The 56538-nt window shown below is 72.5% G+C and carries 57 protein-coding genes (2 of these 57 running past the window's edge); 34 read left to right on the forward strand and 23 right to left on the reverse strand.

Going from position 1 to position 56538, the window contains the following annotated elements:
- From O7546_RS01110 to O7546_RS01120, 3 genes are all read right to left on the reverse strand, one after another.
- Positions 1-83: the 5' end (the start) of a sigma-70 family RNA polymerase sigma factor gene (locus tag O7546_RS01110; protein WP_281600367.1), read on the reverse strand. The gene continues 1168 nt to the left of window position 1, outside the view; 83 of the gene's 1251 nt are visible here — the first part of the coding sequence; it begins with the start codon at positions 81-83; the stop codon falls past the left edge of the window.
- Positions 80-442: a YciI family protein gene (locus O7546_RS01115; RefSeq protein ID WP_228531393.1), complete on the reverse strand. Its 363-nt coding sequence runs from the start codon at positions 440-442 to the stop codon at positions 80-82. The genes O7546_RS01110 and O7546_RS01115 overlap by 4 nt, the downstream gene beginning before the upstream one ends.
- A gap of 100 nt (positions 443-542) precedes the next feature.
- A complete protein-coding gene (locus O7546_RS01120; RefSeq protein ID WP_194798838.1) occupies positions 543-1733 on the reverse strand; it encodes a DUF2786 domain-containing protein in 1191 nt (396 codons plus the stop codon).
- A 203-nt stretch (positions 1734-1936) separates the two neighbouring features.
- On the opposite strand from O7546_RS01120, the gene O7546_RS01125 reads away from it, so the two are divergent.
- On the forward strand, positions 1937-2719 hold the full coding sequence (locus tag O7546_RS01125; protein ID WP_194798837.1) for a DUF3152 domain-containing protein: 783 nt from the start codon (positions 1937-1939) through the stop codon (positions 2717-2719).
- 28 nt (positions 2720-2747) lie between these two features.
- Here O7546_RS01125 and O7546_RS01130 read toward each other — a convergent pair whose 3' ends face one another.
- The gene (locus tag O7546_RS01130) at positions 2748-3173 is read right to left on the reverse strand and encodes an ATP-binding protein (RefSeq protein ID WP_194798836.1); all 426 of its coding nucleotides are present in this window, start codon (positions 3171-3173) and stop codon (positions 2748-2750) included.
- 38 nt (positions 3174-3211) lie between these two features.
- Complete coding sequence (locus O7546_RS01135; RefSeq protein ID WP_194798835.1) at positions 3212-3967, reverse strand: methyltransferase domain-containing protein; 756 nt, start codon at positions 3965-3967, stop codon at positions 3212-3214.
- A gap of 85 nt (positions 3968-4052) precedes the next feature.
- Here O7546_RS01135 and O7546_RS01140 point away from each other — a divergent pair, with 85 nt between their 5' ends.
- Positions 4053-4271, forward strand: a complete 219-nt coding sequence (locus O7546_RS01140; RefSeq protein ID WP_194798834.1) for a hypothetical protein — start codon at positions 4053-4055, stop codon at positions 4269-4271.
- Between the two features lie 8 nt (positions 4272-4279).
- Here the strand turns inward: O7546_RS01140 and O7546_RS01145 are convergent, their stop codons facing one another.
- Together O7546_RS01145 and O7546_RS01150 are read right to left on the reverse strand one after the other, a co-directional pair.
- A complete protein-coding gene (locus O7546_RS01145) occupies positions 4280-4990 on the reverse strand; it encodes a GAF and ANTAR domain-containing protein (protein WP_194798833.1) in 711 nt (236 codons plus the stop codon).
- A 180-nt stretch (positions 4991-5170) separates the two neighbouring features.
- Positions 5171-5563, reverse strand: a complete 393-nt coding sequence (locus tag O7546_RS01150; RefSeq protein WP_269696033.1) for an STAS domain-containing protein — start codon at positions 5561-5563, stop codon at positions 5171-5173.
- Positions 5564-5759: 196 nt separating this feature from the next.
- On the opposite strand from O7546_RS01150, the gene O7546_RS01155 reads away from it, so the two are divergent.
- The 3 genes from O7546_RS01155 to O7546_RS01165 all read left to right on the forward strand — a co-directional run bounded on the left by O7546_RS01155 (position 5760) and on the right by O7546_RS01165 (position 8289).
- Complete coding sequence (locus O7546_RS01155; protein ID WP_194798832.1) at positions 5760-6464, forward strand: GAF and ANTAR domain-containing protein; 705 nt, start codon at positions 5760-5762, stop codon at positions 6462-6464.
- A gap of 74 nt (positions 6465-6538) precedes the next feature.
- Entirely contained in the window at positions 6539-7498 is a 960-nt protein-coding gene (locus tag O7546_RS01160) for an ATP-binding cassette domain-containing protein (RefSeq protein ID WP_269696035.1), read from the forward strand.
- A complete protein-coding gene (locus tag O7546_RS01165; RefSeq protein ID WP_194798830.1) occupies positions 7495-8289 on the forward strand; it encodes an ABC transporter permease in 795 nt (264 codons plus the stop codon). Before O7546_RS01160 ends, O7546_RS01165 begins: the two co-directional genes overlap by 4 nt.
- Here the strand turns inward: O7546_RS01165 and O7546_RS01170 are convergent.
- The gene (locus O7546_RS01170) at positions 8231-11464 is read right to left on the reverse strand and encodes a BTAD domain-containing putative transcriptional regulator (protein WP_281600368.1); all 3234 of its coding nucleotides are present in this window, start codon (positions 11462-11464) and stop codon (positions 8231-8233) included. The two genes, O7546_RS01165 and O7546_RS01170, sit on opposite strands and share 59 nt — an antisense overlap.
- Positions 11465-11635: 171 nt before the next feature.
- Between O7546_RS01170 and O7546_RS01175 the strand changes: the two genes are divergently transcribed.
- The 10 genes from O7546_RS01175 (at position 11636) to O7546_RS01220 (ending at position 22975) form a co-directional block, all read left to right on the forward strand.
- The gene (locus tag O7546_RS01175; RefSeq protein ID WP_228531253.1) at positions 11636-12055 is read left to right on the forward strand and encodes a hypothetical protein; all 420 of its coding nucleotides are present in this window, start codon (positions 11636-11638) and stop codon (positions 12053-12055) included.
- 184 nt (positions 12056-12239) lie between these two features.
- Positions 12240-12329, forward strand: coding sequence for a K(+)-transporting ATPase subunit F (gene kdpF / locus O7546_RS01180; RefSeq protein WP_088643699.1), 90 nt, complete (start codon positions 12240-12242; stop codon positions 12327-12329).
- Positions 12329-13984 (forward strand): potassium-transporting ATPase subunit KdpA, encoded by a 1656-nt coding sequence (kdpA, locus tag O7546_RS01185; RefSeq protein ID WP_269696038.1) that lies wholly within the window; start codon positions 12329-12331, stop codon positions 13982-13984. Before kdpF ends, kdpA begins: the two co-directional genes overlap by 1 nt.
- 20 nt (positions 13985-14004) lie before the next feature.
- Positions 14005-16194: a potassium-transporting ATPase subunit KdpB gene (gene kdpB / locus O7546_RS01190; RefSeq protein ID WP_194798827.1), complete on the forward strand. Its 2190-nt coding sequence runs from the start codon at positions 14005-14007 to the stop codon at positions 16192-16194.
- Positions 16194-17075: a potassium-transporting ATPase subunit C gene (locus O7546_RS01195; protein WP_281600369.1), complete on the forward strand. Its 882-nt coding sequence runs from the start codon at positions 16194-16196 to the stop codon at positions 17073-17075. The genes kdpB and O7546_RS01195 overlap by 1 nt, the downstream gene beginning before the upstream one ends.
- A 71-nt stretch (positions 17076-17146) precedes the next feature.
- Complete coding sequence (locus tag O7546_RS01200) at positions 17147-19693, forward strand: DUF4118 domain-containing protein (protein WP_281600370.1); 2547 nt, start codon at positions 17147-17149, stop codon at positions 19691-19693.
- On the forward strand, positions 19690-20370 hold the full coding sequence (locus O7546_RS01205; protein WP_194798824.1) for a response regulator: 681 nt from the start codon (positions 19690-19692) through the stop codon (positions 20368-20370). Before O7546_RS01200 ends, O7546_RS01205 begins: the two co-directional genes overlap by 4 nt.
- Before the next feature lie 58 nt (positions 20371-20428).
- The gene (locus tag O7546_RS01210) at positions 20429-21535 is read left to right on the forward strand and encodes a magnesium and cobalt transport protein CorA (RefSeq protein ID WP_194798823.1); all 1107 of its coding nucleotides are present in this window, start codon (positions 20429-20431) and stop codon (positions 21533-21535) included.
- 234 nt (positions 21536-21769) lie between these two features.
- A complete protein-coding gene (locus tag O7546_RS01215) occupies positions 21770-22594 on the forward strand; it encodes an ion transporter (protein ID WP_230651202.1) in 825 nt (274 codons plus the stop codon).
- Between the two features lie 111 nt (positions 22595-22705).
- Entirely contained in the window at positions 22706-22975 is a 270-nt protein-coding gene (locus O7546_RS01220; protein ID WP_174533488.1) for a GlsB/YeaQ/YmgE family stress response membrane protein, read from the forward strand.
- Between the two features lie 49 nt (positions 22976-23024).
- Here O7546_RS01220 and O7546_RS01225 read toward each other — a convergent pair whose 3' ends face one another.
- The 4 genes from O7546_RS01225 to O7546_RS01240 all read right to left on the reverse strand — a co-directional run bounded on the left by O7546_RS01225 (position 23025) and on the right by O7546_RS01240 (position 27497).
- The gene (locus O7546_RS01225; RefSeq protein WP_269696042.1) at positions 23025-24611 is read right to left on the reverse strand and encodes a mucoidy inhibitor MuiA family protein; all 1587 of its coding nucleotides are present in this window, start codon (positions 24609-24611) and stop codon (positions 23025-23027) included.
- A 36-nt stretch (positions 24612-24647) separates the two neighbouring features.
- Positions 24648-25484, reverse strand: a complete 837-nt coding sequence (locus tag O7546_RS01230) for a hypothetical protein (RefSeq protein ID WP_194798821.1) — start codon at positions 25482-25484, stop codon at positions 24648-24650.
- Entirely contained in the window at positions 25481-25990 is a 510-nt protein-coding gene (locus O7546_RS01235) for a SigE family RNA polymerase sigma factor (protein ID WP_194798820.1), read from the reverse strand. Before O7546_RS01235 ends, O7546_RS01230 begins: the two co-directional genes overlap by 4 nt.
- An 88-nt stretch (positions 25991-26078) precedes the next feature.
- Positions 26079-27497: a PLP-dependent aminotransferase family protein gene (locus O7546_RS01240; protein WP_281600371.1), complete on the reverse strand. Its 1419-nt coding sequence runs from the start codon at positions 27495-27497 to the stop codon at positions 26079-26081.
- Between the two features lie 108 nt (positions 27498-27605).
- Here O7546_RS01240 and O7546_RS01245 point away from each other — a divergent pair, with 108 nt between their 5' ends.
- Together O7546_RS01245 and O7546_RS01250 are read left to right on the forward strand one after the other, a co-directional pair.
- On the forward strand, positions 27606-28886 hold the full coding sequence (locus tag O7546_RS01245) for an MFS transporter (RefSeq protein ID WP_269696045.1): 1281 nt from the start codon (positions 27606-27608) through the stop codon (positions 28884-28886).
- A gap of 92 nt (positions 28887-28978) precedes the next feature.
- Entirely contained in the window at positions 28979-29332 is a 354-nt protein-coding gene (locus tag O7546_RS01250; RefSeq protein WP_281600372.1) for an STAS domain-containing protein, read from the forward strand.
- Here O7546_RS01250 and O7546_RS01255 read toward each other — a convergent pair.
- Positions 29312-30580, reverse strand: coding sequence for a PP2C family protein-serine/threonine phosphatase (locus O7546_RS01255; protein ID WP_194798816.1), 1269 nt, complete (start codon positions 30578-30580; stop codon positions 29312-29314). The two genes, O7546_RS01250 and O7546_RS01255, sit on opposite strands and share 21 nt — an antisense overlap.
- Before the next feature lie 205 nt (positions 30581-30785).
- Between O7546_RS01255 and O7546_RS01260 the strand changes: the two genes are divergently transcribed.
- From O7546_RS01260 to O7546_RS01280, 5 genes are read left to right on the forward strand one after another with little or no spacing between them, the layout of a single operon-like run.
- Positions 30786-32381 (forward strand): ABC transporter substrate-binding protein, encoded by a 1596-nt coding sequence (locus O7546_RS01260; RefSeq protein ID WP_194798815.1) that lies wholly within the window; start codon positions 30786-30788, stop codon positions 32379-32381.
- Entirely contained in the window at positions 32348-33382 is a 1035-nt protein-coding gene (locus O7546_RS01265; RefSeq protein ID WP_281600373.1) for an ABC transporter permease, read from the forward strand. Before O7546_RS01260 ends, O7546_RS01265 begins: the two co-directional genes overlap by 34 nt.
- Positions 33375-34241 (forward strand): ABC transporter permease, encoded by an 867-nt coding sequence (locus O7546_RS01270; RefSeq protein ID WP_281600374.1) that lies wholly within the window; start codon positions 33375-33377, stop codon positions 34239-34241. The genes O7546_RS01265 and O7546_RS01270 overlap by 8 nt, the downstream gene beginning before the upstream one ends.
- Positions 34238-35206, forward strand: a complete 969-nt coding sequence (locus tag O7546_RS01275; RefSeq protein WP_194798812.1) for an ABC transporter ATP-binding protein — start codon at positions 34238-34240, stop codon at positions 35204-35206. Before O7546_RS01270 ends, O7546_RS01275 begins: the two co-directional genes overlap by 4 nt.
- Entirely contained in the window at positions 35203-35913 is a 711-nt protein-coding gene (locus O7546_RS01280) for an ATP-binding cassette domain-containing protein (protein WP_281600375.1), read from the forward strand. The genes O7546_RS01275 and O7546_RS01280 overlap by 4 nt, the downstream gene beginning before the upstream one ends.
- Positions 35914-35920: 7 nt before the next feature.
- Here O7546_RS01280 and O7546_RS01285 read toward each other — a convergent pair whose 3' ends face one another.
- Both O7546_RS01285 and O7546_RS01290 read right to left on the reverse strand, forming a co-directional pair.
- Positions 35921-36361, reverse strand: a complete 441-nt coding sequence (locus tag O7546_RS01285) for a hypothetical protein (protein WP_281600376.1) — start codon at positions 36359-36361, stop codon at positions 35921-35923.
- An 84-nt stretch (positions 36362-36445) separates the two neighbouring features.
- Positions 36446-37603: a peptidoglycan DD-metalloendopeptidase family protein gene (locus tag O7546_RS01290; protein ID WP_281600377.1), complete on the reverse strand. Its 1158-nt coding sequence runs from the start codon at positions 37601-37603 to the stop codon at positions 36446-36448.
- A 168-nt stretch (positions 37604-37771) separates the two neighbouring features.
- On the opposite strand from O7546_RS01290, the gene O7546_RS01295 reads away from it, so the two are divergent.
- Positions 37772-38248, forward strand: coding sequence for a TspO/MBR family protein (locus O7546_RS01295; protein ID WP_281600378.1), 477 nt, complete (start codon positions 37772-37774; stop codon positions 38246-38248).
- 15 nt (positions 38249-38263) lie between these two features.
- On the opposite strand, the gene O7546_RS01300 is transcribed toward O7546_RS01295, so the two are convergent.
- Complete coding sequence (locus O7546_RS01300; protein ID WP_281600379.1) at positions 38264-39130, reverse strand: helix-turn-helix transcriptional regulator; 867 nt, start codon at positions 39128-39130, stop codon at positions 38264-38266.
- Positions 39131-39262: 132 nt separating this feature from the next.
- Between O7546_RS01300 and O7546_RS01305 the strand changes: the two genes are divergently transcribed.
- A complete protein-coding gene (locus tag O7546_RS01305; protein WP_194798806.1) occupies positions 39263-40168 on the forward strand; it encodes an oxidoreductase in 906 nt (301 codons plus the stop codon).
- 87 nt (positions 40169-40255) lie between these two features.
- Positions 40256-41323 carry a DUF2855 family protein gene (locus O7546_RS01310; protein ID WP_194798805.1) on the forward strand — a complete coding sequence of 356 codons (1068 nt, stop codon included), beginning with the start codon at positions 40256-40258 and terminating at the stop codon, positions 41321-41323.
- A gap of 412 nt (positions 41324-41735) precedes the next feature.
- On the opposite strand, the gene O7546_RS01315 is transcribed toward O7546_RS01310, so the two are convergent.
- Positions 41736-43019, reverse strand: a complete 1284-nt coding sequence (locus O7546_RS01315; protein WP_194798804.1) for a GAF domain-containing protein — start codon at positions 43017-43019, stop codon at positions 41736-41738.
- 156 nt (positions 43020-43175) lie between these two features.
- Between O7546_RS01315 and O7546_RS01320 the strand changes: the two genes are divergently transcribed.
- A complete protein-coding gene (locus O7546_RS01320) occupies positions 43176-44549 on the forward strand; it encodes a glycoside hydrolase family 6 protein (protein ID WP_194798803.1) in 1374 nt (457 codons plus the stop codon).
- 58 nt (positions 44550-44607) lie between these two features.
- On the opposite strand, the gene O7546_RS01325 is transcribed toward O7546_RS01320, so the two are convergent.
- Positions 44608-45534: an MBL fold metallo-hydrolase gene (locus O7546_RS01325; RefSeq protein WP_281600380.1), complete on the reverse strand. Its 927-nt coding sequence runs from the start codon at positions 45532-45534 to the stop codon at positions 44608-44610.
- A 115-nt stretch (positions 45535-45649) separates the two neighbouring features.
- Between O7546_RS01325 and O7546_RS01330 the strand changes: the two genes are divergently transcribed.
- On the forward strand, positions 45650-46495 hold the full coding sequence (locus O7546_RS01330) for a LysR family transcriptional regulator (protein WP_228531382.1): 846 nt from the start codon (positions 45650-45652) through the stop codon (positions 46493-46495).
- A 28-nt stretch (positions 46496-46523) separates the two neighbouring features.
- Here the strand turns inward: O7546_RS01330 and O7546_RS01335 are convergent, their stop codons facing one another.
- Genes O7546_RS01335 through O7546_RS01345 form a run of 3 tightly spaced genes read right to left on the reverse strand, consistent with a single transcriptional unit; the run spans position 46524 to position 48329 of the window.
- Positions 46524-47177 (reverse strand): NAD(P)-binding domain-containing protein, encoded by a 654-nt coding sequence (locus tag O7546_RS01335; protein WP_194798801.1) that lies wholly within the window; start codon positions 47175-47177, stop codon positions 46524-46526.
- Between the two features lie 12 nt (positions 47178-47189).
- A complete protein-coding gene (locus O7546_RS01340; protein WP_194798800.1) occupies positions 47190-47588 on the reverse strand; it encodes an ester cyclase in 399 nt (132 codons plus the stop codon).
- A 54-nt stretch (positions 47589-47642) separates the two neighbouring features.
- The gene (locus tag O7546_RS01345; RefSeq protein ID WP_281600381.1) at positions 47643-48329 is read right to left on the reverse strand and encodes an SDR family NAD(P)-dependent oxidoreductase; all 687 of its coding nucleotides are present in this window, start codon (positions 48327-48329) and stop codon (positions 47643-47645) included.
- 118 nt (positions 48330-48447) lie between these two features.
- Between O7546_RS01345 and O7546_RS01350 the strand changes: the two genes are divergently transcribed.
- Positions 48448-49083, forward strand: coding sequence for a TetR/AcrR family transcriptional regulator (locus O7546_RS01350; RefSeq protein ID WP_281600382.1), 636 nt, complete (start codon positions 48448-48450; stop codon positions 49081-49083).
- Positions 49084-49111: 28 nt separating this feature from the next.
- Here O7546_RS01350 and O7546_RS01355 read toward each other — a convergent pair whose 3' ends face one another.
- Together O7546_RS01355 and O7546_RS01360 are read right to left on the reverse strand one after the other, a co-directional pair.
- Entirely contained in the window at positions 49112-49420 is a 309-nt protein-coding gene (locus O7546_RS01355; protein ID WP_194798797.1) for a hypothetical protein, read from the reverse strand.
- The gene (locus O7546_RS01360; protein ID WP_194798796.1) at positions 49417-50211 is read right to left on the reverse strand and encodes a CHAT domain-containing protein; all 795 of its coding nucleotides are present in this window, start codon (positions 50209-50211) and stop codon (positions 49417-49419) included. Before O7546_RS01360 ends, O7546_RS01355 begins: the two co-directional genes overlap by 4 nt.
- Before the next feature lie 178 nt (positions 50212-50389).
- Here O7546_RS01360 and O7546_RS01365 point away from each other — a divergent pair, with 178 nt between their 5' ends.
- The 6 genes from O7546_RS01365 to O7546_RS01390 all read left to right on the forward strand — a co-directional run.
- On the forward strand, positions 50390-50920 hold the full coding sequence (locus tag O7546_RS01365; RefSeq protein WP_281600383.1) for a hypothetical protein: 531 nt from the start codon (positions 50390-50392) through the stop codon (positions 50918-50920).
- A gap of 90 nt (positions 50921-51010) precedes the next feature.
- Positions 51011-51727 (forward strand): VWA domain-containing protein, encoded by a 717-nt coding sequence (locus tag O7546_RS01370; protein ID WP_269696056.1) that lies wholly within the window; start codon positions 51011-51013, stop codon positions 51725-51727.
- A gap of 40 nt (positions 51728-51767) precedes the next feature.
- Entirely contained in the window at positions 51768-52604 is an 837-nt protein-coding gene (locus O7546_RS01375; RefSeq protein ID WP_194798793.1) for a protein phosphatase 2C domain-containing protein, read from the forward strand.
- Positions 52601-54115: a hypothetical protein gene (locus tag O7546_RS01380; protein ID WP_194798792.1), complete on the forward strand. Its 1515-nt coding sequence runs from the start codon at positions 52601-52603 to the stop codon at positions 54113-54115. The genes O7546_RS01375 and O7546_RS01380 overlap by 4 nt, the downstream gene beginning before the upstream one ends.
- A gap of 22 nt (positions 54116-54137) precedes the next feature.
- Positions 54138-55616, forward strand: a complete 1479-nt coding sequence (locus O7546_RS01385) for a DUF4407 domain-containing protein (protein WP_194798791.1) — start codon at positions 54138-54140, stop codon at positions 55614-55616.
- On the forward strand, positions 55613-56538 hold the 5' portion of the coding sequence (locus O7546_RS01390) for a hypothetical protein (protein WP_269696057.1). Its footprint extends 661 nt past the window's final position; only the first 926 of its 1587 coding nucleotides appear in the window; it begins with the start codon at positions 55613-55615; its stop codon lies off the right edge, out of view. The genes O7546_RS01385 and O7546_RS01390 overlap by 4 nt, the downstream gene beginning before the upstream one ends.

Genomic DNA, 56538 nt, shown 5'->3' on the forward strand with positions numbered 1-56538 from the left:
AACTGGCCGTGCCGGCGGACGAGCACGCCGAGGACCTGCGGCGCGAGCGTACGCAGCAGGTCCTCGACCACAGGTGATGTCACATCTCCGTCCCGGCCTGCTCCATCACCGCGCGCACCTCCAGCACACCGAAACCGTGCCGTACGTCCGGCCAGCGCGCGGCGATCTCGGCGGCCCGCTCCGGGGTCTCGCAGTCGACGGTCAGGTAGCCGGCGAACTGCTCCTTGCTCTCCATGAACGGCCCGTCGGTGACCTCGGCGCCGCCACCGGCCGCCGGGCGGGCCGTGCGGGTCTGCGAGGGGTGGGCCAGCGCCTCGCCGCCGACCAGTTCGCCGGACTCGGTCAGCTCCTTCATGATCTCGTCGACCTCACCGAAGATCGCGGTGCGTTCCGCCTCGGACAGCTCCTCCACGAAGCCGGGCCGGTTCCAGATCAGCAGCATGTACTTCACGGTGTACTCCTCGGGTGCGGGCCACCGGCGGTGGCGCCTCGCAGACGGGTCGGAGCCGGTCCGCCCGATCCGACATCATCACCCGGGAAGGTCAGCGGCCCCCGCGAACCGGACGGCGTGCCGGACGGCCGGGGTCGAGCGAGGCGCGGTCGGCCGCGCTGGTGCCGGAGACCCAGCCCTGCTCGTCGCGCACCTGGAGGCGGTGCCGGGTGGTACCGGGAAAGAGCTGGTCGACGCGTTCCCGGACGGCGTCGGAGCGGGCCGCGAGCACCGGCAGCAGCCGGTCGTCGGCGAGTTCCTCCGCTGCCGCCGCGCTCGCCTCCCGCAGCCGGTCGCCGACGCGTAGCGCGAACGCGTTGAGGAACGACTCGTCGTAGCCCTTGGTACGCCGCCCGCCGGCCCTGCCGCGCTCGCCCCGGCCGCGCAGCATCGCGGCGGTGGCCTGCACGAGCAGCGAGGTGTGTAGCAGTTCGACAGCCGCCAGATCGGCCGGGAAGCCGAGCACCGTGGCGAAGCCCAGGTCGTCGGACCAGACCGACTCGCACCGGTTCGCCGCCGCGACCTCCTGGATCAGCAGCGCCTTCGCGGCCGCGTACGGGGCGTCGACGCCGATCCGCACGCCACCCGGGCCGCCGGTCCGGTCGGCCCCGGCGTCGAGCAGCGCCGCGTCGATGCTGTGCCGGGCCATCAGCTCCTGCGCCTTCGCGGTGAACGCCTCCGCCTCGGCCGGGTAGCCGGTCGACTCGGCCTTCGCCAGCAGCGCGCGTACCCGGTCGAGCATCCGGGAACCGCTCGGTGTCGTGGCGGCCAGGGCGGTACCGGCCGAGCCGGGCGGCGGCCGGAGCACCGCGATCGGCGGCAGCCCCACCACCAGGACGACCGCGTCGACCGCGTCCCGCAGCGCGGTGATCCGGTCGCCGTAGGCCCGCCGGTCCAGCCAGCCCGCGTCGTCGTCCCAGCGGGCGCCGGTCTCGGTGAGCTGCTCGTCGAACCAGGCCGGGACGGGCGCGGGCAGCGTGCGCCGCTGCGCGGCCATCGCGTCGCGCAGCAGCCGGGCACCGCGGGGAGTGAGCCGCCGCGTGGCGAGCCGGTCCAGGTCGGCGGGCTGCCAGCCGCGCGGCCAGAGCCGTCCCACGTCCCGCGTGAGCCGGGCGAGCAGCGCCGCGTCGACCGCCGCGCCGTCGGCCACCACGAGGCCGTCGAGGGCTCGCTCGGCAGCGCGTACGTCGGTGCCGCGCGCGGTCGCGACGGCGGCGTCGAGCAGTCGCTCGGCTGGTGACACGGGTGGCTCTCCCTGGACTCCGACAGGCGGCAGGTCGCCCACCCCGGCACCGACGGTACCCGGCCCGCCGTTCAACCGTCCGGGCCCGCCGTCCGTACTCCTGCCCGGAGCGGGGCGGCGCGACGGACGGAGATCACGTGGGCGGGCACGACCGGGGGCTGCACCGGCGACGACGGAGGCCGCGATCACCACGGGTCCTGGCGGTGGTCCTGGTCGGTGCCGCGCTCGCAGCCGGGGGGTACGCCGCCCGGCACCCGGACCTGCTGGACCGCATCGACGTGCGGCGGACCGTACAGGCGGCGGCACCGAGCGCGCCCGCGCCGGACGCGCGTCCCACGCCGACGGTCGCGCCGACACCGGTTCCGGCGGCCGGCCGGGTGGCCCCCGGCATCGGCTACCCGGCCCGGGGCGACGGCACCTTCCGGACCGCCGACACGGTCGGCGCGGTCGCCGGGCGCTCCGGTGAGCTGCTGCGCTACCGGGTCGCGGTCGAGGACGGCATCCGCAACGTGGACGTGGAGCGGTTCGCCCGGGACGTCGCCGCCACCCTCGCCGACCGGCGGGGCTGGACCGGCGACGGCCGGTGGCGGCTGCAACGGGTGGGCCGCGACGACCGCGCCGACTTCACAGTGCTGCTCACCACGCCTGTCACCAGGGGGCGGCTGTGCGGCGACCCGAGCGACAGCTACACGTCCTGCCGCAACGGCGACCAGGTGGTGATCAACGTGGCCCGCTGGGTGTACGGGGTGCCGCACGTCAGCGATCTCTCCCGATACCGGCAGTACCTGCTCAACCACGAGGTCGGCCACCGGCTGGGCCGCGGCCACGAGCGCTGCCCCCGGGCCGGCGGTCCGGCGCCGGTCATGGTGCAGCAGACGCTCGGCCTGCACGGCTGCACACCGAACCCGTGGCCGATCGTGGGCGGCGAGCCGCTGTCCGGACCGCCCGGCCAGTACGACGACCCGATCCCGGCCGGGGACCGCTGAGCCCTCGCCCGGCGGCCGCCCCGGCCCTTCACCGGGAGAACGAGGCCCAGATGTTCTTGGTCTTCTCGGTGGCGTACCAGCCCACGTCGAGCGAGACCGACTGCGCCAGGAACAGACCCCGCCCGCCCGAGTCCGTCGGACTGATGTCGGTCAGCTCCGGCACCGAACTGACGTCGTGGTCGGCCACGTCGAGCAGGAACCGGTCGTCGGTGGTGAGCAGCGTGACGATGGTGGGCGGCCGGCCGTGCCGCAGCGCGTTGCTCGCCAGCTCGGTGGCGACGAGCACTACCAGGTGTGGCACCTCGTCCAGATTCTCGCCCTGCACCAGCCCGTGCCGGTTCAGCGCGTCACGGAGCGAGGCGCGCAGCCCACGAAGATCCTCGGGACTGTCGAGCACCCACTGCTCCAGCTCGGTGGCCTGTGGCGGCGGCGGCGAGGTGCGCAACTGTCCCATGATCTGCCTTTACCCTGCGTAGCCGCTCGTTAAGCAGCTCAGCGGCGCAGTAGCGCGAAGACGCCCCACCCCATGTACTCGCGCTGGAAGCGGACGTACCGCACCGGGTCCTCGGTCAGCTCCCGCCGCAGCTCCGGGGCCAGTTCGTCGTCCGGGTTGGCGTCCAGCCAGCGGCGCAGGTTCAGCCAGTGCGCGGCGGCGTACCGGTCCCAGCTGTCCTGGTCGGCGAGGACCATCTCGACCAGATCCCAGCCGCACTCGCCGAACGACGCGACCAGGCCGGGCAGGTCGGTGAACTCGTCGCGGGACCGGGCGTGCGAGCCGGTGACCGCCTCGTCGTCCGGCGGGTCACGCCGCCAGTAGGGCTCGCCGACGAGCGCCATGCCGCCCGGCCGCAACGCCCGGCCGAGCAGCTCCAGCGTCCCGGGCACCCCGCCGCCGATCCAGGTCGCACCGACGCAGGCGGCCATGTCGACCGGACGCTCCGGGATGTACGCCGCGGCGTCGCCGTGCACGAAAAGTACCCGGTCGGCTACACCGAGTTCGGTGGCGCGCTCCCGGGCGGCGGCGGTGAAGGCGGTGCTCAGGTCGACCCCGGTGCCGGTGATCCCGTGGTCCCGGGCCCAGGTGCAGAGCAGTTCCCCCTTGCCGCTGCACAGGTCGAGCACTTCGTCGCCGGGGCGCAATCGGATCGCCCGGCCCAGTGTGGCCAGCTTGACGTCGTCGATCGGGTTGAGGATGCGCAGTTCGCCTTCGCGGATGGTGAACTGGCGCGGCAGGTCCGGTGAGGTCATCAGTGGAGGGTGCCGCCCCCCGGTGACGCGGAGCAACGGAATTCCGGTCTGGGCCCGTCCGGGTCTCCTGGGGTACGGTCACCGCATGGTGGTCGAGGAACACTGGTGGAACGGCGTCAGCAACCCTCGCGGACGGCGCGACGTATACATCCGTACCGACGGAAGCCAGTGGCAGGTCCAGGCGCAGATCGGCGGAGCGAGCGGCCGGTCGAAGATTCAGCAGTGCCCGAGTCGTGGCTCAGCGACGATCCTCGCCGGGGCGTGGCGCGCGAGCGGCTCCGGCTGGCGGGCGATGCCGCGCTGACCTCACGCTCAGTCACGAGGTCCGTGCACCGCGCGATCGACGAGTGACTCGGCGACCTCGCGCAGCTTGCGGTTGGAGTCCTGCGACACCCGGGCCAGGATGGCGAACGCCTCGTCGGCCGAGCAGCGCCGCTGCCCCATGATGATGCCCTTCGCCTGCTCGATCACGGCCCGGCTCTGCATCGCCTCCTGCATCTGCTGCGCCAGCGTCGCCGTGCTCTCGTAGAGGTGGACGTTGGCCAGCGCGATGGCGGCGTACCCGGCCAGCGTCTGCGCCAGCTCGACCTGGCGGTCCAGGACGCCCGGGGACGCGCCGTAGATGTTCAGCGCGCCGACCATCGCCTCCTGAATGGGCAGGCCGATCGACAGCGAGCTGGCCGCGCCCGCTGCGTGCGCCCGGGCCGCCCACTCCGGCCAGCGGCTCTCCGCCGCCATGTCCGGTACCAGCATGGCGGTGCCGGTGGTGGCGGCGTCCAGGCACGGGCCGCGGCCCTGCGCGTACTGCCACTCGTCGAGCGTCAGTGCCAGTTCGCCGGTGTACGCGGCGGTGTGCGCCTCGGTGCCCTGGACCAGGGTGACCGAGACCTCTGCGGTCCCGGGCAGGGTGTCCTTGGCGACCTGGGCGATGGTCGACAACACCACGTCGAGGTCGACTTCGTCGTACTTGATCCGACCGAGTCTGATCAAGGCAGCGGCGAGGTCGGGGTGGTCCTGCGGCATGAGCGGTGACGTCCTTGTGCGAAGCGACGCCGCCGGCCCGCGAGGGGCGCGACGGCTGGTGGTGGGGATCGGCCCGTGGTGACGGACCGGCGTCCCGATTCCTGACGGAGATCGGGACCGCGCCGCTTCTTGACGCTCGTTCGTGACGCCCCGGACGGGACGTCGACTACCGGGACAACTCTACGACCCGGAACGGGTCGGTAGGACGGGACGTGCCGACGCGTGGCCGGCGGCCGGTAGCGCCGGGCGATCGACGACCTCGAACGCGCCGAGCGTGCCGGTGACGGCGAGGACGCGCCGGACCACCGGGGAGGGGCGGTGCAGGATCAGCCGCCGGCCGTGCCGGGTGAGCATCCGATGCGCCAGCACCAGCGCGTTCGTGCCGTACGCGCCGAAGAAGCTGACCTCCGCGAGGTCGATCACCACGAGCGGGGCGGGCGCCGCGACGGCCGTCTCCACGAGTTCGGTGAGCAGATGCGCGTTGCTGAGATCCACCTCGCCGGCCACCGAGACCTGAGTCACGTCCGTGCCCGCGTGGCAGCTCAGCCACATGATCGGCTGTTCGTCGGACACGGCACCCCCACCTCAACGTCCGAGGAGGCTCCCGGCGGCACTCGCCGGGAGCAGGAGGGCGCATGTCTTGACCCGTATCCGAAGATACGCCGACGGGGTGGACATCGCAGCGTGGGACGAGTTCGGACCCGCCGGTCCCGGGTACCGTCATCGCAACGAGCGCTGCCGATGATCCCCGTCAGGACAGGACGAGAGCATGGAAGCCCCCCGCATCGACCCCGGCGAAGCCCTCGCGGAGCTGAGTCGGATCCGGCTCGACGAGGTGGCGCTCGACGACGTGCTGGCGCGCGTCGCCGACCTGGCGAACCGGGCGGTGCCGGGCAGCGCCGAGGTGTCCGTCTCCCTGGTGCAGGCCGGCGCGAGCCGGGCCATCGCCTACACCAGCGACCTGGCCCGCAGCCTGGACGAGTGGCAGTACGAGCACGACGACGGGCCCTGCCTGGACGCCTCGGTCAGCGCGGTGAGCATCTCCCTGCCCGACCTGACCGATGAGCCGCGCTGGCCCGGCTGGGCGGCGCGGGCCCGCTCGGCGGGCGTGCAGAGTTCGCTGTCGATCGGACTGCCGATCCAGGAGGCGGTCACCGGGGCGCTGAACGTATACGGAAGATCCACCGACGCGTTCGACAAGGCGTCGATCGAGCTGGCGGAGGAGTTCGCCGCGTACGCGGCGGTGGCGCTCGCCAACACGCACCTCTACGAGAGCACCGCGACGCTGGCCCGGCAGATGCAGGAGGCGATGCGCAGCCGGGCGGTGATCGAGCAGGCGAAGGGGATCATCATGGGACAGCGGCGCTGCTCGGCCGAGGAGGCGTTCACGCTGCTCGCCAAGCTCTCCCAGGACTCCAACCGCAAGCTGCGCGAGGTGGCCGAGGCACTCGTCTCCCGCGCCGCCGCCCGCTGATCCGTACACGTCGTCGCGGGGCGTGAAACCGTCGTGAAACCGCGCTGATCCTGCCTGCCGTCACGGTTGCGGGCATGACGACGACGAACTCTCCCGGCGCGATGGTCGAGGTGTCCGGGCTGCGCAAGGCGTACCGGAGACAGGTGGTGCTCGACGGTGTCGACCTGCGCGTACCCGAGGCCACCGTGTTCGCCCTGCTCGGCCCGAACGGCGCCGGCAAGACCACCACCGTGCAGATCCTCTCCACGCTCATCCGCCCCGACGCCGGCACCGTCCGGATCGCCGGCCACGACCTGACCGCCGCACCGGACCGGGTACGCGCCGCGATCGGCGTGACCGGCCAGTTCTCCGCCGTTGACGCGCTGCTCACCGGCGCGGAGAACCTGCGGCTGATGACCGACCTGCGGCACCTGGGCCGGACCGAGGGACGGCGGGTGGTGGACGACCTGCTGGCCCGCTTCGACCTGACCGAGGCGGCGGGCAAGCCGGTGGCGACATACTCGGGCGGGATGAAGCGCCGGCTGGACCTGGCGATGACGCTCGTCGGCCGCCCCCGGCTGATCTTCCTGGACGAGCCGACGACCGGCCTGGACCCGCGCAGCCGCCGGGCCATGTGGCAGATCGTCCGTGAGCTGGTGGCCGAGGGCGCCACCGTCTTCCTCACCACCCAGTACCTGGAGGAGGCCGACCATCTGGCCGATCGGGTCGCGCTGCTCGACGGCGGTCGGCTGGTCGCCGAGGGCAGCCCGGCCGAGCTGAAGCGGATGGTGCCCGGCGGCCACGTACGCCTGCACTTCACCGACGCGGCGCACCTGGCCGCGGCGGCCGGGCTGTTCCCGGCGGCCACCCGGCACGACGACGACCTCACCCTGCGGGTGCCGGGCGACGGGAGCGTCAGCGGGGTGCGGGGGCTCCTCGACCGGCTCGACGCCGCCGGTGTCGCTGTCGATTCGTTGAGCCTGCACACCCCCGACCTGGACGACGTCTTCCTGGCCCTCACCGGCCACCCGACCGAGGAGAAGGTGACCGCATGAGCACGCTCGCCCACACCATCGGCGACTCGGCGACCATGCTGCGCCGCAACCTGAAGCACGCGGTGCGCTACCCGTCGCTGACCGTCGTGGTGATCGCCCTGCCGGTGATCTTTCTGCTGTTGTTCGTCTACGTCTTCGGCGGCACGCTCGGCAACGGACTCGGCGACGTGGCCGGGGGCCGGTCCGCGTACGCCGACTACGTGACCCCCGGCATCCTGCTGCTCGCCATGGCCGGCGCGGCGCAGGGCACCGCGATCGCGGTGGCCATGGACATGACCGAGGGCATCGTGGCGCGGTTCCGCACCATGTCCATCGCCCGCGCGGCGGTCCTCACCGGCCACGTCGTCGGCGCGGTGACGCAGACGCTGCTCGGCCTGGCGGTGGTGGTCGGTGTCGCGTTGCTGGTCGGATTCCGGCCGGACGCCTCCCCGGCGCAGTGGATCGCCGCCGTCGGGCTGCTCACCCTGACCGCGTTCGCGATCACCTGGCTGTCGGTGGCGCTGGGCATGGTGTCCAAGAGCGTGGAGAGCGCCAGCAACCTGCCCATGCCGTTGCTGCTGCTGCCGTTCCTGGGCAGCGGGTTCGTGCCGACCGGCTCGATGCCCGGGTGGCTCGGCTGGTTCGCCGAGCACCAGCCGTTCACCCCGATCATGGAGACGTTGCGCGGCCTGCTCCTGGCCGGCCCGGTCGACGGCGGTGACGCGCTCGTGGCGGTGGCGTGGTGCGCCGGGATCAGCCTGCTCGGTTACCTGTGGGCGCGCCGGCTGTACGACCGGGATCCCTCCCGCTGAGTTCCGCCACGGCGGCGAGCCGCAGCTCGTCGTGGTCGAGAGCGGCGTACGACGCGCTGGCCGCGTCGTACGCCGCCGCGTCCGCGTCGCGCGCCGCCCGGCGGGCCGCCGCCGAGGACATGGTGGGCTGGAAGTTGCGCAGGTAGCCGAAGCGTTCGGCGAGCGCGACCAGCCGGGCGCCGGCGGCACCGTCGCCGGTACCGCCCGACCGGTCCAGCTCGACCAGGGCGAGGGCGAGCAGCAGCGACCCGTGGAGCGGCAGCTGCACGAGAAAACCGGGCGGGTCGGTGATCGGGTCGGCCAGCAGGGTCACGCTCCGGCGGCGCAACGTCTCGGCGAGCCCCGGCACCAGGTCCAGCCGGCCGTACCGGGCGTGCGCGGCCAGGGCAGCCGCCCGGATCTCCAGATGCCACGGCGCGTCGCCGGGCGGGCCGGACCAGACGAGCGGATCCGACGGTTGACGCAACCCGTGCAGCGCCTCCCGCCAGCCGGCCAGTCCGGCCTCGACATCGCCCCGGGCCAGCGCGAACTCGGCCCGGATGCCGCGCTCGTACGCCCGCATGCCGTACTGGTCGTCCGGCACCGGCACGGCGTCGTATCGACTGTCGCAGGCATCGGTGGTGGCCAGCCGCAGCCAGCGTTCCGCCTCGTCGACCTCGCCCAGCGCCAGGTTGACCAGCACCAGGCTCCAGCGGATCTGGAGGCGGTCCCACCACGGGCCGGAGTCGGCCAGCAGGTCCAGCGCGGCGGTCAGGTTGTCCCGGGCCTCCGCCGAGCGTTCGGCCTGCATGCAGAGTTCGCCGACCCGGGAGTGGGCGAGCACCAGGAGCCACCGCAGCGGCCGGTGCGCCACCGCGTCGAGCATCCGCCGGGCCGCGTCGAGCGCGTCGTCGGGCCGGCCGGCCTGTTCCAGCAGGTAGCTGGCCAGGGCGTTCGCCATCGCGACGACAAGCGGTTCGCGGTGCGCGCGCAGCGCGGTGAGCACGGCCGGGTCGGCGCCGATCTCGGGGAGCGCGCCCAGTACCACCGCCATCGCACCGGCGACCGTGTCCGGCGGGGGCGGCGGCAGGCGGCGCAGCACGACCAGCGAGCGGGTCGAGCGACGCCCGGCGATCATCAGGTTGTGCGCCACGCCGAGCACGGCGACGGTACGGACCGGCGCCACGAACTCCGGCGCCGGACGGTAGTGGGACAGCAGGAAGTCGGTGTCGGCGACCAGCGCGAGCATCCGGGTGTAGCTGGTGTCCAGCGTCCACACGGCGGCCAGCGCGGCGGCGACACCCGCCACCGTCGGCGCGTCGGACCGGGCCACTGCCAGGCGCAGCGCGGCGACCAGGTTGTCCTGCTCGGCGCGGACCGTCGCGACCGTGGTGAACGGCTCGGCGCCGAGCAGCGCCTCGTGGTGCCCGAGGCCGAACTCGCGGGCCCAGGCGAGGAACGCCGCCACCACCCGCTCGTCCTCGCCGGCCTCGGCACGGCGGGCGGCGCCGAACTCCCGCACCGTCTCCAGCATCCGGAACCGGATCGCGTCGGGCGTCTCCTCCACCCGCAGCAGTGACTGGTCGACGAGGTGTTCCAGCACCGGCAGCGCGTCCTCGCCGAGCACCCGGTCCGCCGCCTCCGTGCTGAACCCGTCCGGGAACACCGACAGCGCCCGCAACGCCGCCCGCCCTTCCGGCCGCAGCAGGTTCCAGCTCCAGTCGACCACCGCGTGCAGCGTGTGGTGGCGTGGTGGCGCGTCCCGGGGGCCGCCACGCAGCAGCCCGAACCGGTCGTCGAGGCGGCGGGCCAGCTCCGGCACGCTCATCGCCCGCACCCGGGCTGCGGCCAGCTCGATCGCCAGCGGCATCCCGTCCAGATGCCGGCACACCTCGGCCACCTGGTCGGCGGGCAGCACAACGCCCGGCCGGGCGGCGCGGGCCCGCTGCGTGAACAGCTGCACCGCCGTGTCCAGCGGCAGTTCGGGCAGCGCGTGCACCGCCTCCGAGGTCAATCCCAGCGGGGTACGGCTGGTGGTCAGCACCCGCAGCTCCCGGGTCGCCGCCAGCAGCGCCGCCACCAGCTCGGCGACGCCCCGGACCACCTGCTCGCAGTTGTCCAGCACCAGCAGCACCGGCCCCGGTCCGAGCGCCGCCACGATCGCGGCGACCGGGTCGGCGGGCACCGGCAGCGCGCCGACCGGCCCGGCCACCGGCTCGCCCACCCCCAGCGCCGCGGCGACCGCCTCCGGCACGTCGCCGTCGACGGCGACCGCGCCGAGCGCCACCAGACGTACGCTGCGCTGCGGTGCGCGCCGGGCCACGGCGTACGCGAGCCGGGTCTTGCCCAGCCCGCCCGGGCCGACGACGGAGACCACCCGGGAGCCGGCCAGCAGGGACTCCACCGAGGCCAGGTCGCCCTCGCGGCCCAGCAGCGGGTTCGGCTCGTACGGGATGCCGGGCCGGGCCACCCGGCTCTCCCCGTCGAGCAGTTCCCGGTGCAGCTCGCGCAGCGCCGCTCCCGGCTCGGCGCCCAGCTCGTCGCGGAGCGAGCGGCGGTAGTCCTCGTACCGGTTCAGCGCCGCCGACCGGCTCGTCACCGCTGCCTCGCAGCGGAGCAGCTCGGCCAGCAGTTCCTCGTCGTACGGACCCCCGGCGGCCAGCGCGGCGAGCCCGGGCAGCGCCTCCGCGGACCGTCCGAGCCGGGACAACGCGAGCGCCCGTGCCCGGGACAGTTCCCGGTGCGTGGCCGCCCTCTCCGCACGCAACGCGGTGAGTGGATCGCCCTCGCCCGGGTCGTCGGCCGGCGGCCCGGACCAGTTCCTCAGGCCCGCCTCCGCCTCGGCGAGGGCTTCCGCGTGCGCACCCGCGCGGGCGTGCCGGGCCGCCGCCGCGGCGTGCCGCAGCACTGCCGCCGCGTCCACCTGCGCGTCGGTGAGCGCCAGCCGGTAACCGGTGGCGGTCCGGACGATCAGGTCGGCGCCCAGCTCGGCGCGGGCCCGGGAGACCAGGATCTGCAACGCCTTGACCGGATGCCGGGGCGGGTCGTCCGGCCAGAGCGCATCGACGAGCGCGCCGGTGCCGCAGCCGGACCCGAGCCGGCCGGCCAGGAGTGCCAGCAGCCCGCGCAGCCGTGCGCCGCCCACCGGCACTCCTCGGCAGACCACGTCCGACAGCAGGGTCAGTTCGGTGGTCACCGGGCCAGCGTAGGCGGCGGACCGGCTCGTGACGGCCCCGCGCCGGGCGGTCCGTGAAGGCGGCGTGAAAAGCCCCGGCCCGCCCGTACCGGATCCGTCAAAGCAGTCGACCGTGCGCACCCGGCCCGGTTGGTATGGCCCGCGAAGGACGTACCGACGCGGGAGGCGGAAATGGGACGAGAACGGGCGGACGGGTGCACCGGATTCCGGGTGGCCGCAGGCGCCGCAGTGGTGGTCGGCGCGGCGCTGATGGCGGCCGGGGTGTTCACACCCGGCGAGCGGCCCGGGCGGGTCCTGGCGATGGCGGGCGTCGTCGGGGCGTACGCCGCTGTGGTGGCCGATCTGCGCGCGGTCGCGGCGGTGACCGCGCTGGGTGCGGCGGTCTTCGTCGGGTTCCTCGCGCACGGCTACGGCGAGCTGACCGGCCCGGGTGACGCCTGGTCCCGGGCCGTGCCGATCGGGTTCGCCGCGGTGCTCGGCGCCGGCTACCGGCACCTCCGGTCGATCGGCGCCGAGGCCCGGCCGGTGACCCGGATCACCGGCCCCGGAGACGGCGTGAAAAGCGCGTCAAGAAACCGTGGCCGCGCGTGATGGTCGCGTCAAGACCCCTGTCCGTGCGCCGGATACGGCGCTGTGATTGCCCGGCGCGGCCGGGAGGCGGTCGCGAGGACATCTTCCGCTAGGAGAGATCAGCCGTGTCTGACGTGCTGTTCGTGTTGCTGACGGTGGGGCTGTTCGCGGCTCTCGCCCTCGTGGTGAGGGGCGTGGAGAAGCTGTGAACGCCGTCAACGCCGTCGGCCTGGTGCTGGCGATCGGCCTGGGCGTGTTCCTGGTCGTCGCCCTGCTGTTCCCGGAGCGCTTCTGATGAGCATGACGACAGCCGGCGTGCTCTTCGTCCTGTCGCTGGTGGCGGCGCTCGTCGCCGTGCACCGGCCGTTCGGCGACCACATGCACCGCGTGGTCGCGGGAACCCGGTCGTCCCGCTTCGAGCGGGGGATCTACCGCCTGGTCGGGGTCGACCCGGCCGCCGAGCAGACCTGGGGCGTCTACGCCCGCTCGGTGCTGGCCTTCTCGGCCGTCTCCCTGCTGTTCCTGTACGCGTTCCAGCGCCTGCAGAACCACCTGTGGCTCTCGCTGGGATTCGATCCGGTGGTGCCGCACGGCGCCTGGAACACCGCCGTGTCGTTCGTGACCAACACGAACTGGCAGTGGTACTCGGGTGAGTCGACGATGGGCCACCTGGTGCAGATGGCCGGCCTGGCGGTGCAGAACTTCGTCTCGGCCGCCGTCGGCATCGCCGTGGCGGTGGCGCTGGTCCGGGGCTTCGCCCGCAGCCGTACCGGCGAGCTGGGCAACTTCTGGGTCGATCTGACCCGGGTCACGTTGCGGATCCTGCTGCCGATCGCGGTGCTCGGCGCGCTCGTGTTGATGCTCGGAGGCGTGGTGCAGAACCTCTCCGGCGGCACCGACGTGACCACGCTGACCGGCGGCACCCAGACCGTCACCGGCGGGCCGGTGGCGAGCCAGGAGGTCATCAAGGAGCTGGGCACCAACGGCGGCGGCTTCTACAACGCCAACAGCGCCCACCCGTTCGAGAACCCGACCGCGTGGACGAACTGGCTGGAGATCTTCCTGATCCTGGTGATCCCGTTCAGCCTGCCCCGGGTCTTCGGCCGGATGGTGGGGCAGAAGCGGCAGGGCTACGCGATCGTCGCCGTGATGGCGATCCTGGCGTTCGCCAGTGTCACCCTCACAAACGTCTTCGAGCTGGCCGGCGACGGCACGGTGCCGCAGGCGGTCGGCGCGGCGCTGGAGGGCAAGGAGGTGCGCTTCGACGTGTCGAACTCGGCCACGTTCGCGGCGGCCACCACGCTCACCTCGACCGGCGCCGTCGACTCGTTCCACGACTCGTACACCGCGCTGGGCGGCATGATGACGCTGGGCAACATGATGCTCGGCGAGGTCGCCCCCGGCGGTGTCGGCGCCGGCCTGTACGGGCTGCTGATCCTCGCGGTGATCACGGTGTTCGTGGCCGGCCTGATGGTCGGGCGCACCCCGGAGTACCTGGGCAAGAAGATCGGCTCGCGCGAGATCAAGTTCGCCTCGATGTACTTCCTGATCACCCCGGCGCTGGTGCTCACCGGCACCGCCGCCGCGTTCGCCACCGGCAACGCCTCGACAGCGCTGAACGCCGGACCGCACGGGCTGTCCGAAGTGCTCTACGCGTTCACCTCGGCCAGCAACAACAACGGCTCCGCGTTCGCCGGCATCACCGTGAACACACAGTGGTGGAACACTGCGCTCGGGCTCTGCATGCTGCTCGGCCGGTTCCTGCCGATCATCTTCGTGCTCGCGCTGGCCGGCTCGCTGGCCCGCCAGCAACCCACACCCGCCTCCGAGGGCACCCTGCCGACCCACCGGCCGTTGTTCGTCGGCATGGTCGTCGGCGTCACGGTGGTCCTCGTCGCGCTCACCTTCCTTCCCGCACTCGCGCTCGGCCCGCTGGCCGAAGGGCTGTGACCACCATGAGAGACAAGGACATGACAGCACCTGTGCAGACCGCCGACGCGCCGGTCACCGGCGACACCGCGGCTCCCGGCACGCCGGGCCGCCGCGACCGGGTCGGCGGCGGACTGCTCGACCCTCGCCAGTTGCTCCGGTCGTCGCCGGACGCGCTGCGCAAGCTCGACCCGCGCACCCTGTGGCGCAACCCGGTGATGCTGATCGTGGAGATCGGCGCGCTGTTCACCACAGTGCTCGCGGTGGCCGACCCGTCCGTCTTCGCGATCGCGATCACCGTCTGGCTCTGGCTCACCGTGATCTTCGCGAACCTGGCCGAGGCGGTCGCCGAGGGGCGCGGCAAGGCGCAGGCCGACACGCTGCGCCGGGCCAAGCAGGACACCGTCGCCACCCGCCTGGTCGGCTGGACGCCGGGTGCCGCCGCGAACGCGTACCGGGACGAGGCGGTGCCCGCGCCGCAGCTGCGGCAGGGTGACGTCGTCCTGGTCGAGGCCGGTCAGGTCGTCCCCGGTGACGGCGACGTGGTCGAGGGCATCGCCAGCGTCGACGAGTCGGCGATCACCGGCGAGTCCGCCCCGGTGATCCGGGAGTCCGGCGGCGACCGCAGCGCGGTCACCGGCGGCACCCGGGTCCTCTCCGACCGGATCGTCGTCCGGATCACGCAGAAGCCGGGCGAGAGCTTCATCGACCGGATGATCGCGCTGGTCGAGGGCGCCAACCGGCAGAAGACGCCGAACGAGATCGCACTGAACATCCTGCTGGCCGCGCTGACGATCATCTTCCTGCTCGCCGTCGTCACACTCCAGCCGATGGCGATCTTCGCCAAGGGTTACCAGGCCGCCGCGCCGGACACCGCGGCGATCACCGACTCCGGCGTCACCGGCGTCGTCCTCGTGTCGCTTCTGGTCTGTCTCATCCCGACCACCATCGGGGCTCTGCTGTCCGCGATCGGCATCGCCGGCATGGACCGGCTCGTGCAGCGCAACGTGCTGGCGATGAGCGGCCGGGCGGTCGAGGCGGCCGGCGACGTCAACACGCTGCTGCTGGACAAGACCGGCACGATCACGCTCGGCAACCGGCAGGCCGCCGAGTTCCTGCCGGTGGACGGCGTGGACGCGGCCACGCTCGCCGACGCGGCGCAACTGTCCAGCCTGGCCGACGAGACCCCCGAGGGCCGCTCGGTCGTGGTGCTCGCGAAGAACGAGTACGGGCTGCGCGAGCGCGAGCCCGGCCTCATCCCGCACGCCACGTTCGTGCCGTTCACCGCGCAGACCCGGATGAGCGGCGTCGACCTGGACGCCGGCGGCGACGTCCGGCACATCCGCAAGGGCGCCGCCGCCGCGGTGATGAAGTGGGTACGCGACAACGGCGGCCACCCGACCGAACAGGTCGGTGAACTGGTCGACGCGATCAGCGGCACCGGCGGCACGCCGCTCGTGGTGGCCGAGCACGTGGCCGGGGAGCCGGCCCGGGCGCTCGGCGTCATCCACCTCAAGGACGTGGTGAAGGCCGGGATGCGGGAGCGCTTCGACGAGATGCGCCGGATGGGCATCCGCACCGTGATGATCACCGGCGACAACCCGCGTACCGCGAAGGCGATCGCCGATGAGGCGGGCGTGGACGACTTCCTCGCGGAGGCCACGCCAGAGGACAAGCTCGCGCTGATCAAGAAGGAGCAGGAGGGCGGCCGGCTCGTCGCCATGACCGGCGACGGCACGAACGACGCGCCCGCGCTGGCCCAGGCGGACGTCGGTGTCGCCATGAACACCGGCACGTCGGCCGCCAAGGAGGCCGGCAACATGGTCGACCTCGACTCCGACCCGACCAAGCTGATCGAGATCGTGGAGATCGGCAAGCAGTTGCTGATCACCCGGGGTGCGCTGACCACGTTCAGCATCGCCAACGACATCGCGAAGTACTTCGCGATCATCCCGGCCATGTTCGCCGGCATCTACCCGTCGCTGGACCGGCTCAACATCATGCGCCTGGCCAGCCCCGAGTCGGCGATCCTCTCCGCCGTCGTCTTCAACGCGATAGTCATCGTGGCGTTGATCCCGCTGGCCCTGCGCGGCGTGCGCTACCGCCCGGCCGGCGCCTCGACGCTGCTGCGCCGCAACCTGTGGCTCTACGGCCTCGGCGGCATCGTGGTGCCGTTCGTCGGCATCAAGCTCATCGACCTGCTCGTCCAGTTCGTCCCGGGGATCTCGTGATGCGCCTTCCCAGTTGGCTCTCCCAGCACCTGGCCGCCCTGCGCGCGGTGCTCGTCTTCACCGTGCTGCTCGGCCTGCTCTACCCGCTCGCCCTGGTCGCCGTCGGCCGGTTGCCCGGCCTCGACGGCAGGGCGGACGGCTCACTGCTCACCGTCGGCGGCCGGACCGTCGGCAGCTCGCTGATCGGCCAGTCGTTCACCGACGCGGACGGCAACCCGATCCCGCGCTACTTCCAGTCCCGCCCGTCGGCCGCCGGGGAGGGCTACGACCCGACCTCCACCGCGGCGAGCAACCTCGGCCCGGAGAGCGTGGTGGACACGCTCGCCGCCGACCCCGCCGGCTCCACGCCGAGCCTGCTCACCCAGGTCTGCGCGCGCAGCAAGGCGATCGGCGACCTCGACGGCGTGGACGGGCGGCGCCCGTACTGCACGCCGGACGGGGTGGGCGCGGTGCTCGCCGTGTTCCGCGCCGACGGCCTCACCGGCCCGATCACCCGTGTGGTGAGCGTCAACCAGGCCGCGCCGGCGACGCCGTTCGTCACCACCTGGCAGGGCGTACCGGTGGAGGCGGCCCAGCCCGGCCACGAGTACGTGGCGGAGGGCGGCATCGTCACCCCGGTACGCGGGGACGCCCCGGCCCGGCCCGCCGTACCGGCCGACGCGGTCACCGCAAGTGGCAGCGGCCTCGACCCGCACATCTCCCCGGCGTACGCGGAGATCCAGGTGGCCCGGGTGGCGCGGGAGCGCGGCGCGGACCCGGCGGCGGTACGGCGGCTGGTCGCCGAGCACACCACCGGCCGGGCGCTGGGCTTCATGGGTGAGCCCGGGGTGAACGTGCTGGAACTCAACCTCGCGCTGGACGAGGCGTTCCCGGCGCGCTGACGCGACAGCGACCGGAGCGGCCCCGGGGAAGGCCCGGGGCCGCTCCCGGCCGGTCAGGGAGGATGGACGCTGTGGGCAGGGGTGAACTGCGGATCTATCTCGGGGCCGCCCCGGGCGTCGGCAAGACGTACGCGATGCTGGAGGAGGCCCAGCGCCGGGCCGAGCGCGGCACCGACGTGGTGATCGGCCTGGTCGAGACGCACGGCCGCCGGCACACCGCCGAGATGATCGGTGACCTGGAGGTGGTGCCCCGCCGCGCGATGACCTACCGGGGCGTCGAGTTCACCGAGATGGACCTGGACGCGGTGCTGGCCCGGCGGCCCGAGGTGGTCGTGGTGGACGAGCTGGCCCACACGAACGTGCCCGGCTCCCGTCACGAGAAGCGCTGGCAGGACGTGCAGGAGCTGCTCGACGCCGGGATCAGCGTGCTCTCGACGGTCAACGTGCAGCACCTGGAGTCACTGAACGACGTGGTCGCGCAGATCACCGGCACCACCCAGCGGGAGACGGTCCCGGACCAGGTGGTCCGGGCCGCCGAGCAGGTCGAGCTGGTGGACATGACGCCGGAGGCGCTGCGCCGCCGGATGGCGCACGGCAACATCTACCGGCCCGACAAGATCGACGCCGCGCTCGGCAACTACTTCCGGGTCGGCAACCTCACCGCGCTACGCGAACTGGCGCTGCTCTGGCTGGCCGACAAGGTCGACGAGCAGCTCGACGCGTACCGGGCCCAGCAGGGCATCTCCGACACCTGGGAGGCGCGGGAACGGGTGGTGGTCGCGCTGACCGGCGGCCCGGAGGGCGAGACGCTGATCCGCCGGGCCGCCCGGATCGCCGCCCGCAGCAAGGGCGCCGACCTGCTCGCCGTGCACGTGGCCCGCAGCGACGGGCTGGCCGGCGCCGACCCGGCCCAGCTGGCCCGGCAGCGGGTGCTGGTGGAGAGCCTCGGCGGCACGTACCACCAGGTGCTCGGCACCGACATCCCGGCATCGCTGCTCGACTTCGCGCGGGGCGTCAACGCCACCCAGCTCGTGCTCGGCGCGAGCCGCCGGGGCCGGTTCGCGCAGGTGTTCGCCCGGGGCGTCGGCGTGACCACCACCGCGCTGTCCGGCCCGATCGACGTGCACCTGGTCACCCACCCCGAGGCGGGCCGCGGGCGCCGGGGCACGTCGGTGCCCGCCGCGCTGTCGCGACGCCGGCGGCTGATCGGGTACGCGCTCGCGGTGCTCGGCATGCCGCTGCTCACGCTCGTGCTGCGGACGCTGCCCGACCTCACCCTGACGAACGACATCCTGCTGTTCCTCGCCGGTGTCGTGGGCGTGGCGCTGGTCGGCGGACTGTGGCCCGCGCTGGTCGCCGCGCTCGGCGGATCGCTGCTGCTCAACTGGTTCTTCACGCCGCCGTACCGGACGCTCACCATCGCCGAGGCGGACAACCTGCTCGCCCTGGGCGTGTTCGTCGGCGTCGCCATCGCGGTGAGCTGGGTGGTCGACGTGGCGGCTCGCCGTACCCGGGAGGCGGCCCGGGCCTCCGCCGAAGCGCAGACCCTGGCCACCGTGGCGGGCAGCGTGCTGCGCGGCGAGCGACCGCTGCCCGCGCTGCTGGACCGGCTGCGGGAGACGTTCGGGCTGCGCGCGGTCAGCGTGCTGGAGCTGACCGACGAGGCCGGCGGACGCCCGGCGCGCGCCCGGGGCGCGGACGCCTGGCGGGTGGTGGCGAGCGTCGGTGACCGGCCGCCCGGTAGCCCGGGCGCGGGCGAGACGGTGGTGCCGGTGGACGACCGGCTGAGCGTGGTGCTCGCCGGCCGGCGGCTGGAGGCGGCCGACCGGCGGGTGGTCGAGGCGTTCGCGGCGCAGGCCGCCGTCGCGCTGCGCCAGGAGCGGCTGGCCGAGGAGGCCGCGACCGCCCGTCCGCTCGCCGCCGCCGACCGGATGCGGACCGCGCTGCTCGCGGCGGTCAGCCACGACCTGCGTACGCCGCTGGCGTCGGCGAAGGCGGCGGTGAGCAGCCTGCGCAGCCACGACGTCGAGTTCGACGCGGACGACCGGGAGGAACTGCTCGCCACCGCCGACGAGTCGCTGGACCGGCTGAGCCGGCTGGTGGCGAACCTGCTCGACATGAGCCGGTTGCAGGCCGGCGCGCTGGGCGTGAGCGCCACCGCGATCGGGCTGGAGGACGCCGTACCCCTGGCGCTCGACGAACTGGGCCCGGCGGCGGCCGAGGTGACCACCGACATCCCGGCCGACCTGCCGGCGGCGCTCGCCGACCCGGGCCTGCTGGAGCGGGTGCTCGTCAACATCGTGGCCAACGCGCTGCGGCACAGCCCGCCCGGTAGGCCGCCGACGATCACCGGCAGCGCACACGCCGGACAGGTCGAGCTGCGGGTGATCGACACCGGGCCGGGCATCCCGGAGGACCAGTGGGAGCACGTCTTCCTGCCGTTCCAGCGCCTCGGCGACCGGGACAACCAGACCGGGGTGGGCCTGGGGCTGGCGCTGTCCCGGGGACTCGCCGAGGCGATGGGTGGCAGCATCACCCCGGAGACCACGCCCGGTGGCGGTCTCACCTTGGTGCTGCGGCTGCCGGCCGCCACCCAGCCGGAGGGGCCGCAGGAATGACCCGGATCCTGGTCGTCGACGACGAGCCGCAGATCCTGCGCGCGCTGCGGATCAACCTGCGGGCCCGGGGCTACGACGTCGAGGTCGCAGGCAGCGGCGCTACCGCGCTCAAGGCCGCCGCCGCCCACCCGCCGGACCTGGTGGTGCTCGACCTCGGCCTGCCCGACCTGGACGGCACCGACGTCATCCGGGGCCTGCGCGGCTGGACCGCCGTGCCGATCATCGTGCTGTCCGGGCGGGCCGGCAGCGAGGACAAGGTGTCCGCGCTCGACGCGGGCGCCGACGACTACGTGACCAAGCCGTTCGGCGTCGACGAACTGCTCGCCCGGATCCGGGCGGTGACCCGGCGGCTCGCCCCGGCCACGCCCGCCGTACCGGCGCTGCGAATCGGCCGCAACACCGTCGACCTGGCCGACCGGACGGTCACCCGGGACGACGGCGTCGAGGTCAAGCTCACCCCCACCCAGTGGGCCATGCTGGAGAAGCTGCTGCGCAACCCGGGCAAGCTGGTCAGCCAGCGCCAGTTGCTGCACGACGTGTGGGGACCGGAGTACCACCACGAGACGAACTACCTGCGGCAGTACATGGCCCAGCTGCGGCGCAAGCTGGAGGACGACCCGGCCCGGCCCCGGCATCTGATCACCGAACCGGGCATGGGCTACCGCTACCGACCCTGACGTTTGCGCGAGCGCGGGCGGGGGACTCGGCGACCCGGCCGAGCAGCGGGGGAGGGGCATGGCGGACAACCGGTCCTCGGAGGGGTTCGGCCGCCGCCTGGACGAGCACGCCATCGACGCGGGCGCGGCCGAGCCGGAGCGACCCGACGGGCTGGTCGACAGCGGCGTCTACGTCGACGGCGTACGCCGGGCGTCGCCGGTGAGCCTCGCCGACACGTTCCGCTGCCTGCAACAGCTCGACGACGCGATGGCCTGGATCGGGCTGCGCCGGCCGGGCCGGGAGGAGGTGGCCTCGCTCGCCGCCGAGTTCCAGCTTCCCGACCTGGCCGTCGAGGACGCGATCAACGCCCACCAGCGTCCCAAGCTGGAACGCTACGGCGACACCCTGTTCGTGGTGCTGCGCGCCGCCCGCTACCTGGACGCCCGGGACGCGGTCGAGTTCGCCGAGCTGCACCTGTTCCTCGGCCCCGGTTTCGTGATCACCGTGCGGCACGGCGGCACGCCCGACCTGGCCGGCGTACGGCGGCGGCTGGAGGCCGAACCCGAGGTGCTCGCACTCGGCCCGGAAGCAGTGCTCTACGCCGTACTCGACCGGGTGGTGGACGGCTACGCGCCGGTGGTGGCCGGGCTGGAGAACGACATCGACGAGATCGAGACCGAGGTGTTCGGCGGCGACCCGAACGCCAGCCGCCGCATCTACGAGCTGAGCCGCGAGGTGATCCAGTTCCAGCGGGCCGCCCGGCCGCTGCTGAAGGTGGTCGACGCGCTCACGCACGGCTTCGACAGGTACGGCACTGACGAGGAGCTACGCCGCCGGCTGCGCGACGTGGCCGACCACCTGACCCAGGTGGTGGAGCGGGTGGACGGGTTCCGGCACCTGCTCCAGAACATCCTCACCGTCAACGCCACGCTGGTGTCGCAGGCGCAGAACGAGGAGATGCGCAGCCTGACCGCTGCCAGCTTCGAGCAGAACGAGGAGATCAAACGCGTCTCCGCGTGGGCGGCCATCCTGTTCGCGCCCACCCTGATCGGCACCGTCTACGGGATGAACTTCACCCACATGCCGGAGCTGGACTGGCGGTACGGCTACCTGTTCGCGGTCACCCTGATGCTTGCTGTCTGCGGCGCGCTCTACCTGCTGTTCAAGCGCCGCGGCTGGCTCTGAGCCAGGCCCGGCGCGTCTCGGCCCCGGCCGCCCGCCCTCGGTGATCCACTAAAGTGTCCGGGTGGCTACCCCCCGTCGTGCGTGCGTCGTCCGGCTCCGGCCCTCCGGAGGGGAACGCTGATCGGGGACACGGTTCCGGCACCGCGCGGCGGGCGACGGACCAGTGACGGAAAGCGTGGGCTGGCCGGCCACTGTGCCCGGATCGTCGCGTCCCGGCCGTTCGAGGTGGCCATCGTGGTGCTCATCATGGCCAACGGCGTGGTGCTGGGCATCGAGACGTACCCGAACCTCGGCGCGGCCGGGCCGGTGCTGCGGTGGACGGAGTGGATGTTCCGGGCGGTCTTCGTCGTGGAGATCACCATCCGGGTGCTCGCGTACGGCCGCCGCCCGCAGGACTTCTTCCGGCACGGCTGGAACGTCTTCGACCTGCTGGTGACAGCGGCCATATTCGTCCCGGGCCTGCACGGCGACTCGGCGGTGCTGCGGTTCATCCGGGTCGCCCGGGTACTGCGCCTGGTGCGCTTCTCACCCGGCCTGCGGACCATCGTCGCGGCGCTGTGGCGCAGCCTCCCAGGTGTCGCGGGTTTCCTCGCGCTCGCCGCCGTCACGCTCTACGTGTACGGCATGGCCGGCTGGCTGATCTTCGGCGACCGCTACCCCGAGCAGTACGGCGACATCGGCCGTTCGCTCGTCACGCTGTTCGTGCTGCTGTCCCTGGAGACGCTGCCGGACCTGCTGGAACAGGGTCTGGAGGTGTCGCCGTGGACGCTGCTCTACTACGTCAGCTTCGTGATGATCGCGGTGAACCTCCTGCTGAACATCCTCATCGCCGTCATCGTCAACTCGATGGAGGAGGCGCGCCGGCTGGAGATGACCGAGGGGCTGGCGTCCGACTACGACTCCGACGGGGACGGGATTCCGGACGAGGTGGACCGGATCGCGATCAGCCAGCGCCTGGACGACCTGCGCATGGTGATCGCCGAGCTGGAGCGGGAACTGCGCATCGACAGGGAGGAGCCGCCCGGCGCGCCGCGCCGCCGGCAGCCCTCGGACCACTGATCAGAGACGGTCATGACAGTTCCGTGACGAAAGCGGTTCCCGGGTTTGACCGACTGGTTGATCGGGGCAACCAGGCTGACGCCAACACATTTGAGGGAAGGGACGCCTCTCGTGGAGATCACGGGCTTCTTCACCGCGCTCATCATCGGTCTCATCATCGGTGCGCTCGGGCGCCTGGTGGTGCCGGGCAAGCAGAACATCCCGATCTGGCTGACCCTGCTCATCGGTGTGGTCGCCGCGTTCGTCGGCACGCTGGTGGCCGGCGCGTTCGGCGTCGACGACACCCCCGGCATCGACTGGATCGAGCTGGCGCTCCAGGTCGGCTTCGCCGCCATCGGTGTCGCCGTCTTCGCCGGCCTCTACGGCCGCCGCCGCATCTGAGGCACCCGACGGGGCCGCTTCCGCACGTCGCGGAAGCGGCCCCGTCGTGTCACTCCCGCCAGCCGGTCAGCTCGACGCCCTTCGCCAGCTCCACCCGGAAGCCCAGGGCGATCTCGCCGCTCTCACCCGGCGCCGGCGACAGCCGCCAGATCAGCTCGCCCAGCTCCGTACGCTCGGCCGGTGGCGGCGTCAGCGTCGTCTCGCGTACCACCACCGACTCGTCCCGGGACACCGGCAGCTGATCCCGCACCTCCACAGTGGCCGGGCGGGACGTGTGGTTCGCCACAGTGATCCGGTACTCCACCTCCCGCCGCCGCGTCGACCCGAGCGTGGCCTTGCTCTCGGTGCGCCGGGACAGCTTCCGCTCCACCCGCACCCGGTCGTCCACCCCGAGCGCCAGCTCGGTCTCCTCGCCCGGCGCCCATGTCTTCAGCCGCGTCGCCGCCACGAAGTCGGCACCGTGGAAGACCGACGCCGGGCCGGGCAGCAGCGTGTGGTCCGACGTGTTGCGGACCGTGGCCCGCAGGTGCGCCTCGGCGGCGCGTACCGGCACGCTCACGTGGTCCAGCCGGGCCGGCAGCTCCAGCACCGCGATCGTCACCCGGTGCGCGCTGCCGTCCGCCGGCACCGCCACCGGCCGCGCGGGCCGGTAGGTGGCCGCCGTCACGCCCTGCTCCACCTCGGCGACGCTCTCCCGCACCGGCGGCGCCGCGGCCCGCGCCGCGCGGGGACGGCCCGCCGCCGGCGCCGCGCCGGGCGCCGGGGGCGGCACCGTGCCGCCGAACGACGCGGTCGACACGGCCATCGGCGGCTCCGGCCGGAACCGGTCGAGATACCAGGGCGACAATTCGGGTACGCCGCTCGCCGCCGCCGGGCGGGCGGTGGAGAGCTGGAGTTCGCACTCCGGCCAGTCCTCCCCGGTGCCCTGGCTGACCAGCCCGAACCAGGTGACGGTCATGGTGTCCTCGACCAGCCGCAGGTCGTATGAGGGCGTCCAGCGGGCGCCGTCCACCAGGTACGTCAGCTCCAGCTCCACCTCGGTCTCGTCGGCGTCCACCGAGACGGACACCTCGGCGGCCAGCCGGTCCGGCTCCCGCTTGCCGCGCGCCGCGTCCAGCTCCCGGTCGACGGCGGCCAGCTCCTCCGCCAGCTCGGCGCGCCGCCGGGCCAGCCCGCGCCGCCGGGCCCGCGACTCGGCGAGCTGACCGGCCACCGAGTCGGTGAAGGCCGCGACGTCAGCCGGGGCCGCGTCGCCCGCGGCCAGCGCCCGGGCGTACGTGCCACCCGCCCGCTCGGCCAGCCGGGTGAGGAAATCGCCGCGCTGGTCCTCGATCGCGTCGGTGTCACCGACCTCGGCCAGCTCGTCGGACAGGTCGCGCCGCCGCCGTTCCAGCTCGACGACCTGGGCGTCGGTGCTGCGGGCCTGCCGCCACGCGGCCACGTCCACCCCGAGCACCGTCACCGCGCCCCGGCCACCCACCCGGATCGAGTCCCGGCGCAGGCCCAGCGGGAGCGGGGCGACGCGTACCCGGTGGTCGCCGGCGGTCAGCCGGACGCGGCCGCGGCGGGTGACCCGGGCGCGGTCCGGGTAGACGGTCACGCCGACGACAGGCGCATCGATCTCCAGAGTGTCCACGGCGGCGAGGGTAGTTCAGCCGCGCCCGCGGCAGGGCTACCGCAGATGGAGCCGCTCGTCGACGGCGACAGCGGCCAGGTCGCGTGCGGTGAACGGCAGCGGTGACGCGGGCGCCTGTCTGTCGTACGCGCCCTGCGCGACGAAGACCACCACGCCGTCGGGGTGGCGGTAGGCGGCCCACTGGTCGAACCGGTCGTCCGCGCCGGGCCGGACCACCACGCCCACAGTCGCGTCGCCGATCGTCACCGGCTGGCACTCGCCCCCCATGCCCCAGAACTCGCGCGCCAGGGCACACGGCTCGGACGGCAGCAGGTTGCCCGCGGTGTGCACCTCGGTGAGCAGGCGCCCCTTCCACGTCCCCTTCGCCACGTCGACCGAGGCCAGGTAGCTCCACAGCTCGACGCCGTCTGCCCGTCCGGTGAAGTCAGCCTGATGGGTGCCCAGCGTCTCCTTCCCGGTCTCGGTGGAGACGGTCTTCTCGGCGGTGTACCCGTCGGGCACCACTGTGACGAGCCGGTCGAGCAGCAGGGCGGCCTGGTCGTACCGGGTGCCCGCCCGCGCGGTCCGGTCCTCCTGCGGCAGGCCGTCGGGCCCGGTCGGCATCGGCTCGGCGCTCGTGTCCGCCGACGGCGGCGGGGCGGCCTGCGGCAGCGCGGCCGGCGGGCGCCGGTCGCCGCCGCCCGGGCTGGCGAGGGCCACGACACCCACGACGGCGAGTACGGCCGTCGCCGACCCGGCGCACGCCTGGACGGCCCGGCGCCGGTTGCGCGCCCGCCGAGCGGTCCGGAGCATGGCGTCCGTGCTCGGTCGCGGTGGCGCGGCGACGCCGAGCATCTCGTCGCGAAGCGCCTCGCGCAGCTGGTCTCCGTTCATCGTTGCCCCTTCTCGCTCGATGAGTGCATGGGTGACAGGAGGCCGCGCAACGTGTCCAGTCCGCGGGCGGACTGGCTCTTCACCGTTCCCGGCGAGCAGTTCAGCAGCGCCGCCACCTCGTCGATCGGCAGGTCCTCCCAGTAGCGGAGGACCAGGACGGCCCGCTGCCGGGGCGGTACGGCGGCGAGCGCCTGGAGCAGCACGAGCCGGTCCTCGTGCGGACTCGCCGGCACCGGCGGATCGGCGTCGGGCGTGCCCACCCGTTCCCGCCGCCACCAGCCCCGCCGCCGTTCGTCGAGGAAGGACCGGACGATGATCTGGCGCAGGTAGGAGTCGAGCGCCTCGTGCCGGGCGATCCGGTTCCAGACCAGGTACAGCTTGGTGAACCCGGTCTGGACCAGGTCCTCCGCGCGGTGCCAGTCGCCGCAGAGCAGATACGCGGTGGCGCGCATGGCGTGGTGCCTCGCCGAGAAGTACTCCGCGAACGCCGTGTCGCGATCACTCATTCGGACCTCCGATCGAATTCGGGATAGTCACGCCATGTGTGGCTCCCGGGGTTGCTCGGAGGACGCGGCGAATCTGCGCCGCCGCCGGTCAGCCGCGGAAACCGCGTGCGAGCAACCGGAGCCCTCCGGGTACGTCGGCGGTGGCGACGGCGCCGTAGCCGAGCACCAGACCGGCCGGGCCGGGCGGCCCCGCCTGGTAGCCGGCGATCTCGCGTACGGTGACGCCGGCCTCGGCCGCCCGTGCGACGACAGTCGGCAGGTCGACGCCGGCGTCCGGGCGCAGGCGCGCGCACAGGTGCAGGCCCGCCGTGGACGGCACCGGGTCGAGCCAGCCGGCGAGGTCGGAGCGCAGCGCGGCGTCGATCAGGTCGCGCCGCTCGGCGTACACCCGGGTCGCCTTGCGGATGTGCCGGGCCAGCTCGCCGGAGCCGATGAACCGGGCCAGTGCGGCCTGCGTGGTGTGGTCGCCGTGCCAGTCGGTGAGCTGCCGGGCGGCCAGCAGCGCCGGGCGCAGCGAGGCGGGGGCGACCAGGAACCCGAGGCGCAGCATGGGCAGCAGCGTCTTGGAGAACGTGCCGACGTAGACCACCTTCCCGGCCCGGTCCAGCGTCTGCAGCGGGTCCAGCGGGCGCGCCGAGAAGCGGAACTCGGTGTCGTAGTCGTCCTCGACGATCACCGCGTCCCGGGTCGCCGCCCAGTCCAGCAGCGCCGCCCGGCGGGCCGGGGACATCCGGACGCCCAGCGGGAACTGGTGCGACGGGGTGACGTAGACCAGCCGCGCGTCGCCTGGTAGCGCGCGTACGTCGATGCCCTCGTCGTCGACCGGTACCGGCACGACCCGCGCGCCGTGGCCGGCGAACAGCCACCGGGCCGGGGGATAGCCGGGGTCCTCGACGGCCACCCGGTCGCCCGGCTCGAGCATCACCCGGGCGATCAGGTCCAGCGCCTGCTGCGCGCCGTGGGTGACGACGACGTCGTCGGGCCCGGCGAGTACCGCGCGGGCGAGACCTACGTACCGGGCGACGGCGCTACGGAGGCCCCGGTGCCCGGCCGGGTCGGCGTAGCCGCCCCGGATCGTCGCGGTACGCAGTTCCCCGGCGACCAGCCGCCGCCAGGTGGCCAGCGGGAACAGCCCGGTGTCAGGGGTGCCGGCCCGGAAGTCGTGTCCCGGGCGGGGCGCGGCGGTGGGCGCCGGCTCGGCGGACGCCCAGAACGCGCGGGGGCGTACCCCACCGGCCGGCGCGGGACGGGGCCGGGCGCGGGCGACCGGCTCGTCGGCGACGAACGTCCCCGCGCCGACCCGGGCGGTGAGCAGCCCCTCGGCGGTCAGCCGCTCGTAGGCGACGGCGACCGTGTTGCGGGAGACGTCGAGGCGCCGGGCCAGTTCGCGGGTGGGTGGCAGCCGTTCCCCGGGCCGCAGCCGGCCGTCCAGGATCGCCTCCAGCAACTGCCTGTGGATCCGGGTGGCGCGGTCGCCGGGACCGGCCAGGCTGACGTGGACGTCCACGGCGACGACACTACATTGGCCCAATCGAATCGCCTGGAATCGGCGCTTCTGCGAGCCAATCCGCAGGTCTTGGATGAAGGAAGGAGCATGGCGAACGGGGGACGAGCAATGACCGATGTCGACACCGGCCGCCGGGTCCGGGTGCTGGCCCTGGCCCAGCTCGCGAACTCGGTGGGTGACGGCGCGTTCTACGCCTGCTCGGCGCTGTTCTTCATCCGGGTGGTCGGGTTGTCCCCGGCGCAGGTCGGGATCGCCCTCACCGTGGGCTGGTCGACGGGCATCCTCGCCGGGGTGCCCGCCGGCCAGCTGGCAGACCGCTACGGCGCGCGGCGGATGACAGTCGTCTTCGCCGTCGCCACCGCCGCCGCACTCAGCGGCTTCCTCGTGATCCGTTCCTTCCCGCTGTTCGTGCTGCTCGCCTGTTGCTACGCCGCCTGCCAGGCCGGGCTCACCGCCAGCCGGCAGGCGCTGCTGGTCGGGCTGATCGAGCCCGCGCGGCGCACCGCGGTACGGGCCCGGTTGCAGTCGGTCTCGAACGCCGGCCTGGCCGCCGGGGCCGGGCTGGGCGCGCTCGTGCTCTGGGCAGACAGCCGCCCGGCGTATCTGTCCGCCTTCGCGCTCGACGCGGCGAGCTTCCTGGCCGCGGCCCTGCTGGTGCGCCGGCTGCCCGAGGCGGCGGCGCCGGTCCCGGCCGGACCCGAGCCGGGACGGCTGGCCGTGCTGCGCGACCGCCCGTACGCGCTGATCACCCTGCTGAACGCGGTGATGTGCCTGAACATGCCGCTGCTCAGCCTGGCGTTGCCACTGTGGATCGCGGAACGGACCGACGCCCCGGCGCCGATGGGCGCGATCGTGCTCACCGTGAACATGCTGTGCGTGGTGCTGTGGCAGGTCCGGGTGGCCCGCCGGGTGACCGATCCCGGCACGGCGGCGCGGGCCAGCGGGCACGCCGGTTGGGTCCTGCTTGTCGCCTGCGGCGCGTACGCGGTCTCCGGGATGGTCGGCGGCGCGTGGGTGGCCTCGGCGGTGCTGCTGGGCGCGGCACTGGTGCAGGTGTTCGGCGAGATGGTGCAGGCGGCCAGCGGCTGGGAGGTCGGCTTCACCCTGGCCCGCCCCGACCGGCAGGGGCAGTACCAGGGCTTCTTCGGCATGGCGCCGCAGTTGGCCCGGATGCTCGGCCCGGTGCTGCTGACCTCGCTGCTGCTCGGCTGGGGCACGCCGGGCTGGCTGGTGCTCGGCGGGCTGTTCGTGGTCGCGGGCCTGGCCATGCGTCCGGCGGTACGCCTCGCCGAGCGCCGCCGGGCCGCCACCGAGGTGTGGATTCCCGCTCCGGCACTGGGCTCGACCGGCACTGAGGTGTCCTCCACCACGTCGCGGCGAGGCCGCTGAGCCGTTGCGCACCTACGGGAGGCGATCAGGGCGGATTTCTGGCACGGTGGGTAGAAGTGAGATGCCTTCTGCGGCGCGGTTGAGGGGGAGTGGTGGAGTTCTCGGTGGCGACCAGGCAGGGGCGCGTCGGCCCGGTGATCGAGGTCGCCGGCGATCTGGACATGGCCAGCGCGCCTCAGCTGCGTGACCGGCTGCTCGATGTGGTGGAGGCCGGTGCGCGGACGGTGGTCGTCGACCTGACCCAGGTCGGGTTCGTGGATTCCAGCGGCCTGGGCGCACTGGTGCTCGTCTACAAGAACCTGCGGGAGCGCGACGGCTGGCTCGGTCTGGCCGTCGTCCGCCAGTCGATCCGCAACGTCTTCTCGATCACCTCGGTGGACCGTGTCATCCCGCTCTTCGGCACCGTGCGGGACGCCGAGGACGGCTCACCGGCGGCGGTGCGCTGAGCGCTCCTCGTCGGGACTGACGCGAGTGGTGTCGGCGCCGGCGGTGCTGCGCCGCGGCCCGTGGCCGCCGTACCAGTCGACGACGAGCAGCGTGGCGTCGTCGGTCAGCGCCGGCCCGGCGGCTGCCAGCACCGCGTCGGACAGCGCGCGGACCGCCTCGCGGGGATGCAGGTGGGTGAGGCTGAGCAGCGCCCCGGGCAGGTCCAGGTCGGCAGCGTTGCGTTCGCGCATGCCGTCGGTGACCATCACCAGCCGGTCGCCGGGCAGCAGGGCCAGCTCTCCGCTGCGGTAGCTCTCGCCGGGGAACATGCCGAGCGGGAAGTTGCCGGGCAACTCCACGGGTAGAACCTGGCCGTCCCGGACCAGCAGCGGTGGGACGTGTCCCGCGTTCAGCAGCTCACAGCGGCCGGTGGTGAGGTCGATGCGGCCCAGTACGGCGGTGACGTACGCGCCGCGTACGTTCGCGTGCTCCGCGACGGCCCGGTTGGCCTCCTCGGCCTGGGCGATCAGGCTGCCGCCGCGCCGGCGGGTGTTGCGCAGGCTGCCCACGCCGAGGGTGGCGGTGAGCGCGCTCGCCACGCCGTGGCCCATCGCGTCGGTGACGCTGAGGTGCAGCAGATTCCGCGCGAGGCTGTAGTCGAAGGTGTCCCCGCCGACGCTGGCGGCGGGTTCCAGCCAGCCGGAGAGGGTGAAGGCGCCGCCCTCGCAGGTGAACGAGGCGGGCAGCAGACGGCGCTGGATCTCGGCGGAGAGGCTGAACGGGGTGGTCCGCTGTCCCCACTCGAACAGGTCGGTGTGCCGGCGGTTGGCGATGACCACGAACGCCAGCGCGTGCGCGGTACGGGCTACCCAGTTCACCACGTCGTCGTCCGGCTCGTCGGGCAGGTCGATCTCCAGCAGGCCGATCGCCTCTCCGCGGTCGGTGACCGGTGCCAGCACGGTCCACGTGCCGTCGCCGGGGACGACCTCGGGGGCCTGCTGCCGGAGGGCGCGTTCGTAGGGTCCGCCGTCGAAGGGGAGGACCTCGGCGTCCTCCTCGCCGTGGCGCCGGCCGGGACCGCCACGGGCCGGCTGGTGGGTCAGCCGGACCAGCGCACGGCCGCTGAGGTCGGCGATCAGCAGCGAGACGCCGCGCGCGTTCAGCGTCGTGGCGATGACGCCGGTGACGGCCTCGACCGCCTCCACCGGGGCGGCGTCCTCGGCCGACTGCAGCATCCCGGCCAGCACCGCCTGCTCGCTGTCCTCCACGCTCTGAGCATATTCAGCGCGCCGGGTGGCCGCCTCACGAGCGGACGCCCGAGCCCGGAGGGCCGTCCGCCGTCGATGGCTCCCTATTGCATATGCTTGGCAACTACCGAATAGTGGCAGAAGTGGGCGGGCGCTCGGGCACCCGGTGATCTGATCTTCGCCGGAGCGCCCGCCCGCTACCTAGGACGAGTTCGAGGGGTTGCCGGTGGCGATCAAGCCCAAGCCCGTACGCGTGGCCGCGGCACTCGCCGCCCTGCTCGCCGTTGCCGGCTGCTCGTCGCCGACGGCCTCGACCGGACGGACGGGCAGCGCCGGCACGCTGGTGGTCGCCACCGCGGGCGAGCCGGACACGCTCAACCCGGTGCTCAACTACGGCGTCGACGGCGCGTCGCTGATCTTCGACGGGCTGGTCGCCCGGGACGCCCGCAACGAACTGGCGCCCGCCCTGGCCCGCGAGCTGCCCACCGTCTCGGCGGACGGGAAGACGGTCACCGCGAAGCTGCGCGAGGGCGTGCTGTTCCACGACGGCGGCCCGCTGACCGCCCAGGACGTGGTGTTCACCTACCAGGCGGTGCTCGACCCGAGAGTCGACTCCACGCTGCGCTCCGATCTGGACATGCTCGCCTCCGTCACCGCGCCCGACCCGGCGACTGTCGTGTTCACCCTGAAGTACGCGTACGCGCCGTTCCTGCAACGGCTGGCGCTGGGGATCGTCCCGGCGAAGGCGTTCGCCGGGCAGGACGTCAACAAGGCCGCGTTCAACCGCAAGCCGGTCGGCACCGGCCCGTACCGGTTCACCTCCTGGACCCCTGGTGACCGGCTGTTGCTCGCGGCGAACGAGACGTACTGGGACGGCAAACCGGCGAACTCCGGCGTGGTGGTGGCGTTCGTCGCCGACGACAACGTCCGGGCCCAGCGGATGCGCGCCGGCGAGTTCGACGCGGCGGAGCTGGCGCCGAAGCTCGCCTCCGGGTTCGAGAACCGGAACGGCTACCGGGTGCACCGGGTGCCGACCGCCGACTACCGGGGCGTCATGCTGCCGATGGGCAACCCGGTCACCGGCGACCTCGCGATCCGGCGGGCGCTGAACGTCGCCGTGGACCGGCAGGCGATGGTGACGGGGGTGCTCGGCGGTGCGGGCGAGCCCGCGTTCGGGCCGGTGCCGCCCACGTCGGAATACGCCGAGTCGTCGATCACCGGCCGGCCCGCCGCCGACACCGCCGCGGCGACCGCCGCGCTGGACGCCGCCGGGTGGAAGCCCGGCCCGGACGGCATCCGCGTCAAGGACGGGCGGCAGGCCGCGTTCGCGCTCATGTACCCGGCCACCGACAGCCTGCGCAAGGAACTCGCGCTGGCCGTCACCGCCGACGCGAAGAAGGTCGGCATCAAAGTCACGCCGGAGGGGCTGACCTGGGACGCGATCACCCCGCGGATGAAGAACGACGCCCTGATCATGGGCTACGGCACCCCGTACGACCCGGACTTCGTCTCCTACAAGCTGTTCAGCTCGGCCTTCGCCGGGCAGGGCTTCTTCAACCCCGGCTCGTACCGGTCCACTGTCACCGACGCCGCGCTGCAGGACGGCCGGGACAGCGCCGACCCGGCCGTCCGCAAGGCCGCGTACGCCACGTTCCAGAAGCAGCTCGCCGCCGACGTGCCGTGGGTGTTCCTCACCTACCTCCAGCACACCTACGTGCTGAAGGACGCCGTGACCGGGGTGACGCCGCGGGTGGAGCCGCACGAGCACGACGTCGCCAACAGCATCTGGTGGAACGTGCACACCTGGACGAAGAAGCGGTGACGGCAGCCGTGACCGGCCGGCGACGGCTGGCCGGGGCGGGCACTGTGATCCGCCGGCGGCTGCTGGTCGCCGTACCGGTGCTCGCCGCCACCAGCATGGGCATGTTCGCCCTCGGCGCCGCCTCCCCGATCGACCCGGCCCAGCAGTACGCGGGCGCGGCGGCGTTCACCACGAGCGAGGAGAACCTCGCGCAGATCCGCGCCAACTGGGGTGTCGACGATCCGCTGCCGGTGCAGTACGCCCGCTGGATCGGCAACCTGCTGCGCGGCGACCTGGGCTGGTCGACCAGCCGGCACGAGCCGGTCACGTCCGTGCTGGCGGCCCGGGCCGGCTGGACGCTGCTGCTCGTCGGCACCGCGCTCGCCCTGGTGCTGGTGGCGAGCGTCCTGCTGGGCACGCTCGCCGCGTACCGCCGTGGTGGCTGGTTCGACAGGGCGCTGCGCGCCGTCGCGTACGCCGTGCAGTCCATGCCGGTGTTCTGGATCGGCCTCGCGGCGATCGCCGTGTTCGCGCTCAGCCTCGGCTGGCTGCCCGCCGGCGGGCTCACCGACATCACCGCCACCGGTACCGACCCGGCCGACGTGGCCCGGCACCTGGTGCTCCCGGTGACGGTGCTGGCGATCTCCCAGGCGCCGTGGTTCGTGCTGTTCGTCCGCGACGCGGTCGCCGAGAGTCTGCGCGACGACCACGTCCTGGCCGCCCGCGCCCGGGGGCTTCCGGGCCGGGTCGTCCTGTTCGGACACGCGCTGCGGACCGCGTTGCTGCCGTTCCTCACCCTGGTCGGCACGCACCTGCCCGAACTCGTCGGCGGCGCGGTCCTGGTGGAGACCGTGTTCTCCCTGCCCGGCCTCGGTGCGGTCACCGTCGAGGCCGCGCTGGGCGCCGACTTCCCACTGCTCGCGGCCACGACCCTGGTCACCACCGTCGTGGTGCTGACCGCGAACCTCCTCACCGACCTCGCCTACGCCGCCGCCGACCCCCGGGTACGCCTCGATGACTGACCTCGCCCTTCCCGCGCGCGTCCGGCGCCTGCGCCGAACCGGCGGCATCGGCACGACTGCCGCCGTCGTCGTGCTCGCCGGTGTGGTCGCCGCCGCGCTGCTCGCCCCGCTCCTGTGGCCGCTGGACCAGAGCGCCGTCGACCTCTCCCGTACCCGCCTCGCGCCCTCGCCGGAGCACCTGGCCGGCACCGACGACCTCGGCCGCGACGTGGCGTTGCGCAGCCTCTACGGCCTGCGCGTCTCGCTGCTCGTCGGCGCGGTCGCCGCGCTCGTCGCAGCGGTCATCGGCGGCCTGGTCGGCGCCGTCGCCGGCAGCGTCGGCGGCTGGGTCGACCGGGCGCTCATGCGCGTCGTGGACACCGTCGCCGCGCTGCCGCACCTGCTGCTGGGCATCTTCATCGTGGCGATGCTGCGCCCCAGCCTCGGGGCGGTGATCGCATCCATCGCGCTGACGCACTGGCTGTCCACCGCCCGGATCGTGCGGTCGGAACTGCTCAGCCTGCGCAACCGGCCGTTCGTGGACGCCGCGATCTCCGGCGGTGCCGGGCGCATTCGGGTGCTCACCCGGCACCTGCTGCCGCACGTGCTGCCGCGCCTGGCGCTGGCGACCACGCTCATGGTGCCGCACGCCGTCTGGCACGAGACCGCGCTGTCGTTCCTCGGCCTGGGCCTGCCGCCGCACCTCGCCTCGATCGGCAACATGATCAACGACGGGCGGCGGTCGCTGCTCACCGGCGCCTGGTGGGCCAGCATCGTCCCCGGCCTCCTGCTCGTGGCGGCCACGCTGGCGCTCGCCGTGCTCACCGGCCGGTGGCGTGACCGCCTCGACCCGCGCGTACGGGCGGAGCTGCAGCTGTGACCGCCCCGGCGCTGCTGACCGTCGACGGGCTGACCGTCCGCTTCCGGCTGCGCGACGCGCTCGTGCACGCCGTCACCGACCTGAGCCTCACGCTGCGGCCCGGCGAGCTGCTCGCGGTGGTCGGCGAGTCCGGGTGCGGCAAGTCCGTCCTCGCGCACGCCCTGCTCGGCCTGCTGCCGCGCAACGCCGCAGTCACCGGGCAGGCCCGCCTGCACGCGCCGGGACGCGAGGCTGTCGACCTGATCGGCGCGGGGGAGCGGCACCTCGCCCGGCACGTACGCGGCCGGGGCGTCGGCCTGGTCCCGCAGAGCCCCGCCACCGCGCTCACCCCGGTGCGTACCGGGCGGAAGCTGCTGGAGGAGACGCTGCGCGCGCACGGGCACACCCGCCGCGACGCGCCGGCCGCCGCCGACCGGATCGCCGCCGACGTCGGTCTCGACCCGGCCGACCTGGACCGGTACCCGCACGAGCTGTCCGGCGGCATGGCCCAGCGGCTCGCCACCGCGCTGGCTCTCGCACCGGACCCGCCGGTGCTGCTCGCCGACGAACCCACCACCGGCCTGGACCGGCCGCTCGTCGACCACACGCTGGACCTGCTGCGCCGCCGCTGCGACACCGGCGCGGCCGTCCTGCTCATCACGCACGACCTGGCCGCCGCGCGCCGCGTCGCGGACACCGTCGCGGTGATGTACGCCAGCCGCATCGTCGAGCACCGCCCGGCCGAGGGGCTGTTCGACGACCCGGCCCACCCGTACACCGCCGGGCTGCTCGACGCGCTGCCGGACCGCGCGTTCGTGCCGGTGCCCGGGCACCCGCCGGCGCTCACCGACCTGCCCGGCGGCTGCGCCTTCGCCCCGCGCTGCGTCCGCGCCACCGACACCTGCGCGACAGTGCCCCGCCTGGCCGCCGACGGCGCGGGCTCGGTCGCCTGTCACCACCCGCGCCGCGAGGAGGTACCGGCATGACGCTCACGGTTCCGGGCGCGACCGATGCCGCCGCCCCGGGCGCCGCGCCGGCCGCCGGGCTCGCCGCGTACCAGGTCTCCGTCGCGTACGGCGGGCGGGGCGTCCTCGACCGGGTCGAACTGCACATCGCCCCGGGCGAGACGGTCGGGCTGCGCGGCCCCTCGGGCAGCGGCAAGTCCACTCTCGCCCGTGTCCTCGCCCTGCTGCACGCCCCGGACGGCGGTCACGTCACGATCGACGGGAAACGGGTCGGCGGCGTCCGCCACCGCCTGCCGGCGGAACTGCGCACCCGTGTCGCGACCCTGTTCCAGAGCCCGCGTGCCGCCACCGACCCGCGGCTCAGCCTCGCCGACATCGTCGCCGAGCCGCTACGTGCCACCGGCACACCGCGTGAGCAGGCGGCGGCCCGCGCGGCGGAGCTGGCCGACCTGGTCGGACTGACGCCCGACCTGCTGACCCGCCGCCCGCACGCGGTGAGCGACGGGCAACTGCAACGCGCCTGCCTGGCCCGCGCCCTGGTCCACCGGCCGGACTACCTGCTCTGCGACGAGGCCACCGCGATGCTCGACGCCTCCACCCAGGCGCACGTCGCCGCCGTCGTCGGCGACTACCAGCGCCGGCAGGGCGCCGGGGTCCTGGTCATCACCCACGACCCGGCGCTGATGGCCCGCTGGGCCACTCGGGTGGTGGACCTGCCGGCGGCGTGACCTCGCGTCACTCCTGCACCGGGCGGCGTACGGTGCCCAGCGCCCCGGCGACGACGGCCCCGAATCCGGTCGCCATGAGCGGCATCCCCATCTCGAACGGCAGCTCACCGACCCAGTTGATGCTGTCGCGTTCCGGCAGCGCGCCCAGGCTCACCGCGACCACCGCACTGGCGAGGAACATCCCGGCCACCGCCGCGCCGACCGCGAGCTTGGCGCACGCCACGCTCCGCCCGGCCCAGAGGCCGGCGAGGAGGGCGATCACCAGGGACACCACGACCAGCCAGGTCCAGCCGCCCTCGGTCTCCAGGTAGGCCCAGCCCGAGTACGACCACTGGTGCAGGCGGCTGGCGCGGAACCACGGGATCAGGTAGCCGAGCAGCGCGGTGGCGCTGCCGACCGTGAGCAGCACGTCGGGGGCCGGGCGGTACCAGCGAGGGGAGTCGTCCATGCGTCCGGAAGGTAGCAGTCAGAGCTGTCCGCACGCACGGCCGGCGACGTCGGGCCGCGCGCGGTCGCGCGCGGCCCGGAGTGGTCAGCACCAGCCGTTTATCGGCCCGTTGACGCCGGTGGACAGGTAGGCGTCGGACACCCAGCTGCCGTCGCTGAGCCGGTCCCACAACGCGGTGGTGCCGTACCGGCCGGTGTGCGAGGTGCCGTTGGCGGAGCAGGAGACGGTGACCGTGGCGCCGTCCGCGAGCGATCCGAGGACGCCGTACCCCGTTCCGGGACCGGAGCGCCGGGTCAGCGTGCCGCCGCCGTTGGCGTCGACGACTCCCTGGTTGAAGCCGAGCGCGCCGTAGTTGTAGACGGCGCCGCCCACGCCGGCGTAGGCGGATCCGTGCCGGGCGCCACCCTGGTACTCGCCGGCGCCGCTGACGAAGTCCCACTTGCCGATGCCGTGCCCGGCGATCGGGACGTAGACCGAGTTCTGCCGCAGCCCGAAGTGCACGTGCCGGCCGGTGGCGGAGCCGCCGCAGGTGACGTCGGTGCCGGTGTAACCGAGGTAGGCGCCCTGCCCGACGGCGGCGCCGTTTACGGAGATGCTGCTCCACAGGTGGTAGTAGTCGGTCGAGTAGCCCCGGTCGTGGATGACCCGGATCCACCCGGTGCACATCGTGTACGCCGTTCCGGCCCGCGCGGCTCGGACCACCTGGTCGCCGCCGGCGAGGTCGACGGAACTCCACGGCGCGCCGCCGCCCCAGCCGTGCGGCCCGCCGGTGAGCGTCCACGTCTGCCCGACCGCGAACGGCAGGGCCATGCCGGTCCGGAAGTCGCTCCCCGCGTACATGGGGGCGACGGGCGCGGTGAACACCGCCTTCTCGTCCTTGTTCACCAGCGGTGACGCGGCGGCCAGGTCACCGAACGACGCCTCGCCGTCGAAGGCGACGGTCCAGCCCTTGCCGTCGGCCCGCGCGAGGAAGACCGACCCGGTGGGGTGCGCGTCGGCGGACCGGTCCGCCAGCAGCACCGCGGTACCGAAGGCCCATCCGCCGCTCGCCCGGGTGACGGTGACCCGGGTCCGCTGCGGCCCGGCGGTCCGGGTCGCGGCGTCGGCCTGGCCGAGGAGTTTCGCGGTCACCGCGTCGGTGACGGGCGCCGGTGCCGGGCGGGGTGCGGCCGAGGCCGGTGCCGGCACCACGGCCCAGGCACCGATCGTCGCCAGCGTGAAGGAGAGCACGAGCCGTCGCATGGAGCCTCCTATCGACAAGCATCACTGAATGGCGAGGCTATCGAAGGGTATGAAAATTGTCTACGAGTTCTGCATCCTTCGATGAAGGATCTGTGCACCGAGGGTGTCCGGAAGTGGATCCTCCGGTGGTGCGGGTTTATCCGCCGCTGGCCGGGTAGCTGACCCGGTATGCGAGTACCGACCCTGGTCAAGACCGCGGCAGCAGTCGCCGCGACCGCCGCCGCGGGCGCCGCCGCCACCTCCACCGGCACCTCGTCGCGCTGGTACCGCCGCCTGCGCAAGCCCGCCTGGCAGCCGCCGTCGGCCGCGTTCCCAGTGGTCTGGACCCCGCTGTACGGGCTGATCGCGGTGGCCGGCGCCCGCGCGCTGGACCGCTCCGAGGGGCCCGAGCGCGCCGCCTTCGCGCGCGGCTACGCGCTCAACCTGGCGCTCAACGCCGGCTGGAGCGCCCTGTTCTTCGGCGCCCGCAGGCCCGGAGCCGCGCTGGCCGAGATCGCCGCGCTCAACGTGTCCAACCTCGTGCTGCTGGGCCGCGCGGCGCGCACCGACCGTCCCGCCGGGGCGGCACTCGCCCCGTACGTCGCCTGGACCCTCTTCGCCACCGCCCTCAACGGCGCGATCGTCGGCCTCAACCGGGGACGGTGACCGACGTCCGCGTGATCAAGCGGACGCCGGGCCGGTCGCGCGCCACGACGCCAGGAGCCGTAGCCGGTCGGCGTCCGGGCTGGCCGGCTCGGCGGTGAAGACGAGCACGACCGGGCCGGGACTGCCCGGCAGCGGATAGGTGTCCCAGTCCAGGACGATGTCCCCCAGCCCGGGCACCCGGAACGTCTTGGTACCGCTCACCGAGGCGCGGACGTCGTGCCGCGCCCACAGCCGCCGGAACTCCGCGCTGCGGATGCTCAGCTCGCCGACGATAGCGGTGGCGCGGGGATGGGTCGGGTCGTCGGCGACGGCGGCGCGCAGCATGCCGATGTAGTCCAGCGCCTGCCGTTCCCAGTCCGGGCAGCTCCGTCCCCCGGTCAGCGCGTCGTCGAAAAGCAGCAGGAGCATGTTGAGCCGGCCGGGCGGGTGGTCGGCCGGGTCACCGAGCAGCGCCTGCGCCATCGGGTTCCAGTCGAGCAGGTCCAGGTGCCGGCCGAGGACGACAGCCGGGGTGTCCATCACCCGCAGCAGCCGCCGGGTGCCGTCCGGCACCCGCTCCGGACCGTGGTCGACGCGGGTCGGCATCGGCCGCCGGGCGGCCCGGGCCAGCGTGAACAGGTGCCGGCGTTCGGTGTCGTCGAGAGCGAGGGCGCCGGCGAGCGCGTCCAGGACGTCGTCCGAGGGGCGTACCTCCCGGCCCTGCTCCATCCGCTGGTAGTAGTCGGTGCTCAGCCCGGCCAGCAGGGCCAGCTCCTCCCGCCGCAGGCCGGTCACCTTGCGCCGCCCGCCCGGCTCCAGGCCGACGTCGCGCGGACGCAGTCGGCCACGTCGGGCGCGGAGGAAGGCGCCCAGCTCGCGTGCGTACGGATGCCTGCTGCTCATGCCGCCAGTCTGCCGCGACGCCGCCCGCCCAGGGTAGGTCCCGCGGACCTAGGCAACCGCGAACGACCGAGACCGCCCGGATCGCTCCTAGCGTCATCGCTGAACGCGACCGCCGGACCCGAGGAGTAGCAGATGACCGGATGGACCACCGACCGCATCCCCGACCAGCGCGGCCGGGTCGCCGTCGTGACCGGCGCGAACTCGGGCCTCGGCCTGGTCACCGCCACCGAACTGGCCCGCCGCGGCGCCCACGTCGTACTGGCCGTGCGGAACACCGCCGCCGGCCGGGAGGCCGCCCGCCGCATGGGCGGCGACACCGAGGTACGCGAGCTGGACCTGGCCCGCCTCGAATCGGTACGCGCGTTCGCCGCGAAGCTGACCGCCGACCACCCGACGATCGACCTCCTCGTCAACAACGCCGGTGTGGTGCTGCTCGGCCCGCGCCGCACCTCCGCCGACGGCTTCGAGCTGCAGTTCGCCACGAACATGCTGGGCCCCTATGCGCTGACCGGCCTGCTGCTGGACGCGCTCGCCGGGGCGCGGGCGCCGCGGGTGGTGAGCCTCAGCTCCCTCACCCACCGCAACGCACGGCTCGACTTCGACGACCTGATGTCCGAGCGCGACTACCGGGCCTCTGCCGCGTACGGCCGATCGAAGCTCGCCACCACTGTCTTCGGCGTCGAACTGAATCGCCGCCTGCGCGCGGCCGGGTCGCCTGTGGTCAGCGCGCTGGCGCATCCCGGTCTCACCCGCAGCAACCTCACGCCGCGCGCCTGGGAACACCGCGGCCGGCTCGGCCGGATGATCGGGCGGCTCGGATCGCTCGCCACCCAGCCGGTCGAGCGGGGCGTCCTGCCGCAGTTGCGGGCCGCGACCGACCCGGAGGTACGCGGCGGCCAGTTCTTCGGTCCGTCCCGGTTCTTCGAGACCTGGGGTCCGGTCACCGAGGCGCGGCTCAGCCGGCAGGCCGCCGACCCGGCCGTGGGCGAGCGCCTCTGGGCTGCGGCGGCGGAGCTGACCGGTGTTCGTTACCTGTGAACCGGCGGTGCGCAACGACGGGGGCGAGTGGGATTTTGCACTCCCAGTGCACTTGTCTGGAGTTTCGCGTCTGCCTAGCGTCAGGCCATGGCTGACTCGTGGACGTTCGCTGTGGCCCGTGCCGACCTCTCCCGCACCACGCTCGCCGACGGCGCGGTGCCCGCCCTCGCCGACGGGGAGGCGCTGCTGCGCGTGGACCGGGTCGGCCTGACCGCCAACAACGTGACGTACGCGGTGCTCGGCGAGGCGATGCGCTACTGGGAGTTCTTCCCGCCCGAGCCGCGTGGGCTGGACCGGCAGTGGGGGCTGCCGCCGCTGTGGGGCTTCGCCGAGGTGGTTGCATCCACAGTGTCGGGAGTCGAGCCGGGCCGGCGAGTCTACGGCTACCTGCCGCCCGCCGGTCACCTGGTGGTACGCCCCGACCGGGTGGACGAGTCCGGATTCCGCGACGCCAGCACGCACCGGGCCGGCCTGCCCTCGCCGTACAACGCCTACCGGTCCACCGACGGCGACCCCGCGTACCGGGCGGAGCAGGAGGACCTGCTCATCCTGTTCCGGCCGCTGTTCTTCACCTCGTTCATGCTCGCCGACCAGGTGATCGACGAGAACGCCTACGGTGCGCGGTCGCTCGTGCTGTCGTCCGCTTCGAGCAAGACGGCGTACGCCACAGCGTTCGAACTGCACGGCCGCGGCCCACGCCTGATCGGGCTCACCTCGCGGGGCAACCTCGCCTTCACCAGGTCGCTCGGCTGCTACGACGAGGTCCTCTCCTACGACGACATCGGCACGCTCGACGCCGTACCGACCGTCTACCTCGACCTGTCCGGCTCACCCACTACCCGCGCCGCCCTGCGCGCGCACCTCGGCGGCCTGCTGGTCCGGGACATCGCCGTCGGCCTCACCCAGCAGACACCCAACGCGGGTGCCGCCGGGGAGGTCTTCTTCGCGCCGGTGCGCATCCGCAAGCGGAGCCAGGACTGGGGTCGCGACGGCCTCGACGAGCGGTTCGCCGACGCCTGGCAGCGGTTCTCCCAGGTGGTGAGCGGATGGCTCGACGTGCGGGTCGGCACCGGTCCGGAGGCGCTGCGGGACGCGTGGCTCGACGTCCTCGCGGGCCGTACGCCACCCCGGGTCGGCCACGTCGTCCAGCTCTGAGCACGTCGCCGATTCCGGCCGTGGTGCGCCCGTCCGGCCGATGCGCGCTAGGCTGACGACGCGGGGTACCGATGACTGATCGCCACCGCTTGCTTCTCCCACGGTTTCCCAGCCGCGACGACTGAGTCGAGCGCTGCCGTGCAGATTCCCTTGGAGCACCTCGTGCCCGACAACACGTTCGCCCTGAACCCCTTCCGTGTGGAGGGGGTCGGTGCCACAGACGACGAGCGCGGTCCGATCGCGGACGTCAGCGTCGAATCCATGACCCGTCTGCGGAGCCCGTTCGCCGCGGCGCAGCCCGCTCGTGAGCCGGCCGGCGCGCCCGACGGACGCTAGGCCGTCAGCAGGGCGTGACGGCCCCGGCCGCGGCGCACCGATCTCCCCGAGGGTGCCGCCGGGCGCGGTCGAGTGGTCAGCGATTGACGTAGGCGGCCAGGCCGCCGAGTTCCTCGTTGGCGATGAAGACCGAACGCACGTTGATGATTGCCTCCTCGACGTGGAGCGGGCAGCCCCATGCCGAGTCGCCCCACGAGTCAGCGATCTTGATCTCGGCGGGTGCTGTGCAGCCGTCGCCGCCGCCGAGCTGACACCGCTCGGGGCGCGGAGTGGCGGCCTGCGCGGCTGCGGCGGCGCGCAGCCGGGCCGTGAGTTCCGCAGCCGCGGCGGCGCGCTGCTCCGCCTCGGCCCGTAGTTCCCGCTCCGCCCGCACCACCCGGGCCAGCTCGTCGTGGGCGGCCCGGGCGCGGGCGTCCGCGTCGGCCTTCGCCTGTTCGATGTGGTGGCGTTCGATGGCCAGGGCGGCGGTGCCGGTGAAGACCCGGGCGAGCGCCAGGTCGGCGTCGCGCGGGACACGCGGGGTGCGGTGGTACATGGCGAACGTGCCGAGCAGGCTGCCATCGCGGGCGAGGATCGGCGTGGACCAGCAGGCGGCCAGCCCGGCCCGCTCGGCCAGGTCGCGGAAGTCGGCCCAGAACGGGTCGGTGGCGATGTCGGTGACGATGACCGGTTCCCGCCGATGCGCGGCGGTGCCGCACGAGCCGACACCTTCGCCGGTGGCGATCCCGTCGATGGCCTGGTTGTAGAAGTCGGGCAGGCTGGGCGCGGCGCCGTGGCGCAGGTGCCGGCCGTCGGCGTCGGCGAGCAGGACGGAGGCGAGCACCTCCTGGGGCGCGAGGTTCTCGATGCAGCGGGCCATCCCGTCGAGCACCTCGGCCAGCGGCGCCTGCCGGGCGATCTGCTCCAGCATCGCGCGGTGCTCGGCCATCAGCCGTTGCGCGTGCTTGACCTGCGTGGTCTCCACCCCGATCACGCGGATCCCGGTCACCGTGCCGTCGGCGTCGCGGCGCGCCTCGTAGGTGAAGTCGAAGAACGCCTCCCGCGCCTGCGACCCGGTGCCGAGCATGATCCGGGCGTCGTGGCCGGTGTACGACTCGCCCGTGCGGTAGACCTCGTCCAGCAGGGCGATGAAGCCCTGGCCGTCCAGTTCCGGCATCAACTCGGCGAGGGCGACCCCGGTACGGGCGCGTTCCTCGCCGATGGCGGCGAAGAACGCCGGGTTCGCCGCCTCCACCACGTGCGTCGGCCCGGCAAGCGCCGCGAACACGGCGATGGACTGCCCGAACAGCGCCCGTAGATCCTCGTCGGCGGGCTGCCCGGCGACCGACGAGCTCGCCTGCTGGCCCGGTAGCGCCGTCATGCCTGGTCTTCCTCCCACGCCTGCCTCGTCGATCGCTGCCACATTACGGGCCAGTGGCAGGCGTTCACATCTTGGCATCGACGCTCGCCTCCGTTACCGTCGTGGGAACGCTCCCACAAACTTAGATACGTCTATGTGATCAGGAGGAAACACGACGTGGCTATCCTCTCGTCCCGCCGCAGATCAGCGGCCATCAGCGTGGCCGCCGTCGCGGGCCTCGCCGCGGCCGGCGTCGGTTTCGCCGTCGGTGGCGCATCCGCCGGAACGGTGTCCGGATCGCTCTACCGTGACCCGAGCTCGGCAGTGGTCCGCTGGGTCGCGGCAAACCCCGGCGACTCCCGCGCCGCCGTCATCCGCGACAAGATCGCCAGTCAGCCGCAGGCGCGCTGGTACGCCAACTTCAACCCGTCGACCATCCAGTCGGAGGTCTCCAGCTTCATCGGCGCCGCCAACGCGGCACAGCAGATTCCCGTGCTGTCGGTGTACGAGATCCCCAACCGGGACTGCGGTGGGGCCAGCGCCGGTGGCGCGCCGGACCTCAACCAGTACCAGACCTGGGTGTCCAACTTCGCCAGAGGGCTCGGCAACCAGACGGTTCTGATCATCCTGGAGACCGACTCGCTCGCGCTCCAGACCTGCCTGAGCCCCAGCGAACTCAGCGCGCGCAACCAGGCGCTGACCACGGCGACCCAGACCATCAAGTCGGGCAACCCCAACGCCAAGGTCTACCTCGACGGCGGGCACTCGACCTGGAACAGCGCCAACGACACTGCGAACCGGCTGCGGGCGGCCGGCGTGCAGTACGCCGACGGCTTCTTCACCAACGTGTCGAACTTCAACCCCACGTCCAGCGAGGCGAACTTCGGCCGGGCCGTCATCTCCGCGCTCAACGGCATGGGCATCTCCGGCAAGCGGCAGGTCATCGACACCAGCCGCAACGGCGGTGCCGCCGGTGACTGGTGCGCCGACGACAACACCGACCGGCGCATCGGGCAGTACCCGACGACGAACACCGGCGACGCCAACATCGACGCGTACCTATGGGTGAAGCCGCCGGGCGAAGCGGACGGCTGCCGCTACACGGCCGGTTCGTTCCAGCCGGACCTGGCCTTCAGCCTGGCCAACGGCGCGCCCAATCCGCCGCCCACCACCGCGCCGCCGACGACCAATCCGCCGACCACCGCTCCGCCGACGACCGCTCCGCCGACCACGGCGCCGCCGACCACGCCGCCGCCGGCCGGTAACGGCTGCTCCGCGTCGGTCGCTGTCAACCAGTGGAACGGCGGCTTCACCGCGAGCGTGAACGTCACCGCCGGCTCGGCGAGCATCAACGGCTGGACCGTGACCGTCGCGCTGCCTGGCGGCGCCGCGATCACCGGCACCTGGAACGCCCAGGCCAGCGGCACCAGCGGCACCGTCCGGTTCACGAACGTGGGCTACAACGGGCAGGTCGGCGCCGGCCAGACGACCAACTTCGGTTTCCAGGGCACCGGCACCGGCCAGGGCGCTACCGCCACCTGCGCCGCCTGACCGGACCCGACGCCAGGGCCCGGCGCGGAGGATCGCTCTCCGCGCCGGGCCCCCGTCGTCAGCCCTGGTCCGCCGAGCCGATCCACAGGGGAATCGAGTCGTGGGCACGGACGTCGTGGGCCGGCACCACCTGCATCAGGCCGGCCAGCGCGACGATGCGCCGAAGGCCCTCCCGGACCCGCGTCGCGTCCACGTCCGCGAGTATCCGCAGCAGCGCCGGGCGCTCCGCCCGGAGCGTCACGCCCTCCATCTGCCAGGTCAGGTCGCCGATGAAGGCGTACCGGCGCCCGTCGGGCAGGCTGACGAAGACCACGACCGAGCCGTCCGTGTGGCCGCCCGCCTCCACGATCACCACCGAGCCGTCGCCGTGGACGTCGTGGCTGGCGGGGAAGCCGAGGTACGGCGGGCCGTCGAACGTGTAGTGGTGGATCCGGCGGTGGCTCGCGACCTCCCGGAACACGGCGGCATCGGCGGCCCGGTCGACGTACCGGCCTTCCGCGGGGTTCAGCCAGATCGGCACGTCGAGGTCGGCCAGGCCGCTGACGTGGTCCCAGTGGGCGTGCGTGATGACGACACCCCGCAGCCGTGCCATGTCGTAGTCCCGCGCCCGCAACTGGTCCCGGACGGTCGCGCCGACTTCGTGCGGGGTGCGCCGGTAGGACGGCATGGCCGCGATATGCGCCTCGACGTCCGCGCCGAACCCGGCGTCGATCAGCAGGTCACCGCGCGGGTGCCGGACGAGCACGGCGGTGGCGGCGAACCGTCGCCGGTCGCCGAACGCGCCGCCGCGGTAGGCCAGGAATGCCCGATTCTCGTACGTCCCGGTGGGGAACTGGTAGATCGCCATCCCGGGTGGCGGTGCGGCGTCGGGCAGCGGACCCGTCCACGGTTCCGGCGCCGGAAAGGGCGCGGGCCGGAACGACCGGACGGCGACCAGCGCGGCGGCGACACAGGCGAGCGCGACGGCGCTCCACACGTAGATCATCTGTCGTGCCTCTTCGCGTTTCTCACCGGTCGATTCGACAGCCGGTGGCGCGTCGGCGTCCAACACCTGATCGGGGGCGGCAATACCTTGAGGGTATGGTTCCCCGGTGGTGGACATGCGCTCTCTGGGCTATTTCGTCGCGGTGGCCGAGGAGCTCAACGTGGGCCGCGCGGCGGCCCGCCTGCACATCTCGCAGCCGCCCCTGAGCCGGGCGATCCAGCGCCTGGAGGTCGAACTCGGCGTCGAGTTGTTCAACCGCTCGGTCCGGGGCATGACGCTGACGCCCGCCGGTCAGGTGCTGCTCCCGGAGGCGCGCGAGCTGCTCGCCCGCATGGATTCCCTGCCGTCGCTCGTCGCCCCGGCGGCCGAGCCGCGCAGCATCACCATCGGGACGCTCGCGGACAGCGTGGACCGGGCGGGCAGCACCCTGATCGACGCCTTCCGCTCCCGGTACCCGGGCGTCGAGATCCGCGTCGTCGAGGGCGACCTCACCGACCCCACTGTGGGCGTGGACCGCGGTCTGGTCGACGTCGCGCTCACCCGGGGGCCGTTCACCGCCGGCACGGTCGCCGTCGCCGAACTCCGCCGGGATCCGGTGGGGGTCGTCCTGCGGACGACCGACCCGCTCGCGTCCCGGGACCGGGTGCGGCTCGACGAACTGCGGGACCGCCGCTGGTTCCGCGTCCCGGACACCGTCGACCCCGTGTGGCGGGACTACTGGACCGGTGGTCGCGAACCCGTGGACGGCACCGACACCGTGGTGCGGACCGTCCGCGAGTGCATCCAGGCGGTCCTGTGGTCGGACTCGATCGGGCTGGCCCCGCTGGCCATCACCCCCGTACCCGGCATCGTCGTCGTCCCGGTGGACGGCGTGGCGCCGAGCCCGCTCGTCGTGGCGTGGCGGCGGCGCGACCGCAGGTCCCTCGTGCACGGCTTCGTCGACCTCGCCACCGCCCGGTGAGAACCTCACCGGGCGGTGGCGGCCGGAGTCACGCGCCGGCGAACCGCCGCGCCCTCCTCAGGTTGAGCGCCAGCTCCTCGCGGTTCTGGTGCGCATGGCGGAGCCACGCCGGCTGGCCCGGGCCGGTACGCCAGGACTCGCTGAGCGGACTGTTGTCCACAGTGTCGAAGCCGAATCGGTCGTAGAGCCGCGTCACCAGCTCGACCGCCTCCGGGTGGTCGCTGGAGACGGACAGCGCCAGCCGGTCCGGCGCGCCGGCGGGCCGGGCCGAGGTGAGCAGCCGGGGCGCCTGGATGTGGGTGAACGCCTTCGCGACCTTCGACGTGGGGAGCTGTTCCTGGCGCAGCTCGTGGACCGTCTTCTCGCCGGAGTCGAGGACCGGGATGTTCCCGTCCCGCCAGACCATGTAGTTGTTCGTGTCCAGCACGACCTTGCCGGCCAGCTCCTCGACCGGCATGTCGTTCACGACCTTGAGCGGCACGGCGACGATCGCGAAGTCGCCCGCTGCCGCCGCCTCCGCGGCGTACGCCGCCCGCGCCGACGGCCCGAGTTCGGCCACCAGGTCCGTCAGCGTGTGCGGCCCCCGGGAGTTGGCGATCACGACCGTGTACCCGGCCGCTACCGCCGCGCGGGCGAGCTGGCCGCCGACCTCACCCGCGCCGATGATGCCGATGGTGGTCATCGTCGGTGTCCCTCAGCGGGCGGCGGTGAGCTGCCGGAGCATCTCGGCCGAGTCGTGCAAAGCGGTCATCTGCACGAACCGACCGTCGCTGACCTTGTAGATGGCGTACTCGACGATCTCGAACGAGGCGCCGGAGGGCGGTACGCCCAGCCACTCCTTCACCGGTGTGCCGTGGTTGATCGCGCGGACGGCGATCCGGTCGCGGTCGAACAGCAGTTCCTCGACCGTCCAGCGGAGATCCGGAACGGCGTCCACGTCGTGCTTCTGCACCGCGATGACGTCGTCCCGGGTGCCCGGCTCGCCGTTCAGCATCACCGTGTCGTTGATGAACTCGTCCATGCCGTCGAACTCGTGGGCGTTCAGTGCGGCGACGTAGCGCAGGTACCAGTCGCGGAGATCGTGCTGAGTCATGTCACTCTTCCTCTGCTGTGCGGATGATGTGCGGATCGCGGTCGGGGCGGACGGCTACCAGCTCAGGAGCCCGGAGTCGTCCTGGAGGGTTCCGGTCGGGCCGTCGGGGGGAAGCGTCGCCAGGCGTACGACGGTCCTGGCGCTCTCCGCCGGGGTCCTGCCGCCGCCGATCGCGGCGGTCAGGTCGGTGGCGGTGTAGCCCGGCTCGACCGCGTTGAACCTGATCCCCGGCTGGGACTTGGCGTACTGGAGGGTGATCATCGTGGCGGCGGACTTCGACGCCGAGTAGAGCGGTGACGTCAGGTCGTACTCCGGCCGGTCGGGGTTGGTGACCGCCCAGAAGGAGCCGGCGCTGCTCGACACCGTGACCACTGTCGGATTGGACGACCGGCGCAGCAGGGGCAGCGCCGCCTCGGTGACCCTGACGATCCCCACCACGTTGGTGTCGAAGACGCGCAGGGCGGTCGGGCCGTCGACGACGCCGTTCTCGGCGATGCCGGCGTTGTTTACGAGGACGTCCATCCGCCCCTCGTCGGCGTCGATGGTCGCCAGCGCCTTTGTCACCGAGTCGTCGTCGGTCACGTCGAGCGGCACGAACCGTGCCCCCAGCGCCGAGGCGGCCTCCTCGCCCCGCCCGGTGTCGCGCGCTCCGATGTAGACGACGTGTCCAAGGTCGAGAAGCTGTCTGGCGGTCGCGAAACCGATGCCCTTGTTCGCGCCGGTGATCAACGTGACGGTCATGCTCTTCCCTCGCGTTCCCAGTTTTGTACTGATCGGTTCACGGGTCACCGTAACAGCTTTCTGTACCGATCGGTTCGTGGGCTGGGTCACGTTCTGTACCGAGCGGTATAGTCGAGGTATGGGCACTGAGACTCCGACCCCGGGACGGCCGCGGGCCTTCGACGAGCAGACGGTCCTCGACCGGGCCGCCGAGGTCTTCTGGCAGCAGGGCTACGAGGGTGCGTCGTTGAGCTCACTCACCAAGGCGATGGGCATCAACCGGCCCAGCCTCTACGCCGCGTTCGGCAGCAAGGAGGAGCTGTTCAGGCGGGCCTTCGACCGCTACCACGAGACCAACCTCGCGAACGCGCGCGCCGCCCTCGACCAGCCGACCGCGTACGCCGCGATCGAAGCCTTCCTGCGCGCCAGCGCCGACAACCTGACCGCCGGCGGCCACCCCGCCGGCTGTCTCTCCATCCAGGGCGGCCTGGCCTGCTCCCCGGAGAACGCCCGCATCTCCGAGATCCTCGCCGCCGGCCGGGCGGCCACCGAGGCCGCGCTCGAAAAGCGGCTGTCCCGCGCGGCGAAGGAGGGGGACCTCCCGGACGGCCTGGACAGCCGGGCGCTCGCCCGTTTCGTGATGGCGCTCAGCGAGGGGCACGCCGTCCACGCGGCGGCCGGCGCGAGCCGCGAGGACCTTCAGGCCTCCGTCGACGTCGCCATGCGGGCCGTCGCCGCACTCCATCCCGGTCCCGCGCCGGCGGGGTCCGCGTAGTCGAGGGCGGCCTCAGTAGTGGGTGGACTCAGAAGCGGCGGCGGACCCATCTGCCGATCATTCCTAGCGTGAACAGCAGCATGAACAGGAATATCCCCGCGCGCCAGTTGTCGCCGCTGGTGTTCCGCCCGGTGTAGGCCGACATCCCGTACAAGAAAAAGATCACGTTGGCCGGCAGGACGACCAGGAGCGCCTTGGTGTCGAGGTGCGGTCCGCGTTTCTGCGCAAGGTTGTTGTTGATGTTGATGTTTCCGGTCTGGGTGGCGTAGACGTTGCCCGAGTTCGTGTTGATGTTCTGGCCCGACCCGGGTGGGGTCCCCTTCTGACCGGAACTCATCGCGGCTTCACCATCAGCTCCGGTGCGGCGCCCGGTCGTGCCACCAGTTCGGCGATACGCGGATCGGCGGAGCCGCTCACGCCCAGCATGGCGACCGCCTGCTTGAACGCCTGCGGAATGGTCCGGCCGAAGCCCAGAGCGGAGTAGAAGGAAGCGGCGAATGCGATGGCATCGTCGTCGGGGATGGCCGCGTTCATGCCGACGACGTAGTCGACGTATCGACTGAGGGCCTGCACCGCGTTGGCGGAGTGGCAGGCGTTGACGACAACGACCCGAAGGTTGTCGCCAGTGGCGTGGAAGAGCTCCGCGAGAGAGGCGAGACTGACGGATCGGGCGATGCCGTCATCTGCGGAAAGCAGGATTTCCCCGGTGCGATCGCCGTGGCCGCTGAAGTGGACGATGTGCGGGCTGTGCTGGTTGAGGTACTGAAGGAGATCCATCGGACGGACCGCCCAGCAGGTGATGAGTTCGAACGCCTCCCGGTCCCGGGAGAGGCGTAGTCGCTCCGTGATCTGCCGCGCCTCCTCGTCGATGGCCAGCCGCGCGGTGGCCAAGGGATTGGCGGCGAGCATGAGGACGCGGATCCGGTCGTCAGGAGCCGCCGTCTCGTGAACGTTGACGTCGCCGGTCTGTGTGGCATAGACGGGACCACCGTTTGTGCTGATCTGTTGGTGCCAGCCGGTGCCGGCAACCGACTTCTTCGCGTCCCTCATGCGCTGCCACTCCATCATGATCTTGTCGACGTCGGATGACGGCGACATGCCCTCGACGGCTGTCGACAGCCCGTCCACCCCGGCTGTCCCGACGGCAACTACTGACGGACAGCCGTCCGTCAGTAGTTGCCGTGCGATGCCTGTCAGGTCCGGCGCCGCCTGCCGGCTCTCGATTGGAGCTGTGCGTCGAATACCAGAGCTTCTCGGGTTCGTACGACTGCTCACTCTTGTTCGTCAACTGCGGCACCCCGACGTGGTGGATCCCCGCAAGCTGGCCGAGTTCGTCGACGCCGGCGGCTGTCTCTACGTGTCCGACCTCGCCGGTGACCTGTTGGCGCTCGCGTTCCCGGAGCTCTTCGTCTTCGACGGACGCGGCGGCCGGACTGGCGAGATGGATGCCCTCGTCGTCGATCGGGGACTGCGTGAGATGTCCGGTCGCATGATCAGGATCAGGTTCGACATGGGCAGCTGGAAGGTCTTGCGCCACTGCCAGGGCCACGCCGTCATCCGGTCGGCCGCCCCGGGCGAGTACGCCGATCTCCCGATCATGGTTTCGGTTCGCTGTGGCCGCGGGACGGTCTTCTACACCTGTTTTCACAACCGGTCCCAGCAGTTCACGTACCCGGACTTCGGCGAGAAGCGCGGCCGCTACTTCCTGGCCCGGGATGGCGCCGTGGTCCCGGAGGTCCTGAGCGCGATCGCCACCTCGGTCATCGGCTCAGCGCTGAGTACCGGCAGTGGCAAGCCTCAGTACCTGCCGCCGCGAAGGACGCCGTCGGCGGCATGAAGGGCAGCCTCATCCGCTGAGGGGCGGGCTGTCCGTCAGGGAGGAGCAGGCGGGATTCCGCCGTCCCCCAAGACCATCGGAGGAGAAGCCATGTCCGAGCGGGCCACCGAGGGGCAGGTAGTCATGCCCTTCTACATCGTCTGTGACGTCTCCGGATCCATGTGCGGCGACATGGCCGATCTGAACGCAGGCGTCGCCGGTCTGCGCCAGGAGATCATGAAGGACCCCGTCGCCGACGACCTGGCGATGCTCAGTGTCATCGCGTTCGACGACACCGCTCGCACCGTGATGCCACTCAACTTCCCGAGCGCGATGGAACTGCAGACCCTGAGCTGTGGTGGCCTGACCAACTACACCGCTGCCTTTCAGGAGTTCCACCGGGCCTTCGAGGCCGATCGGGTCCGGCTGAAGAACGAAGGCAAGAGGGTCTTCCGTCCGTGCATCTTCTTCCTCACCGACGGCGAGCCGACGAGCAGGGACCACCTGCAGGTCTTTCAGCAGCTGCTCGGGTACGACCCGGTCACGAAGCAGGGGAACCCCCGCTACCCGTACGTCACACCGTTCGGATTCCGTAGTGCGACGGAGGAGTCGATGAAGGCCCTCGCCTACCCCAACTTCGGTGAGAAGAAGGGACGCTACTTTCTGGCGAAGCAGGGCGCATCGGTCCCGAGCCTGCTCAAGGCCATCTCCGGAATGATCGGCACCTCGGTGCTCTCCTCCAGCCTGAGCGGCACTGTCGGGACGTTCCAGTACACCCCGCCGGCCACCGACGCGTCGCCGGAACTGGAGGGCAGCTTTGTCGACTGACGTGTGGCGGCGCACCGAGACACCCGGGGCGGGTGCGTACGTGATCGGCGATCCGGGCCGTGCCGCCACTCAGTTGGAACCCGGCCCGCCCACGCGCTTCCCGGACTCGGCCGATCATGAGCTGAGCGACTTTCGAGTGCCAGGCGCACAGGTCCGTGCCGCCAGCGTACGAGGAATCCTGCATCGCTATCGCAATCAGCCGCGGCAGGACCGCTTCTCCGTGGTCTTCGACCCGTCCACGATGACGCTTGTCGTCACCGTCTGCGACGGCGTCGGGCAGTTCCCCCTGTCGCAGGAGGCGGCCGGGTTCGCGGCGGCCGACGTACCTCGCGCCTACCTCCGTCACGGTGACTGGCAGATCGCCGTGAACGAGGTCAACGAGCGTCTCAAGGACTTCGTCGCGGCGGCCGGGAGCCGTCCGCACCTCGATCACGTCCCTGATGGCGTCCGGATGGCGACAACCCTCGTGGCCGCAGCGGTATGTCTCGATCCGGCCGAACGGCACGTCTCCGTCGCCTGGACCGACGACTCGTCGGCCTGGGTACTGGCCGACGGCCGGTGGCGGAATCTGACGCACGATCCGGACGCCTACGACGACGACAACGGCTTGCACTCCGGCCGGGTCAGGGCACTGCCGCATGCGGATCCTCGGCTCAGGACGGCCGAGCACCTCCTCGGCGACGGACCGATCTTCCTCATGACCGATGGCGTCGGCGTCCCGCTCGAGGGCTCCGTGCAGGTGCGTGAGACCCTCGCCGGCTGGTGGGCCACCGCCCCCGACGTCTTCACCTTCGCTCAGCAGGTCGGCTTCGCGCGGAAAGGGCACATGGACGACCGCACCGTCGTCGGTGTCTGGTTCGAGGCGAGCCGGCCGTGATCCGCATCGACAGACGCCGGCTGGGCACACTCAAGCCGCTCGGCCAGGGCGGGATGGCACAGGTGCATCTCGTCGGTGACCACATTCCTGAGGTGCCGGGCAGGCTCGCGTTCAAGGAGCTGTTGCCGTCCGTCGACGCGAAGAACCGTGGACCGATGCTCAGCACGATGCGGCAGGCTGTCGCGCTGCGTGACGCGATGAGCCCGGCGGAGCAGGCCGAACTCGACCTCCTCACCGTGTGGCCGCTGGCCATGGTCCATGAGAAGGGCACCGACGTGGGCATGCTCATGCGGTGCATCCCCGACGACTTCTTCATCGACGCCAATGGCGGACGCCGGGTCTTCGAGTTCCAGTTGCTCGGCGCCGACTCGGAACAGGCCAAGGAGAACGGTTTCGACAAGAGCCGCGCACCGGCCGACAAGGAACTCGTCCGCCTGGCCCTGATGGCCCGCCTCGCGTACGCGATCGAAGTGATCCACCGGCCACGAGGCGGCCGGCGTCTCGTCTACGGCGACATGAATTTGCGCAACGCCGCCGTGGCCACCGATCCGCCACGAATCCTGCTGATGGACTGCGACGGGGTGGCCGATGTCGCCGACGCCACCCGGATCCAGCCGAACACCCCGTTCTTCGTGCCGCCGGAGGTGCGGCACAAGAAGCAGAAGCTGCAGGACCAGCTCACCGACGTCTACAAACTCGCACTGTGCGTGATCCGGGGCCTCGCCACCGGCCGCGGATCCACCCAGCTGCACGATCCGGCCAGCCCGCTCGTCCCCCCGGGCCTGCTCGACCAGGTAGGAATCGACCTGCTCAACCGTGCGCTCAGTGACGACCGTGCCCAGCGGCCGACCGCCCAGGAGATCAAGGAATATCTCGTCGGCCGGGTGCTCGATCTTGCTGACCCACCGACACTGCTGTCCGCGGAACTCAGTACCGACGTGACGCTGCGTGGCTCCGAGGTCTTCGTCCGCTGGCAGCACAGGGGCGCCAGATCGGTCCGCATATTCAGCGATGTCAACAACTTCGCCGTCGGGGATATCGACCCCGACGGCTACCCGAACGGCTATCCCGTCAAGCCACCCACTGCGTGCGAGATCCGGGTAGCAGTCGTCAACGACCACGGCGAGGACGAAGGACCGGCGGGCCGGCTGCACTACTACGAGATGCCGCCGGTGCAGGTCTCGGTCAACCCGCCCGCGGTCGTGCTGCCGGACCTGCCGGTGATGCGGCTGCCTCGTACACACGCAGAGCTTCCGCCGTACCCACTGCCCGCGGCGGACGTCGTTCCGCTGCCACCGTTGCACTGGCCGCAGGTGCCGCCGGTTGACCTCGCGCCGGCAGTGCCTGAGGCGCACACGTCGAAGCAGCTACGGGACGTGATCGGGAGCGCCTACCGCGCCGCCGACGTCGGGGTCGACGCCGCGATCCGCGAAATGCTGCGGCGTACAGCACAGAAGCTTCGTGCGGATTCCAAGCAGAAGGCCTCCGCCAACGGTTTCCCTCCCCCGTGAAGACTTTGAAGGACTGATGCAGATGCAGAGATCCAGCACATTTCTGGCTCGTCTCGGCGGTGCCGACCCGGGTGTGCTCGCGCGCGCAAAGCAGATCAGCCGAGGCGGTGTGGCCAAGGACCAGGCCCGCTTCGTGGCGCTGGGGCTCGTGCTGCTCGCCACTGCCGGCTTGGCTGTGGTGTCGATGGCCTTCGCGATGACCGACGGGCTGCGCGTCGGTGTGGCCGGCGCAGTGCTCATCGGCATCTTCTGGGGCGTGATCATCCTGGTCGTCGACCGTGCGCTGATCCTCAGTCTGAAGCCGACCGGCAGCAGGTGGTTGCTTTTCTGGATGGTCCTGCCGCGGATTCTCATGGCGGCTCTGCTCGGCCTGGTCATCTCGACTCCGCTGACGCTGCGCATCTTCGCCGACGAGATCGAACAGCAGATGACGCTCGACAACATCAGGAAGGCGGAGGGTGCGTCGATCGTACTGGCCGAGGGAAACCGGCAGAAGGAGCTGGCGGATCTCAAAGAGGAGATCACGAAGTACGAGCGATACCTCGCCGGCGAGGTCGCGGTCAGCTCACCCGTCCTGGCCGCAGCCGAGGCGGAGCACAAGCAGGCCACGACCGACTACCAGGCAAAACAGGCGACCGCAGAGAAGGCGTGGGCTGCCTGGCGGTGCGAACTCGACGGTGAGCTCTGCGAAGCCGGCAGCGGCAAGCGGGGCGATGGCCCGCGTGCCCGGGCGCTTCGGCGGGAGTACGACCGGAAGGAGAAGGACGCGACAGCGGCCCGGGAGCTCGTCCAGACGAAGCTCGCAGCCCTGGAGAAGGCCCGGTCGGACTTGCGCCGAGACAGCGGCCGGACGGTCTCCGAGGCGCAGGACGAGGCAAAACGAGTGCTCCCGGGCCTGCGTCAGCAGCGCGACATCCTCCAGGCGGCGATCCAGAGCGACTTGGACACGAGCAACAAGGAGGCCGCCGACAACACGGGGTTGCTGGCACGCCTGGTCGCGTTGGCTCACCTGGGGGATGAGAACGGCTGGGCGAAGCTGGCTCATCTACTGGTCGCCGCACTGTTCTTCATGATCGAGCTACTGCCTGTCGCGATCAAGTCGCTGTCCATCCTCGGTCCACCCAGTGCCTATGACCAGATCGACGAACTCGACACCAAGGAGGTCGTCAAGGCAGCAGGACGACAGGAGTACATCGACAAGGATCTGGAGAAGCGCAAGAAGCGGATTGCTGAGGCGGTTCATGACGAAGTCGAAGCGGTGATGCTCGAACTCGCCACTGACCAGGTCGAAGCGTGGAAGCAGAAGGTGAGGCAGATGGCTGTCCAGCCGCCCCAGAGCACCGGCAAGGGCAGTGGCCTCTGGCCCGGCAACGGCCAGCCTGCAAAGGCCACCGGATCGGTCGCGCCATCGGCCCGCGCCACCGTCACGGGTCGACGTTCGGCGGCAGCGAGGGTCGCTGCCGCGCTGAACCTGCCCCCGTCGGCCAAGCGCCCGTCATGAGCTCCGTCGGCATGAACCCGTACTGGCCCGCCGAGGAGGACTGGGCCGGTTTCCTGGTGGTGATCGTTCCCGTCGGTCCGCTGCCGCTGCCTGCCGAGGAGCTGTGTCGGCAGGTGCAGGCGCAGATCGGTACCGACCCGGTGCTCTACGATCTGGTCACGGTGCGGCTCGCTCCCCGTTTCAAGCTCACGCCGGAGTGGGACCGCGCGTTCGTGAGCACTGTGGTCGAGGCAGCGATGCCGGCCGGCCACTTCTTCGCGCCGCGGGGCGTCATCGGGTTGGTGGTGGTGTCCGACGACCGGGAGAAGCTCCGCAACGTCTTCGACAGCCTGCGCGACCTGCCACCCAGCAGACGTCTGTGGGCGCGGATCTTCGGCACCGGCGTACGGGACTCCCGGAACGGCAGCTCGCCGACCGCCGCCGGAAGAGTCGCGAGCACTGTCAACACACTCATCGAGATGTACGACGAGCAGCCGCAGATCGCCCTGAGCGAGTCAGCGTTCCTCGATCGGGTCGGCGCTCTGATCGAAGAGGGTTACCTGAGCCCTTCGGCGCTCGGTCCCGAGCCGTCCCCGGCCTCGGCTGCGGGTCCGGCGTCGACTCGAGAGCGACCGGGGCAGGTCGTCGAGTCGCCGCGCGCCACCGCGTCGGCACCCGTGGTCGAACGGCGGCCGCGTGTCGTACCGGCTCCCGATCCGGTGCCGGTGGACGTGCGGACCCCGGCCGCCCGGAATGCGGGGGCGGCGAAGAAGCCCATGCTGGAAGCGGTGATGTACGACGGCTCCGAGATCGTGGCCGTGGACCAGCGCACACCGATCCAACGCCTGACCGGTCGGCAGCAGACGGATGCCGACTGCATGGACGAGCTGCATCGAGGCGGAACGGCGGTCGGGCTCGTCCATCTCGTCTTCGTTCCGGACGA

Source organism: Micromonospora sp. WMMA1976 (assembly GCF_027497335.1).
GTDB lineage: Bacteria > Actinomycetota > Actinomycetes > Mycobacteriales > Micromonosporaceae > Micromonospora > Micromonospora aurantiaca.

Coding starts and splice junctions, on each gene's coding strand:
- O7546_RS01165 (WP_194798830.1), top strand. CDS start 7,495: ATGAGCACGCTCGCCCACACCATCGGCGACTCGGCGACCATGCTGCGC.
- O7546_RS01195 (WP_281600369.1), top strand. CDS start 16,194: ATGCGCCTTCCCAGTTGGCTCTCCCAGCACCTGGCCGCCCTGCGCGCG.
- O7546_RS01345 (WP_281600381.1), bottom strand. CDS start 48,329: ATGACCGTCACGTTGATCACCGGCGCGAACAAGGGCATCGGTTTCGCG.
- O7546_RS01145 (WP_194798833.1), bottom strand. CDS start 4,990: ATGCCGCAGGACCACCCCGACCTCGCCGCTGCCTTGATCAGACTCGGT.
- O7546_RS01115 (WP_228531393.1), bottom strand. CDS start 442: ATGCTGCTGATCTGGAACCGGCCCGGCTTCGTGGAGGAGCTGTCCGAG.
- kdpB (WP_194798827.1), top strand. CDS start 14,005: ATGACAGCACCTGTGCAGACCGCCGACGCGCCGGTCACCGGCGACACC.
- O7546_RS01295 (WP_281600378.1), top strand. CDS start 37,772: ATGCGAGTACCGACCCTGGTCAAGACCGCGGCAGCAGTCGCCGCGACC.
- O7546_RS01280 (WP_281600375.1), top strand. CDS start 35,203: ATGACGCTCACGGTTCCGGGCGCGACCGATGCCGCCGCCCCGGGCGCC.
- O7546_RS01335 (WP_194798801.1), bottom strand. CDS start 47,177: ATGACCACCATCGGCATCATCGGCGCGGGTGAGGTCGGCGGCCAGCTC.
- O7546_RS01290 (WP_281600377.1), bottom strand. CDS start 37,603: ATGCGACGGCTCGTGCTCTCCTTCACGCTGGCGACGATCGGTGCCTGG.
- O7546_RS01330 (WP_228531382.1), top strand. CDS start 45,650: ATGCGCTCTCTGGGCTATTTCGTCGCGGTGGCCGAGGAGCTCAACGTG.
- O7546_RS01130 (WP_194798836.1), bottom strand. CDS start 3,173: ATGGGACAGTTGCGCACCTCGCCGCCGCCGCCACAGGCCACCGAGCTG.
- O7546_RS01235 (WP_194798820.1), bottom strand. CDS start 25,990: ATGAGTGATCGCGACACGGCGTTCGCGGAGTACTTCTCGGCGAGGCAC.
- O7546_RS01155 (WP_194798832.1), top strand. CDS start 5,760: ATGGAAGCCCCCCGCATCGACCCCGGCGAAGCCCTCGCGGAGCTGAGT.
- O7546_RS01210 (WP_194798823.1), top strand. CDS start 20,429: ATGGCGGACAACCGGTCCTCGGAGGGGTTCGGCCGCCGCCTGGACGAG.
- O7546_RS01230 (WP_194798821.1), bottom strand. CDS start 25,484: ATGAACGGAGACCAGCTGCGCGAGGCGCTTCGCGACGAGATGCTCGGC.
- O7546_RS01370 (WP_269696056.1), top strand. CDS start 51,011: ATGTCCGAGCGGGCCACCGAGGGGCAGGTAGTCATGCCCTTCTACATC.
- O7546_RS01270 (WP_281600374.1), top strand. CDS start 33,375: ATGACTGACCTCGCCCTTCCCGCGCGCGTCCGGCGCCTGCGCCGAACC.
- O7546_RS01135 (WP_194798835.1), bottom strand. CDS start 3,967: ATGACCTCACCGGACCTGCCGCGCCAGTTCACCATCCGCGAAGGCGAA.
- O7546_RS01305 (WP_194798806.1), top strand. CDS start 39,263: ATGACCGGATGGACCACCGACCGCATCCCCGACCAGCGCGGCCGGGTC.
- O7546_RS01355 (WP_194798797.1), bottom strand. CDS start 49,420: ATGAGTTCCGGTCAGAAGGGGACCCCACCCGGGTCGGGCCAGAACATC.
- O7546_RS01325 (WP_281600380.1), bottom strand. CDS start 45,534: ATGATCTACGTGTGGAGCGCCGTCGCGCTCGCCTGTGTCGCCGCCGCG.
- O7546_RS01175 (WP_228531253.1), top strand. CDS start 11,636: ATGGGACGAGAACGGGCGGACGGGTGCACCGGATTCCGGGTGGCCGCA.
- O7546_RS01300 (WP_281600379.1), bottom strand. CDS start 39,130: ATGAGCAGCAGGCATCCGTACGCACGCGAGCTGGGCGCCTTCCTCCGC.
- O7546_RS01350 (WP_281600382.1), top strand. CDS start 48,448: ATGGGCACTGAGACTCCGACCCCGGGACGGCCGCGGGCCTTCGACGAG.
- kdpA (WP_269696038.1), top strand. CDS start 12,329: ATGAGCATGACGACAGCCGGCGTGCTCTTCGTCCTGTCGCTGGTGGCG.
- O7546_RS01140 (WP_194798834.1), top strand. CDS start 4,053: ATGGTGGTCGAGGAACACTGGTGGAACGGCGTCAGCAACCCTCGCGGA.
- O7546_RS01205 (WP_194798824.1), top strand. CDS start 19,690: ATGACCCGGATCCTGGTCGTCGACGACGAGCCGCAGATCCTGCGCGCG.
- O7546_RS01285 (WP_281600376.1), bottom strand. CDS start 36,361: ATGGACGACTCCCCTCGCTGGTACCGCCCGGCCCCCGACGTGCTGCTC.
- O7546_RS01160 (WP_269696035.1), top strand. CDS start 6,539: ATGACGACGACGAACTCTCCCGGCGCGATGGTCGAGGTGTCCGGGCTG.
- O7546_RS01315 (WP_194798804.1), bottom strand. CDS start 43,019: ATGACGGCGCTACCGGGCCAGCAGGCGAGCTCGTCGGTCGCCGGGCAG.
- O7546_RS01385 (WP_194798791.1), top strand. CDS start 54,138: ATGCAGAGATCCAGCACATTTCTGGCTCGTCTCGGCGGTGCCGACCCG.
- O7546_RS01245 (WP_269696045.1), top strand. CDS start 27,606: ATGACCGATGTCGACACCGGCCGCCGGGTCCGGGTGCTGGCCCTGGCC.
- O7546_RS01340 (WP_194798800.1), bottom strand. CDS start 47,588: ATGACTCAGCACGATCTCCGCGACTGGTACCTGCGCTACGTCGCCGCA.
- O7546_RS01310 (WP_194798805.1), top strand. CDS start 40,256: ATGGCTGACTCGTGGACGTTCGCTGTGGCCCGTGCCGACCTCTCCCGC.